This is a genomic window from Corynebacterium sp. HMSC059E07 (assembly GCF_001814395.1).
Classification (GTDB): Bacteria; Actinomycetota; Actinomycetes; order Mycobacteriales; family Mycobacteriaceae; genus Corynebacterium; species Corynebacterium hesseae.
In genome coordinates this window covers 102129-149853 of the sequence record NZ_KV816336.1, presented here as the reverse complement: position 1 = coordinate 149853, position 47725 = coordinate 102129, and the positions used below count along the sequence as shown (strand labels likewise).

The 47725-nt window shown below is 61.1% G+C and carries 39 protein-coding genes, 4 tRNA genes and 1 riboswitch; of the genes, 7 read left to right on the top strand and 36 right to left on the bottom strand.

Features of this window, described 5'->3' with window-relative positions; genetic code table 11:
* Positions 1 to 599 (top strand): HNH endonuclease signature motif containing protein (locus HMPREF2967_RS12035; RefSeq protein ID WP_198531055.1); only part of this gene is annotated, 599 nt, incomplete at its 5' end.
* Positions 600 to 808: 209 nt separating this feature from the next.
* Here HMPREF2967_RS12035 and HMPREF2967_RS12030 read toward each other — a convergent pair.
* The 20 genes from HMPREF2967_RS12030 to HMPREF2967_RS11940 form a co-directional block, all read right to left on the bottom strand.
* Positions 809 to 1612, bottom strand: coding sequence for a hypothetical protein (locus HMPREF2967_RS12030; RefSeq protein WP_070686693.1), 804 nt, complete (start codon positions 1610 to 1612; stop codon positions 809 to 811).
* A gap of 108 nt (positions 1613 to 1720) precedes the next feature.
* Positions 1721 to 2911 (bottom strand): elongation factor Tu, encoded by a 1191-nt coding sequence (tuf, locus tag HMPREF2967_RS12025; protein ID WP_070521778.1) that lies wholly within the window; start codon positions 2909 to 2911, stop codon positions 1721 to 1723.
* 366 nt (positions 2912 to 3277) lie between these two features.
* Positions 3278 to 5407: an elongation factor G gene (fusA, locus tag HMPREF2967_RS12020; RefSeq protein WP_070521781.1), complete on the bottom strand. Its 2130-nt coding sequence runs from the start codon at positions 5405 to 5407 to the stop codon at positions 3278 to 3280.
* A 310-nt stretch (positions 5408 to 5717) separates the two neighbouring features.
* A complete protein-coding gene (rpsG, locus tag HMPREF2967_RS12015) occupies positions 5718 to 6185 on the bottom strand; it encodes a 30S ribosomal protein S7 (protein ID WP_070521784.1) in 468 nt (155 codons plus the stop codon).
* A 6-nt stretch (positions 6186 to 6191) separates the two neighbouring features.
* A complete protein-coding gene (gene rpsL, locus HMPREF2967_RS12010; RefSeq protein WP_005286791.1) occupies positions 6192 to 6563 on the bottom strand; it encodes a 30S ribosomal protein S12 in 372 nt (123 codons plus the stop codon).
* A gap of 245 nt (positions 6564 to 6808) precedes the next feature.
* Entirely contained in the window at positions 6809 to 7411 is a 603-nt protein-coding gene (locus HMPREF2967_RS12005) for an isopentenyl transferase family protein (protein ID WP_070686691.1), read from the bottom strand.
* A gap of 55 nt (positions 7412 to 7466) precedes the next feature.
* On the bottom strand, positions 7467 to 8216 hold the full coding sequence (locus tag HMPREF2967_RS12000) for an energy-coupling factor transporter transmembrane component T family protein (RefSeq protein ID WP_070686706.1): 750 nt from the start codon (positions 8214 to 8216) through the stop codon (positions 7467 to 7469).
* Between the two features lie 19 nt (positions 8217 to 8235).
* Positions 8236 to 9687: an ABC transporter ATP-binding protein gene (locus tag HMPREF2967_RS11995; protein WP_070686689.1), complete on the bottom strand. Its 1452-nt coding sequence runs from the start codon at positions 9685 to 9687 to the stop codon at positions 8236 to 8238.
* 31 nt (positions 9688 to 9718) lie between these two features.
* Positions 9719 to 10363, bottom strand: a complete 645-nt coding sequence (locus tag HMPREF2967_RS11990; RefSeq protein WP_070596755.1) for an ECF transporter S component — start codon at positions 10361 to 10363, stop codon at positions 9719 to 9721.
* Positions 10352 to 10531: riboswitch (TPP riboswitch) on the bottom strand. Its footprint overlaps the gene before it by 12 nt.
* A 438-nt stretch (positions 10532 to 10969) precedes the next feature.
* Entirely contained in the window at positions 10970 to 14965 is a 3996-nt protein-coding gene (locus HMPREF2967_RS11985; RefSeq protein WP_070520942.1) for a DNA-directed RNA polymerase subunit beta', read from the bottom strand.
* A gap of 102 nt (positions 14966 to 15067) precedes the next feature.
* Complete coding sequence (locus tag HMPREF2967_RS11980; RefSeq protein WP_070686688.1) at positions 15068 to 18547, bottom strand: DNA-directed RNA polymerase subunit beta; 3480 nt, start codon at positions 18545 to 18547, stop codon at positions 15068 to 15070.
* Positions 18548 to 18841: 294 nt separating this feature from the next.
* Positions 18842 to 19798: a cell envelope lipid trafficking protein PgfA gene (locus HMPREF2967_RS11975; protein ID WP_070686687.1), complete on the bottom strand. Its 957-nt coding sequence runs from the start codon at positions 19796 to 19798 to the stop codon at positions 18842 to 18844.
* A 118-nt stretch (positions 19799 to 19916) separates the two neighbouring features.
* On the bottom strand, positions 19917 to 20261 hold the full coding sequence (locus tag HMPREF2967_RS11970) for a HigA family addiction module antitoxin (protein WP_070686686.1): 345 nt from the start codon (positions 20259 to 20261) through the stop codon (positions 19917 to 19919).
* On the bottom strand, positions 20239 to 20388 hold the full coding sequence (locus HMPREF2967_RS12920; protein ID WP_232770856.1) for a type II toxin-antitoxin system RelE/ParE family toxin: 150 nt from the start codon (positions 20386 to 20388) through the stop codon (positions 20239 to 20241). The genes HMPREF2967_RS11970 and HMPREF2967_RS12920 overlap by 23 nt, the downstream gene beginning before the upstream one ends.
* A 133-nt stretch (positions 20389 to 20521) precedes the next feature.
* Positions 20522 to 20908 (bottom strand): 50S ribosomal protein L7/L12, encoded by a 387-nt coding sequence (rplL, locus tag HMPREF2967_RS11965; protein ID WP_070520955.1) that lies wholly within the window; start codon positions 20906 to 20908, stop codon positions 20522 to 20524.
* An 86-nt stretch (positions 20909 to 20994) separates the two neighbouring features.
* A complete protein-coding gene (rplJ, locus tag HMPREF2967_RS11960) occupies positions 20995 to 21516 on the bottom strand; it encodes a 50S ribosomal protein L10 (protein WP_070520958.1) in 522 nt (173 codons plus the stop codon).
* A gap of 325 nt (positions 21517 to 21841) precedes the next feature.
* Entirely contained in the window at positions 21842 to 22636 is a 795-nt protein-coding gene (locus tag HMPREF2967_RS11955) for an ABC transporter ATP-binding protein (protein WP_070686684.1), read from the bottom strand.
* 5 nt (positions 22637 to 22641) lie between these two features.
* Positions 22642 to 23694 (bottom strand): FecCD family ABC transporter permease, encoded by a 1053-nt coding sequence (locus HMPREF2967_RS11950; protein WP_070686682.1) that lies wholly within the window; start codon positions 23692 to 23694, stop codon positions 22642 to 22644.
* The gene (locus HMPREF2967_RS11945) at positions 23691 to 24659 is read right to left on the bottom strand and encodes a FecCD family ABC transporter permease (protein WP_255365893.1); all 969 of its coding nucleotides are present in this window, start codon (positions 24657 to 24659) and stop codon (positions 23691 to 23693) included. The genes HMPREF2967_RS11950 and HMPREF2967_RS11945 overlap by 4 nt, the downstream gene beginning before the upstream one ends.
* Positions 24660 to 24725: 66 nt before the next feature.
* Positions 24726 to 25670 carry an ABC transporter substrate-binding protein gene (locus tag HMPREF2967_RS11940; RefSeq protein ID WP_070686679.1) on the bottom strand — a complete coding sequence of 315 codons (945 nt, stop codon included), beginning with the start codon at positions 25668 to 25670 and terminating at the stop codon, positions 24726 to 24728.
* 124 nt (positions 25671 to 25794) lie between these two features.
* Between HMPREF2967_RS11940 and HMPREF2967_RS11935 the strand changes: the two genes are divergently transcribed.
* Positions 25795 to 26589 carry a siderophore-interacting protein gene (locus HMPREF2967_RS11935; RefSeq protein WP_070686677.1) on the top strand — a complete coding sequence of 265 codons (795 nt, stop codon included), beginning with the start codon at positions 25795 to 25797 and terminating at the stop codon, positions 26587 to 26589.
* 590 nt (positions 26590 to 27179) lie between these two features.
* On the opposite strand, the gene rplA is transcribed toward HMPREF2967_RS11935, so the two are convergent.
* The 9 genes from rplA to HMPREF2967_RS11890 all read right to left on the bottom strand — a co-directional run bounded on the left by rplA (position 27180) and on the right by HMPREF2967_RS11890 (position 31878).
* Positions 27180 to 27884, bottom strand: coding sequence for a 50S ribosomal protein L1 (gene rplA / locus HMPREF2967_RS11930; RefSeq protein ID WP_070520973.1), 705 nt, complete (start codon positions 27882 to 27884; stop codon positions 27180 to 27182).
* A 97-nt stretch (positions 27885 to 27981) separates the two neighbouring features.
* Positions 27982 to 28425, bottom strand: coding sequence for a 50S ribosomal protein L11 (gene rplK, locus HMPREF2967_RS11925; protein WP_070520976.1), 444 nt, complete (start codon positions 28423 to 28425; stop codon positions 27982 to 27984).
* Positions 28426 to 28590: 165 nt separating this feature from the next.
* Complete coding sequence (gene nusG / locus HMPREF2967_RS11920; RefSeq protein WP_070520979.1) at positions 28591 to 29496, bottom strand: transcription termination/antitermination protein NusG; 906 nt, start codon at positions 29494 to 29496, stop codon at positions 28591 to 28593.
* A 139-nt stretch (positions 29497 to 29635) separates the two neighbouring features.
* A complete protein-coding gene (gene secE / locus HMPREF2967_RS11915; RefSeq protein WP_070561624.1) occupies positions 29636 to 29962 on the bottom strand; it encodes a preprotein translocase subunit SecE in 327 nt (108 codons plus the stop codon).
* Positions 29963 to 29986: 24 nt separating this feature from the next.
* Positions 29987 to 30062, bottom strand: a tRNA-Trp gene (locus HMPREF2967_RS11910).
* Between the two features lie 127 nt (positions 30063 to 30189).
* Positions 30190 to 30261 (bottom strand) — tRNA-Met (locus HMPREF2967_RS11905).
* Positions 30262 to 30295: 34 nt separating this feature from the next.
* A tRNA-Thr gene (locus HMPREF2967_RS11900) sits at positions 30296 to 30371 on the bottom strand.
* Between the two features lie 344 nt (positions 30372 to 30715).
* A tRNA-Tyr gene (locus HMPREF2967_RS11895) sits at positions 30716 to 30797 on the bottom strand.
* 76 nt (positions 30798 to 30873) lie between these two features.
* Positions 30874 to 31878, bottom strand: a complete 1005-nt coding sequence (locus HMPREF2967_RS11890; protein WP_070686675.1) for a polyprenyl synthetase family protein — start codon at positions 31876 to 31878, stop codon at positions 30874 to 30876.
* A 93-nt stretch (positions 31879 to 31971) separates the two neighbouring features.
* Between HMPREF2967_RS11890 and HMPREF2967_RS11885 the strand changes: the two genes are divergently transcribed.
* Positions 31972 to 33210 carry a geranylgeranyl reductase family protein gene (locus HMPREF2967_RS11885; protein WP_070686674.1) on the top strand — a complete coding sequence of 413 codons (1239 nt, stop codon included), beginning with the start codon at positions 31972 to 31974 and terminating at the stop codon, positions 33208 to 33210.
* Positions 33211 to 33230: 20 nt separating this feature from the next.
* Here the strand turns inward: HMPREF2967_RS11885 and HMPREF2967_RS11880 are convergent, their stop codons facing one another.
* Genes HMPREF2967_RS11880 through HMPREF2967_RS11850 form a run of 7 tightly spaced genes read right to left on the bottom strand, consistent with a single transcriptional unit; the run spans position 33231 to position 41300 of the window.
* Positions 33231 to 33920: a demethylmenaquinone methyltransferase gene (locus HMPREF2967_RS11880; protein WP_070686672.1), complete on the bottom strand. Its 690-nt coding sequence runs from the start codon at positions 33918 to 33920 to the stop codon at positions 33231 to 33233.
* Positions 33921 to 33931: 11 nt separating this feature from the next.
* On the bottom strand, positions 33932 to 35131 hold the full coding sequence (locus tag HMPREF2967_RS11875; protein WP_070686704.1) for a glycosyltransferase family 4 protein: 1200 nt from the start codon (positions 35129 to 35131) through the stop codon (positions 33932 to 33934).
* Between the two features lie 8 nt (positions 35132 to 35139).
* Positions 35140 to 35583, bottom strand: coding sequence for a DUF3592 domain-containing protein (locus HMPREF2967_RS11870; protein WP_070686670.1), 444 nt, complete (start codon positions 35581 to 35583; stop codon positions 35140 to 35142).
* The gene (menD, locus tag HMPREF2967_RS11865; RefSeq protein WP_070526031.1) at positions 35584 to 37275 is read right to left on the bottom strand and encodes a 2-succinyl-5-enolpyruvyl-6-hydroxy-3-cyclohexene-1-carboxylic-acid synthase; all 1692 of its coding nucleotides are present in this window, start codon (positions 37273 to 37275) and stop codon (positions 35584 to 35586) included. It abuts the gene before it with no gap.
* The gene (locus tag HMPREF2967_RS11860; RefSeq protein ID WP_070447990.1) at positions 37268 to 37870 is read right to left on the bottom strand and encodes a hypothetical protein; all 603 of its coding nucleotides are present in this window, start codon (positions 37868 to 37870) and stop codon (positions 37268 to 37270) included. The genes menD and HMPREF2967_RS11860 overlap by 8 nt, the downstream gene beginning before the upstream one ends.
* Before the next feature lie 10 nt (positions 37871 to 37880).
* Positions 37881 to 40232 carry an ATP-binding cassette domain-containing protein gene (locus HMPREF2967_RS11855; protein WP_070686668.1) on the bottom strand — a complete coding sequence of 784 codons (2352 nt, stop codon included), beginning with the start codon at positions 40230 to 40232 and terminating at the stop codon, positions 37881 to 37883.
* A 48-nt stretch (positions 40233 to 40280) separates the two neighbouring features.
* The gene (locus tag HMPREF2967_RS11850; RefSeq protein WP_185963243.1) at positions 40281 to 41300 is read right to left on the bottom strand and encodes an o-succinylbenzoate synthase; all 1020 of its coding nucleotides are present in this window, start codon (positions 41298 to 41300) and stop codon (positions 40281 to 40283) included.
* Between the two features lie 89 nt (positions 41301 to 41389).
* Here HMPREF2967_RS11850 and dcuC point away from each other — a divergent pair, with 89 nt between their 5' ends.
* The 4 genes from dcuC to cas2 all read left to right on the top strand — a co-directional run bounded on the left by dcuC (position 41390) and on the right by cas2 (position 47515).
* A complete protein-coding gene (gene dcuC / locus HMPREF2967_RS11845; protein ID WP_070686666.1) occupies positions 41390 to 42799 on the top strand; it encodes a C4-dicarboxylate transporter DcuC in 1410 nt (469 codons plus the stop codon).
* Between the two features lie 186 nt (positions 42800 to 42985).
* On the top strand, positions 42986 to 46285 hold the full coding sequence (gene cas9, locus HMPREF2967_RS11840; RefSeq protein WP_070686664.1) for a type II CRISPR RNA-guided endonuclease Cas9: 3300 nt from the start codon (positions 42986 to 42988) through the stop codon (positions 46283 to 46285).
* Positions 46285 to 47202: a type II CRISPR-associated endonuclease Cas1 gene (cas1, locus tag HMPREF2967_RS12915; RefSeq protein WP_083306440.1), complete on the top strand. Its 918-nt coding sequence runs from the start codon at positions 46285 to 46287 to the stop codon at positions 47200 to 47202. The genes cas9 and cas1 overlap by 1 nt, the downstream gene beginning before the upstream one ends.
* Positions 47186 to 47515 carry a CRISPR-associated endonuclease Cas2 gene (cas2, locus tag HMPREF2967_RS11835; protein WP_070533915.1) on the top strand — a complete coding sequence of 110 codons (330 nt, stop codon included), beginning with the start codon at positions 47186 to 47188 and terminating at the stop codon, positions 47513 to 47515. The genes cas1 and cas2 overlap by 17 nt, the downstream gene beginning before the upstream one ends.
* The last annotated feature ends 210 nt before the right edge of the window (positions 47516 to 47725 follow it).

Here is a 47725-nt window from a genome sequence, read left to right as displayed (position 1 = left end):
ACGACATCTTCTTCAACAAAGAAACAAGCGGTTCTAAACCCGCGGTGCGCACCCAAATCATCGTCACCCTCAACGAGCTCGACCAAATCATCAACGGCGACGGGGACGACATCGAACTCAACCTCACCAACGGCGGGCGCATGACCGGAGCAGAATTCCTCACCCACAAATTTGCCGAAATAGGGTACGCCACCATCGTGCACCCCCTCGACGGGCCCATCAACACCTGGCGGCTAGAGCGTGGAGCAAACTACAAACAACGCCTTACCCTGCACGCTGAATTCCACACGTGTGCAAGACCAGGCTGTAACAAGCCCGCTGATTACTGCCAAGTCCATCACCTCATCCCCTGGCAGGCGGGAGGCTACACCAACATCAAGAACCTGACCTTCCTGTGCGCCTACCACAACGGGATCAATGATGATGACCCACAAAGGCCTACCGGGCGTGGCTACATGTACCGGCTCAACACCGGGGTCAGCTTCATCCCACCCTGGGGAACACCAATCACGGCAATGCCGGAATACCAAGAAGCACTAGCCAGACTCAACACCGAACAAGCAGGACAACCACCAGACCCACCACCCGACAGCAGTTAATGTCCCAAACATAGAGAGGACAGCGCCACGCCTGATAACGGTCTACACCCGTCAGTCGAAGCCACACTGACGGGGATACCGGCGATCCCTAACCTCGATTCACGCGCTTCCCGCCGGGAGTTAAGCCCTTAAAGGGCGAAGCCCGCCAACCGGAAGATGGATGACGGGCGTATCGGTGTTCCCTAGTCGCGGTCCACGTAAAGACAGGACTACTCGGAGGAGTTCCACGGCTCAGACTCCGCGAGGATGAGTTCCTTTATGGTGCCGAACGTGTGCATGGTGCCGCGTGAGAGGTGGACACGGAAAGGTTTTCCGACTTCGCCCTCCTCGATGCGGTGCCAGGAGAAGTCAGTGCGGACGAGCTCTCGATTCTTACGCTCGATGATGTGCAGGCCGTGGTCGAGGAGGATTGTTTCCGCGTCAGTGCGGATGAACCACACGCGGTCCCCGACGCTTCGGCGCTTGAGGCCTGACAGGGCTCGATGGTCCTCGCGCAGGCGGGTGACGGACTCGACAACACCGAAGCGGTGCTCAAATCCCTCGGCATCGGCTATGACGAGCGGCCGGCCTGGACCGACAGGGCGCAGCGCAGAAACCCGCCACGCCACCGGTTGCCCGAGCTGGCCATCCTTAGACACGGGGCGTACAACCGCCACGCAATCGGACGGAGAAGTGAGCTCGATGTTCGCCCGGTGTTGAGTCGGGGCTGGTGCGGTGGACGGCTGCGTCGAGGTGGATGCAGTAGGCGCCTGAGGAACCAACGTCACCCGGTGCGACGGCGTAATGACGAGCCAAAGGCCTTCGGTGACGAGGTGGGCGTCGAGAGGCACAAGCGGTGGGTGGACGGCAGCCATGGACTCCAAGCGGGTCGTGAGGTCGTCGTCAGGCACGCCCCAGCCGTACCCTTCAGCCGCCAGCATGCCAAACAGGGTTCCCAGGGGAAGATCCGGCTGACCTTCCCACGCAGCGCGCAAGGCGGCGAGGGTGCGGTCAATGCGGGTTGGGTCAAACATGACTCCTAAGCCTAGTAGGCCCGCGATCACCAAAGCCGCCCAACCCCAACAGGGATTGAGCGGCTTTCAGACCTGCTAATCAGGAAGGGCCTTAGGCCCTAGCGAGAATTAGTCGAGGATCTTGGTAACGCGGCCAGCGCCGACGGTGCGGGAGCCCTCGCGGATAGCGAAGCGCAGGCCCTCGTCCATAGCGACCGGCTGGATGAGCTCTACGGACATCTCAACGTTGTCGCCCGGCATAACCATCTCGGTGCCCTCAGGAAGCTTGATGACGCCGGTAACGTCGGTGGTGCGGAAGTAGAACTGCGGACGGTAGTTGTCCATGAACGGGGTGTGGCGGCCACCCTCTTCCTTCTTCAGGACGTAGACGGAACCCTCGAACTTGGTGTGCGGGGTGTAAGCGCCCGGCTTGATGACAACCTGGCCACGCTCGACGTCCTCACGCTTGGTACCACGCAGAAGCAGACCACAGTTGTCGCCAGCCTCGGTGTAGTCCATCATCTTGCGGAACATCTCGATACCGGTAACGGTGGTGGAGGTAGCCTTGTCGCGGATACCGATGATCTCAACGTCCTCGTTGACGTTCAGGGAACCACGCTCAACACGGCCGGTAACAACGGTACCGCGGCCGGTAATGGTGAAGATGTCCTCGATCGGCATCAGGAACGGCTTGTCCAGCTCGCGCTCCGGATCCGGAATGGAGTCATCGCAAGCCTGCATCAGGTCAACGATGGACTGTGCCCACTTCTCGTCACCCTCGAGAGCCTTGAGAGCGGAGATGTGAACGATCGGAGCTTCCTCGTCGTAGTCCTGCTCGGCGAGCAGCTCGCGGATCTCCATCTCGACGAGCTCGATGATTTCCTCATCGTCAACCATGTCGCACTTGTTCAGTGCAACGAGGATGTACGGAACGCCAACCTGGCGAGCGAGGAGCACGTGCTCACGGGTCTGCGGCATCGGGCCATCGGTTGCAGCAACAACCAGGATGGCACCGTCCATCTGAGCAGCGCCGGTAATCATGTTCTTGATGTAGTCGGCGTGGCCCGGGGCGTCCACGTGTGCGTAGTGGCGCTTCGGGGTGGAGTACTCAACGTGGGAGATGTTGATGGTAATACCGCGCTCCTTCTCCTCAGGAGCCTTGTCGATCATGTCGAAGGCGAAAGCGGTGTTCTCCTCCGGGTAAGCGTCAGCCAGAACCTTGGTGATCGCTGCGGTGGTGGTGGTCTTGCCGTGGTCGACGTGTCCGATGGTGCCGATGTTCACATGCGGCTTCGTACGCTCGAACTTCTCCTTTGCCACTGTTTGTCCTCCTGGACTCTATGGCGGCTACGTATTTCGCAGCCACGTGGTTTGTATTGCCATTGGCACTTCGAGCCGAAGCTCATAAGCGCTAATGACGCTTTCTTACGTGCCAGTTACACGATCCTAGATTTATGCCGCAGTTTTTTCAAACTGCCCAAATAGGAGGTAACCCCGCCCATCAGGTGCGGACGTTGACCCTCGACAAGAATCAATTTAAAGGATCCTGGGAGGGTAACGGCCGGCTCAACGCGCAAAATGTTTACGCACTCAGCGGACCGCTACCTCCCCAGCGCTGGGGCTGGTGCCTACTGGCGAAGACTACCAGCCCCACAAGGTAGGGAGTCCATCGGACCCCCTTAAACCTTAGGCCTTGGCGCCGGTGCGCTCCTCGATGATGGCCTGAGCCACGGAGGACGGAACCTCAGCGTAGGAATCGAAGACCATGGTGAAGTTTGCACGGCCTGCGGTGGAAGAACGCAGGTCACCGATGTAGCCGAACATCTCGGACAGCGGAACCTTAGCCTTAACCACCTTGGCGCCGGAGCGATCCTCCATGGCGAAGACCTGGCCACGACGGGAGGAGATGTCACCGTTGACGGTGCCCATGTACTCCTCCGGGGTGACGACCTCAACGGCCATGATCGGCTCGAGCAGAACCGGCTTTGCCTTGGCGACGGCCTCCTTGAGGACCTGAGAACCGGCCAGCTTGAAGGCCATCTCAGAGGAGTCGACGTCGTGGTAAGCGCCGTCCTCAAGGGTGGCCTTGATGTTCACCAGCGGGAAGCCAGCAACGAAGCCGTACTGCATAGCATCCTGGATACCAGCGTCGACGGACGGGATGTACTCCTTCGGAACGCGGCCACCGGTGACGGCGTTCTCGAACTTGTAGGTTGCGGACTCGCCCTCTTCCAGCTCTTCCGGATCCGGGTTGTAAGGCTCGATGGTGACGATGACCTTCGCGAACTGACCGGAACCACCAGTCTGCTTCTTGTGGGTGTAGTCCAGGGACTCGACCTTCTTGCGGATGGTCTCGCGGTAGGCAACCTGCGGGTTACCGATGTTTGCCTCAACCTTGAACTCGCGCTTCATGCGGTCCACCAGGACGTCGAGGTGGAGCTCGCCCATACCGCCGATAACGGTCTGGCCGGTCTCTTCGTCGAGCTCGACGGTGAAGGTCGGGTCCTCGGCAGCCAGCTTCTGAATAGCGGTACCCAGCTTCTCCTGGTCGGCCTTGGTCTTCGGCTCGATGGAGACCTTGATAACCGGGTCCGGGAAGTCCATGGACTCCAGGATGATCTGGTTGTCCTTGTCACACAGGGTGTCACCGGTGGTGGTTTCCTTCAGACCAATGACGGCGTAGATGTTGCCGGCATCCGCCTGCTCCACCGGGTTCTCCTTGTTGGCGTGCATCTGGAACAGCTTGCCGATGCGTTCCTTCTTACCCTTGGTGGAGTTCATAACCTCGGTGCCCGGCAGAACCTGGCCGGAGTACACGCGGGTGAAGGTCAGCTGACCGAAGAACGGGTGAGCAGCAATCTTGAAGGCCAGTGCAGAGAACGGGGACTCCACGGACGGCTTACGGGTGATGACCTCATCCTCGTTGCCCACAGCGTGGCCGGTGATCTCACCGACGTCGAGCGGGTTCGGGAGGTATGCCACGACGGCGTCGAGAAGCGGCTGGATGCCCTTGTTGCGGTAAGCGGTACCACACAGGACCGGGTAGATCTCAGAAGCGACGGTCATCTTGCGGATGGCACCCTGGATTTCTTCCTTGGTCAGCTCCTCGCCACCAAAGTACTTCTCCATGAGGGCCTCGTCGGACTCAGCGACGGCCTCGAGCAGCTTCTCGCGGTACTCCTCGGCCTTCTCCTGCAGGTCGGCCGGGATCTCCTCGATGGTGGGCTCAGCGCCGGTCTCGACCTTGCCGCGCCAGGTCACGGCCTGCATGTCGATGAGGTCGACGACGCCGTCGAAGTCATCCTCAGCGCCGATCGGCAGCTGCAGAACCAACGGCTTAGCGCCGAGGCGGTCGATGATGGTCTGGACGGTGAAGTAGAAGTCCGCACCCATCTTGTCCATCTTGTTGACGAAGCAGATACGCGGAACGTCGTACTTAGCGGCCTGACGCCACACCTGCTCGGACTGCGGCTCGACGCCTTCCTTACCGTCGAAGACGGCAACAGCACCATCGAGAACACGCAGGGAGCGCTCAACCTCAACGGTGAAGTCAACGTGGCCCGGGGTGTCGATGATGTTGATCTGGTTGTTCTTCCAGAAACAGGTAACGGCGGCGGACGTAATGGTGATGCCGCGCTCCTTCTCCTGCTCCATCCAGTCGGTGGTGGAAGCACCGTCGTGGGTCTCGCCGACCTTACGGTTGATGCCGGTGTAGAAGAGAATACGCTCAGTCGTAGTGGTCTTACCAGCATCGATGTGAGCCATGATGCCGATGTTGCGGACCTTGTTCAGGTCCTTAAGCACTTGTTGTGCCACAGTAAATACCCCAACTTAATTGTCGTCGACGCCCGAGCCAGCTTGTGACCGACTCACATAAAATGACGTCTTCATGGATAGGTCTTGGTCTATTTTGCCACGTCCGGGCTTTCGCGTCAGCGTGAGGGCGAAGGGCTTTAAGCCCTACGCCATAAAAAATGGCCCGAACAACGCTATTAAGGTTTAGGTTCCGCACCGACTAGCGTGCGCTGCTCCGCCGAAGGGAGCGCGTGCACGCGCTGTCAGCGCAGGTAAACGATGATATCGCTGTTCGAGCCATAATGCCGTGTGGCGGGTTATACCGCAGGTATTACCAGCGGTAGTGGGCGAAGGCGCGGTTGGCCTCAGCCATCTTGTGAGTATCCTCACGACGCTTAACGGAAGCGCCCAGGCCGTTGGATGCATCGAGAATCTCGTTTGCGAGGCGCTCGATCATGGTGTTCTCACGACGCTGGCGGGTGAAGGTCACCAGCCAACGCAGAGCCAGGGTGTTGGAACGGGCGGGCTTAACCTCAACCGGGACCTGGTAGGTAGCGCCACCGACACGGCGGGAGCGAACCTCGAGGTCCGGGCGGATGTTGCCCAGGGCCTTCTCCAGGGTGCCGACCGGATCGGTGCCGGTCTTCTCGCGGCAAGCCTCGAGAGCACCGTAGACGATGCGCTCAGCGGTGGACTTCTTGCCGTCCTGGAGGATCTTGTTGACGAGCATGGTGACCTGCTCGGAGTTGTAAACCGGGTCCTTAACTACAGGACGCTTCGGTGCAGCATTCTTACGCATTGTTGATTACTGTCCCTTCTTTGCGCCGTAGCGGGAACGAGCCTGCTTACGGTCCTTCACGCCCTGGGTATCCAGTGCGCCGCGGATAATCTTGTAGCGAACACCCGGGAGGTCCTTCACACGACCACCGCGGACGAGCACCATGGAGTGCTCCTGCAGGTTGTGGCCCTCGCCCGGAATGTAGGCAGAAACCTCGATACCGGAGGTCAGGCGCACACGGGCAACCTTACGCAGAGCCGAGTTCGGCTTCTTCGGGGTGGTGGTGTACACGCGGGTGCACACGCCACGGCGCTGCGGGGAGCCCTTCAGGGCGGCCGTAGCAACCTTGGCCTTCTTGTCGTGGCGGCCCTTGCGGACCAGCTGCTGAATAGTTGGCATAAATCTAGTCTTTCTCTATGACTTCGGCTTGAACTGACCGCTTTACTCGCCCAAACATGCAAAAATAGGGGCTCTTCTCCGGGGCCCTGCCGCATGTCCAGAACGCTCCTCAACCAGATACTGGCTGAGATATCGATCAGACTTTTCATCCATAAAGATGAAACCTTGGACAGACTACCACCAGCGCGCTGATCTGCCCAAATCTGGCCTGTGGCTCCCCCAGTTGCCTCAGCGGCCGGCGCGAACTAGCACCACTCCCAGGTCAGGTCCGCGTCTGCTGCGCGCTCGGCAAAGTGCTCTTTTTCCTGCCGCTCCCACGTTTCGAACCACTCTTCATATCCGGGGTCACGCTCAAGAGCGCGCTCGCGGCGCTTCTCGCGTGGGCCGTCGATGCGCACGGTTACCACGGAGCCGCGCTGCTTGGCGACGTCCACGGTGGCCTCCGTGACTGAACCCACGCCCTCGACGATCAGATCATCGCGCTCATCCACGCTGGCCCAATCCTTCGGCGCGTTGGCCTCCCAATCCCAGCGCCAATACCCCGGGTTATTCTCCCGCAGCACTTGCTCCGCCACCATAGCCGAGCCTTCTTCCAACCCGTGCCAGCCGGGGTAGAACTCGTCCAGGTGGACTACCCGCCACCCGGTACGCTCCGCCAGGGCCGCAGCGGTCCAGGTCTTGCCGGCGCCGGAGGGGCCGTCGATAAGCACGGTGACCGGGCGCATCGGGCGCTTGCGCGCTGCGGCGAGCGACAGCACATCGTTTAAGAGCCTGTCCATCTCTGCGGCGTGAGTTTGGGCAGTGTCCTTACCGCCTTCCCGATGGTCCGTGCGGTCCGTGTCCTGCATGTGTTCTTTCACCACTTCTGGGTACGTCTAGCGTGCAGCGTTGCGAGAGTTCGTCCTAGAGTCCGAAGAATCTCCAGGACCCACTGAGAACCGAAACTACCACCGGTAGCGCTGCGAGGCCGGCTCCCACCACCATGGCTAGCCAGTCCCGCGCGACTAGGCGGGAGGGCCGCGCCCACGTGCGCTGGCCACCGCCTGGCGGGGTGCGGCCAAACCCGCGCGCCTCCATCGCCGTTGCCAGCTTGCCTCCGCGGCGCAGGGCTAGCACCAACAACCCGAAGGACATGGTGATGAGGTGCTTGATGCGGCCTTCGTCGCTCAGCCCACGCGCGCGCCGCGCCATGGCGAGGTACTGCCAGTCGGATTTAAACAGCGTCATCATGCGCACCCCGGCCACCGCCCCGATGACAAACCGGGAGGGCAGCTTGAGGATTTGGGAGAGGGCATCACCCAGCTCCGTTGGGTCAATATCCCGCGCCAACACCACCATGGGCAACGCCACCGCCAGCACGCGCAGGGTGATGGCGAGGGCCAGCTCCAGCGAATTATCCGTGACCGTCATCAGCCACCAGCTGAAGTACTCCCGCCCACCGGGCTCCCCGTAGAGCAGCATCGAGATTCCCGACAGCGGCGCAATGAGAAACAGGAACCACCCAGACTTAAACAACCGCGGCCAGGACACCCCACACAACGGCGCGAAGAGCAGCGTCATGCCCAACGACACCACCGCTGAGACCCAATCCACTGAGAGCAACAAGGGCGTAACCCACACGAACATCAGGAAGATGCGCGTTAGCGGATTCATCCCGCGCAAAAGATCTGCACTAGCCACGGCTCACCTCCACTCGGTGGTCCCCCAACGCGGAAATGAACAACGGATCATGAGTCACCGAAGCAATCGTCGTCCCCTCATCCGCCATGCGCCGCAGCAACCAGACCAGCTCGGTGAAGGTGTGGGGGTCTTGCCCGAAAGTGGGTTCATCAAGAAGAAGCACCTCGGGTGCAGTGACCAACGCCGTGGCCACGGACAACCTGCGCTTCTCCCCTCCGGAGAGCGTAAACGGGTTGGCGTTGAGCACATGCCCCAGGCGCAACGACTCCACGAGCTGGTCAATGCGCTTCTCTGGCACCTCGCGGCGCATGACCCGAGGTGCCACGCGCAGCTCCTCCGCCACCGTGCGGGCGACGAACTGGTGCTCGGGGTTCTGGAAGACGAACCCAATGCGGTCCGCCAGCTCCCGGGACTTCCACGTCAGCGGCGAGCCCTTCAGCCCCCGCCGCACGTACTCCGCCACACCAATCTCCCCTGACTTTGCGGGAAGCAACCCCGCCACCGTCATCAGCCACGTGGTCTTGCCCGCACCATTCGGCCCAGTAATCACCGTGGACATCCCCCGCGGCAACGCGTAGCTGCGCGGCGGCCCGAAGCGGGTGACCAGGTTAGTACTCCACAGCGCCGCCGATTCCGACTCTGCCGCTTCCGGCACGACCCCAACGCTGCCTGACGCCGCCCCATCAATCCCCCGCGCCCGCGGCAAACCGCTAATAGAGCGCGAAGCCACGACAGTCTCAACTGGACCGTCAGCGACGATGCGCCCATCCTTCAGCTCAATCGCACGGTCGAGCACTCCCTTCCATGCCGAGTGCTGGTGCTCGACCACGATGAGCGTGGCACCAGTGCGCTCCACCATGGTGGATACCGCTTCGATGACTTCACGCGCACCCTCCGGGTCGAGGTTCGCCGTCGGTTCATCCAACAACACCATGCCCGCGCCCATCGCGATGACACCGGCCAAGGCTAGGCGTTGCTTTTGCCCGCCGGAGAGCTGCTCGGTAGGAAAGGACAAGTCCACCGCAGGCCCCACCATCGATAGCGCCGCCGACACCCGCCGCCAAATCTCCGAGCGCGGAAAAGCCAGGTTCTCACAGCCAAAGGCCACATCATCCCCCACACGCGCGGCAATCACCTGCGAGTCCGGGTCCTGCAGGACCAGCCCCACCGGAATCGTGCGCCCGGGTGGCTCGACGTGGCCGGAGGCATCCTCCAGAAGGATCTCGCCTACGCGTGTGCCTTCATCATCCCCGCCCAGCACACCCGCAATGGCCGCCAGCAACGTGGACTTCCCGGACCCGGAATCACCGCACAGCAGCACCTTCTCCCCCGGTGATACAACCAAGTCAATATCCGCCAGCGCCGGCGCACGCCTCCCCGCGTGCGTCCAGCCATAGCCACGGGCCACAAGCTTCGTGGCCCCAGTACTACCCAGATCAGCCATCAACTAAACCAACACTTAAACCAACACTCGTCTAAGCCCTGTGCTGCTCGCGCCCAACCGCGAAGCGGTCCAGCGCACCGGTCTTTGCAAGTGCCTGAACCACGAAATAGCCCACGGCTCCCGCCAACACAGCCCCGGAGATGCTCAGCGTCACTAGGTAAATGATGTTGAACTGCAGGGTCTTGCCCAGGTTTCCGGAGGTAAACAGCTCCAGCACAAACGCACCCCAGCCCGCAGCCATACCGCCGAGCATCGCAATGCTCAGGCCAAAGCGGCGGTACAGGAAGATAGCCAAGACAATCTCCACACCAATGCCCTGCGCAATACCGGAGTACACGGTGCTCGGCCCCCACTGGGAGCCCAACACCGCGGACACGATGGCCGCCAGCAACTCCACGTAGAGTGCCGCACCCGGCTTGCGGATAACCAACCCACCGATGACGCCACCAATCAACCAGATGCCGGTAGCAATTCCACCCAGGCCCGGCGTGAGCGCATCCATTGCCTCAAACCAGGCGTATCCCACCGTGTTCCATGCCAGGAATACGAATCCGCACGCCACGCCCAGCACCGAAGCCACCACGATGTCAACAATGCGCCAGTTCAAATTGCGCGGGGCAGCACCATTCGCAGTTGCGCCACCATTTACAGACGCGCCATGAGATACAGAGTTCATTATTCCTCCCTTTCGCCGGCATTATCCGGATCAGGTTCGACGGTTCGCCGCTGCACTGCGGCGTCTCAGCCTCCTCAGCCAACCCATGCAATGCCCGGAGAACACAAGTGAAGTGAAATCGGACTAGGCACAATCGCGGTCAACGAGGAAGCACCCGTGACGATGTGTAGTTAAAGCCACCAGCTGCCAAAAGCGCTGGCTAGATGCTCTTAAAAAGCATTGTTAGCTTAGCAAGCCTCACCCACAAGAGCACATCTGCCTCTACCTGATGAGCAAAGCCGCATTAGGACTCTCTCTGCAGAAAACGAAAGCACCCCGCCGCGTCCTCTGACCTACGCGACGGGGTGCCTGCACACCGGCAAAACTCCGGTGCCATGAGCCTCCACTCTTACAGCTTAAGGAAAGGAAAAGCTTCGGCAGAGACCCAAGACTATGTGAAATAGCGTTGTGTATTTCGGAATTATCAAACAAACACAATCAAACAATGAACCGCACCGCGCGTACCCTGAGCACTTCCGCACCTACAGAGAAGCGGAAGACCCGCGCTTCACACGGCCATGCAATGGTGAGGAGGCGCGGGTCTTCGGTTCCCTTGGCGTCGAAGGACTAGAAGGTGTAGTCCTCCTCCAGCGGGACGGAGGCGCCGGTGAACTCACCGAAGCCATCGTCGCCGTAGATGGAATCACCGTAGGTCGGGATGGAGTACGCAGCGTTACGTGCGGCCTCAGTCGGCTTGACGCTGATGTTGCGGTAGCGGGAAATACCCGTACCAGCCGGAATCAGCTTACCGATGATGACGTTCTCCTTCAGACCAATGAGCTGATCCGAGCGCTTGTTGATGGCGGCGTCGGTAAGCACACGCGTGGTCTCCTGGAAGGAGGCCGCGGACAGCCAGGACTCCGTAGCCAGGGAGGCCTTGGTAATACCCATGATCTCACTGCGCAGCTGTGCCGGCTGGCCACCCTCAGCAACCTGAGCAGCGTTAACCTGCTTGGCCTCAGAGAGGTCAATGAGGTTGCCCGGCAGCAAGTCGGTGGTACCGGCGTCGATGACCGTACCGCGACGCAGCATCTGACGGATGATGATCTCGATGTGCTTGTCGTGGATGGCCACACCCTGTGCACGGTAGACGGCCTGGACCTCGTCGATGAGGTGCTTCTCCACACCGCGGCGGCCGAGGACCTCCAGCACGTCGTGCGGGTCAGCCGCACCGCGCATGAGGCGGTCACCGGTGGTGACGTGGTCGCCGTCGCGAAGCGAGCGCTCGATCATGGCGTCCGGGTTGGACTCCATCGGGCGGCGGACCTGAGCCAGGCCCTGGCGCTTCGACAGCTTCTCGTAGACCACGTTGTCGGAACCGTCATCCGGGGTGATGGTCAGGGTCCAGAAGTTGCCCTCATCGGACAGGGACACGGTGCCGTCGACGGAAGCGATAGGAGCGCGGTTCTTCGGGTTACGGGCCTCGAAGAGCTCCTGAACACGCGGCAGACCGCCGGTAATATCGCCACCGACACCACCCTGGTGGAAGGTACGCATGGTCAGCTGGGTACCCGGCTCACCAATGGACTGTGCGGCCACGATGCCGACTGCCTCGCCGATATCGACGAGCTTGCCGGAGGCCATGGACTTGCCGTAGCACTTGGCGCAGACACCGGCCGGGGTCTGGCAGGTCAGCACGGAGCGGACCTTGATCTCCAGAACGCCAGCGTTGACGATCTTGCGGCTGAGCTCCTCGGTCAGGTCGGCGCCTGCCTCAGCGATGACCTCGCCGTTTTCATCCTTGACGTCATTAGCCACGACGCGGCCGGATGCGGAGGTCTCCCACAGCTCGTGCAGGTCGTAGGAACCTTCGGCGATCTCGACGCCGAGCGGGACGCGCACGCCCTGACGGGTGCCACAGTCCTCCTCGCGGACGATGACGTCCTGCGCCACGTCCACGAGACGACGGGTGAGGTAGCCGGAGTCAGCGGTACGCAGAGCGGTATCCGCCAGGCCCTTACGGGAACCGTGCGAGTTGTTGAAGTACTCCAGAACCGACAGGCCTTCACGGAAGGAGGTCTTAATCGGACGGGTGATGTAGTCACCCTTGGAGTTCACAACCATGCCCTTCATGCCGGCCAGGGTCCAGATCTGACGCATGTTACCGGCAGCACCGGACTTCACGATCATCGGAATCGGGTTGTCGTCGGGGTACAGCTCCTCGACGGCGTTACCCACGGTGTCCGTGGCGTCCTTCCAGAGCTCAACCAGGCGGTCGTAGCGCTCGCGCTCGGTCAGAGCACCCTGCTCCCAGTACTTGCGCTCGATGCGCTCGGCTTCCTTCTCGTAGGACTCGAGCACCTCGTGCTTGTTCGGGAGCACCAGCACGTCGTGCATGGTGATGGTCACGCCGGAACGGGTGGCCCAGTAGAAGCCAGCGTCCTTCATCTTGTCCAGGACCTGGGCAACGGTGATCATCGGGTACTTCGCGGCGAGGTCATTAATGACGTCACCGAGCAGCATCTTGTTGCCGGCGCCGCCCTTACGGACCATGACGCCCTCGAGGTACGGGTAGTTCCACGGCAGCAGGTCGTTGAACATGATACGGCCCAGGGTGGTCTCAGCGAGCCATGCCTGGCCCTTCTGCCAACCATCCGGGAAGTGCTCTGCCTCGATGTCTGCCGGCGGGCGCAGGTGGGAGATGCGGACCTTGATCGGGGCCTGCAGGCCAAGAACGCCGCGGTCGCGGGCCATGATGGCCTCCGCGTAGGAGGAGTACACGCCCTGCTCTGGACGATCCTCCGTGGCGGGGCGGTAACGGCCCTCGCCACCGATCTCGTCCTCACCCTTGTCCATGGTGAGGTAGTACAGGCCGGTAACCATATCCAGACGCGGCATAGCCAACGGCTTACCGGAGGCCGGAGACAGAATGTTGTTGGAAGCCAGCATGAGGACGCGTGCCTCAGCCTGTGCCTCGGCGGACAGCGGCAGGTGGACTGCCATCTGGTCACCGTCGAAGTCGGCGTTGAAAGCCTCACAAGCCAGCGGGTGCAGCTGGATGGCCTTACCTTCGACGAGCTTCGGCTCGAAGGCCTGGATACCCAGGCGGTGCAGGGTCGGTGCACGGTTCAGCATCACCGGGTGCTCGGAAATGGCCTCTTCGAGGACGTCCCACACCTCGGGGCGCTGGCGCTCCACCATGCGCTTGGCGGACTTGATGTTCTGCGCGTAGTCGTTTTCTACCAGGCGCTTCATGACGAAGGGCTTGAACAGCTCCAGAGCCATGAGCTTCGGCAGACCGCACTCGTGCAGCTTGAGCTGCGGGCCGACGATAATCACGGAACGGCCGGAGTAGTCCACGCGCTTACCCAGCAGGTTCTGGCGGAAGCGGCCCTGCTTACCCTTAAGCAGGTCAGACAGGGACTTCAGCGGGCGGTTGCCCGGACCGGTGACCGGACGGCCGCGACGGCCGTTGTCGAAGAGGGCGTCGACGGACTCCTGCAGCATGCGCTTCTCGTTGTTCACGATGATCTCGGGAGCACCGAGGTCGATCATGCGCTTGAGGCGGTTGTTGCGGTTGATCACGCGACGGTAGAGGTCGTTGAGGTCGGAGGTGGCGAAGCGGCCACCGTCCAGCTGCACCATCGGACGCAGCTCCGGCGGGATCACCGGGATGGCATCGAGCACCATGCCGGCCGGGTCGTTGCCCGAGCGCAGGAAGGCCGCGACGACCTTCAGGCGCTTAAGGGCACGCATCTTCTTCTGGCCCTTGCCGTTGTTGATGATCTCCTTGAGAACCTCAGCCTCGGCCTCGAGGTCGAAGTTGCGGATGAGGGTCTGGATGGCCTCAGCACCCATGCCGCCGGTGAAGTAATCCTCGTAGCGGTCAACGAGCTCTTCGTAGATGGTCTCATCGATGATCATCTGCTTCGGAGCAAGCTTGATGAAGGTGTTCCAGATTTCGTCGAGGCGGGCAACCTCGCGCTCACCGCGCTCGCGGATGTGCTGCATTTCCTTGTCGGCAGCGTTCTGGACCTTGCGACGGGCGTCGGCCTTGGCGCCGGCGGCCTCCAGCTCGGCCAGATCCTGCTCGAGCTTGGCAGCGCGCTCAGCGATCTCTGCCTCGACGTCATCCTCCACGTCCTTCTTCTCCAGCAGCATCTCTGCTTCCAGAGTGGACTGGTCATTGTGGCGAGCTTCCTCGTCCACGGAGGTGATGATGTTGGCGGCGAAGTAAATGATGCGCTCAAGGTCCTTCGGAGCCAAGTCCAGCAGGTAGCCCAGGCGGGAAGGAACGCCCTTGAAGTACCAGATGTGGGTAACCGGCGCGGCCAGCTCGATGTGGCCCATGCGCTCACGGCGCACCTTGGACTTGGTCACCTCGACGCCACAGCGCTCACAGATGATGCCCTTGTAGCGCACGCGCTTGTACTTACCGCAGGAGCACTCCCAGTCGCGGGTCGGGCCGAAGATACGCTCACAGAAGAGGCCGTCCTTCTCCGGCTTGAGGGTGCGGTAGTTAATGGTCTCGGGTTTCTTGACCTCGCCCTTGGACCAGCGACGGATGTCCTCGGCCGTGGCCAGCCCGATGCGGAGCTCGTCGAAGAGATTTACGTCAAACACGTAATGTCTCCCTTTCATCCCCCGTCAGGGGGAAGTTGATGGCTTTGTATGTAGGTGGTGTTTCGTTATGCCCGCCGCCAGTAAATGCGGCGGACCAAGAAGCTAGGCGATGTCTGCGTCGGAGCGCTCGTCGCGGGACAGGTTAATGCCCAGGGACGGAGCGCCGTCCATGTCATCATCGTCGGAGCCAGACAGTTCCATCGGGGTGCCGTCGGTGGAGAGAACCTCCACGTTCAGGCACAGGGACTGCAGCTCCTTGAGGAGGACCTTGAAGGACTCCGGAATACCCGGATCCGGGATGTTGTCACCCTTGACAATGGCCTCGTAGACCTTGACGCGGCCGACCACGTCATCGGACTTGATGGTCAGGAGCTCCTGCAGGGTGTAGGCAGCGCCGTATGCCTGCATTGCCCACACCTCCATCTCACCGAAGCGCTGGCCACCGAACTGTGCCTTACCACCCAGCGGCTGCTGGGTAATCATGGAGTACGGGCCGGTGGAGCGAGCGTGGATCTTCTCGTCGACGAGGTGGTGCAGCTTGAGCATGTACATGTAGCCGACGGAAACCGGGTACATGTACGGCTCGCCGGAGCGGCCGTCGAAGAGGCGGGCCTTACCGTGCTCATCCACCATGACGTCACCATCGCGGTTCGGCTTGGAGGAAGCCAGCAGTCGAGAGATCTCCTCGTTGGTAGCACCGTCGAAGACCGGGGTTGCGGTCAGGGACTCCGGCGGGACGTCGTAAAGCTCTTCCGGCAGGGTCTTGAGCAGCTCGGCGTTGGCCGGGTCCTCGGTGTCGATCTTCCAACCGGCGTGTGCCAGCCAGCCGAGGTGAACCTCGAGCACCTGGCCGATGTTCATACGACGCGGCACACCGTGGGTGTTCAGGATGATGTCCACCGGGGTGCCATCCTCCATGAACGGCATATCTTCCGGCGGGAGAATCTTGCCCACAACGCCCTTGTTGCCGTGGCGGCCGGCGAGCTTATCGCCGTCCTGGATCTTGCGCTTCTGAGCCACGTAGACGCGGATCATTTCGTTGACGCCCGGGGCCAGGTCGTCGTCATCCTCGCGGGAGAAGCGGGAGACGCCGATGACCTTACCGGTCTCACCGTGCGGCACCTTCATGGAGGTATCGCGGACCTCGCGGGCCTTCTCACCGAAGATGGCGCGCAGGAGGCGCTCCTCCGGGGTCAGCTCGGTCTCACCCTTCGGGGTGACCTTACCAACGAGGATGTCGCCCGCGCGGACGTCGGCGCCGATGCGGACGATGCCGCGCTCGTCGAGGTCACGCAGAACGTCATCGGAGACGTTCGGGATCTCGCGGGTGATCTCCTCCGGGCCCAGCTTGGTATCGCGAGCATCGATCTCGTGCTCCTCGATGTGGATCGAGGTGAGGATGTCCTCCTCCACGATGCGCTGGTTGAGGATGATGGCGTCCTCGTAGTTGTGGCCTTCCCACGGCATGAAGGCAACCAGCAGGTTGCGGCCGAGGGACATCTCACCGTTGTGGGTACCGGGGCCGTCGGCAAGCACCTGGCCTGCCTCGACGCGCTCACCCAGGGAGACCAACGGGGTCTGGTTGTAGTTGGTGTTCTGGTTGGTGCGCTCGAACTTGCGCAGCATGTAGGTATCACGCTGGCCCTCGTCATCCATGATGGTGATGAGGTCCGCGGTGACGTTCTCCACCACGCCCGCCTTCGGGGTGATGATGAGGTCACCAGCATCGTAGGCAGCGCGCTGCTCCATACCGGTACCCACGTACGGGGCCTCGGAACGCACCAGCGGCACGGCCTGGCGCTGCATGTTCGCGCCCATGAGGGCACGGTTAGCGTCGTCGTGCTCGAGGAACGGAATCATGGCGGTAGCCACGGAGACCATCTGGCGCGGGGAAACGTCAACGTAGTCAACGCCGGCGGCGTCGGTCACGCCGATATCGCCGTCCTTGAGGCGGACCTCGATGCGGTCGCCGGTCAGGGTGCCGTCGGCAGCCTTCTCAACCTCGGCCTGCGCGATAGCGTAGCGATCCTCTTCATCGGCGGTGAGGTACTCCACCTGGTCGGTGACCTTGCCGTCCACAACCTTGCGGTACGGGGTCTCGATGAAGCCGAAAGCGTTGACGCGGGCATAGGAAGCCAGGGAACCGATCAGACCAATGTTCGGACCCTCAGGGGTCTCAATCGGGCACATGCGGCCGTAGTGCGAAGCGTGAACGTCTCGCACCTCGATGCCGGCGCGCTCACGGGACAGACCGCCCGGGCCCAGCGCGGACAGGCGGCGCTTGTGGGTTAGGCCCGACAGGGAGTTGTTCTGGTCCATGAACTGCGAGAGCTGGGAGGTACCGAAGAACTCGCGGATGGCGGCGGAGACCGGGCGGACGTTAATCAGGGAGGTCGGGGTAATCGACTCCGCGTCCTGGGTGGTCATGCGCTCGCGGACGACGCGCTCCATGCGGGACAGGCCCACGCGAACCTGGTTCTGGATGAGCTCGCCCACGGTGCGCAGACGACGGTTACCAAAGTGGTCGATGTCGTCGGTGTGGATGGCGATCATCTCACCGTTCGGGGCCTTCATCTCACGCTCACCGGCGTGCAGGCGCACGAGGTACTCGAGGGTGACGGCGATGTCTTCCTCGGTCAGGGTCATCAGACCGTCGTGGTCACCACCCAGGCCGAGCTTGCGGTTGACCTTGTAGCGGCCAACCTTGGCCAGGTCGTAGCGCTTGGCGCGGAAGAAGGAGTTATCCAGCAGGGCCTGCGCGAGGTCGCGCGTGGGCTGCTCGCCCGGGCGCTGCTTGCGGTAGATCTCCAGCAGAGCCTCGTCGGTGTTGGCCACGCTATCGGACTCGAGTGTGGACATCATGAGCTCGGAGAAGCCGAAGCGCTCCTTGATCTGTTCCTCGGACCAACCCAGGGCCTTGAGCAGCACGGTGACCGGCTGGCGACGCTTGCGGTCGATGCGCACGCCAACGGTGTCGCGCTTGTCGACGTCAAACTCGAGCCACGCACCGCGGGAAGGAATGACCTTCACGGAGTGCAGCGGGCGCTCGGTGGACTTGTCGATGGTCTGGTCGAAGTACACACCCGGGGAACGCACGAGCTGCGAGACGATAACGCGCTCGGTGCCGTTGACGATGAAGGTGCCCTTCTCAGTCATCATCGGGAAATCGCCGATGAAGACGGTCTGGGACTTAATCTCCTGGGTGTCGTTGTTGATGAATTCTGCGGTGACGTACAGTGGCGCCGAGTAGTTGATGTCCTTCTCTTTGCACTCGTCCACGGTGTTCTTCACCGGCTCGAAGCGAGGCTCCGACAGGGACAGGGACATGTTGCCCGAGTAATCCTGGATCGGAGAAAGCTCCTCGAGGATATCCTCAAGGCCGCTCGTCACGCGTGCGTCTTCGCCGCGCTCTGCCTGCTCGCGCTCGCGCCACTCGGGGGTGCCGATGAGCCACGCGTAAGAATCGAGTTGTAGATCAAGGAGGCCCGGGACAGCGATGGGCTCGCTGATTTTAGCGAAGGAGTATCGCTTCGGGGCTCCAGGGATGTTGGCCACTGACTTGGTCTGGCGGGAGACTGCCAAGATGGGTCCTTCCAGTACCTCTGGCGGATTGCCTCCCCACCCTGGCCGGTGAGGTGCAAAACCGCTGGTAGATTTAGCATTCGGTCTGCTGTGGAACGACTGGGTTTAGAATGCACAAAATCACCTTGTCAAGTCGGTTTTGCCATCACCGCTCGAAAGGCTAAATGTGCACTAAAGATCCAGATTCCAGCGCAACGAAATAGCCTATAGCATAATGGCGGCCTTGTAAAGGCGAAACGTGCCGCCGGCGTGTCGCTACGCAGATCCGCTCGCGCGGGCCTCTAGCACCCGCGGCTAGCGGGCGTGACGGCTCGTGGGACGACGGAAAGCGCCCAGCGCTCCGAGCAACACCAGAAGCGCGCCGACTCCGACGCCACCCCAGCGCACCCACTGCCCCACAGCACTCCGCGGGAAGCGCTCTGCTTGCTGGAGCAACTCCGCGCGGGCTTCCTCATCGGTAGCGCCATTGAAGGCGAACTGGACCTCGCGCTCGTTGCCCTCGCGGTCTGCCCAGTAGTCCCGCACATCAATGCCCATGCCCACGACCAGTCCGGTGGCCTGGTCTACGAAGAGGTCCCGCGTTGCGGCGTGGAAGAGGTAGCCCTGCTCGGTGGAGCCGTCCTCATTGCTCAGCGTGGTCGTCGTGCTACCGGCATAGAGGGTGGCCACGTTGGTGGGCTCCACTTCCTGGTGGTAGCGGTAGACCGTGCGTCCGTCGATATCGAGGGATTCCTCGAAGACGGCGTCGGCCGTCTTGCGCAGGACCGGATCGAAGACCGGGTAGGTGGTCTGCTCAGCATCGGCGGGAAGCTTCAGCCAGTAGCCCTCGACGGGAACCTCCGCCGTGGGCGAGCCCATGGTGTGGGAGAGCGCCGCCGGGCCCGTGGCCTCACCGCTGAGGCGATCGACGGAGTAATTCCATACGCGGGCAAAGCTCAAGTCCTCCAAGTTGCCCGTGCCGCCGCGGATGGCGGACTCCCCCACTCGCAACGTTGCGGTGTCCTTGTCCGCCGGATCCTGGATGTCCAGGTTGAGCTGATAGGTTATCGGCCCCTCGTACTGCGTAACACCCTCTGCGGACAGCGCCTGCGCGGTGGCGCTGTCATCCTGCATCGTCCACGTGGTGTCCTTGATATCCAGCGGCAGGCGCGGGCTAAAGCTCAAGAAGATCGACGCCGCCAGGCCGGCTGCGATCAGCGCAACGCCGAGGCCGAGCAGGAGGACGGAGAAGATGCGGGACTTGGGCAGCATGGTGGCTTATCCTACCGATTCGTTTGTTTAAAACACATTTCCCAGGAGGGTGCGTTTCAGTTTTGTACAGCTGCGGTGAGACTGCACCGACCCCGAGGTGACCGCAAGTCAACTAATTCTATGAGTGAGAGTCGACTTCTTCTTTGTGATTCCACGGAACGATGGCGCTGACATCAGTGGTCTGGCGAGCTTTCCACAGATCGTATTCCTCTTGGAGTCCGAGCCAGAACTCCGCGGAATTCCCAAAGTAAGCCGACAAACGCAAAGCCATATCGGCACTGATACCGAGCGCCCCGCGGGTAATTTTGGAAACTTGGGAACGGGTGGTGCCAATGTCATTGGCCAGGCGATACTGGGTGATACGGCAGGGTTTGAGGAATTCTAGGAGAAGGATCTCTCCGGGATGCGGAACGGGAACAACATCAACATGAGTGCGTGCTTCAGTGGTAGTCGATAAAGTCAACGTCAATAGCTCCTTCGGGTGTCCACTTGAATATGATGCGCCACTGCGAGTTGACGCGAATTGAGTAGTAGCCCTCAAACCCACGCCAATAGTGTCTCTTTTTGACCCTAGTGTCAATACCTGACACGAAAAGCTTAGAATCCGCCGGGCCATCAGAGTCCGCAACAAAACGGGAACAACCCCGCACCGCGTACAAGCGGAACGGGGTTGTTGGCGCGCAGCGAGTGCGCTGCGCGGGAAAGCTGAGTAATTCAGGTGAATTACTTGAGCTCGACGGAAGCGCCAGCCTCTTCGAGCTTAGCCTTAGCAGCCTCAGCGTCGTCCTTGGAAGCACCCTCGAGGATAGCCTTCGGAGCGGACTCAACGAGCTCCTTAGCTTCCTTCAGGCCCAGGCCGGAGACGATCTCGCGGACAGCCTTAATAACGCCGATCTTCTTAGCGCCAGCGTCGGTCAGAACGACGTCGAACTCGGTCTTCTCTTCCTCAGCAGCACCGCCGGCAGCCGGGGCACCAGCAGCAACGGCAGCAACCGGAGCAGCGGCCTCAACGTCGAAGACCTCCTCGAATTCCTTAACGAACTCGGAGAGCTCGATGAGGGTCATTTCCTTGAAAGCTTCAATGAGCTCGTCCTTGGTGAGCTTAGCCATGATTGGCATCCTTTCTCATTGTGCCTGGCCGCGCTAGGCGGCCAGAAAAGTGTGTGTGTTTAAGTTGTGCGCCTTTAGTTGGCGTCTTAAGCTTCCGCAGCCTTCTTGTCCTGCAGGGCCGCAGCGGTGCGGACCATCTTGGTTGCAGGAGCGTTGAATACGGCGGCAGCCTTTGCCATAGAACCCTTCATGGCGCCAGCCAGCTTTGCGAGAGTGGTCTCGCGGTTGTCCAGCTTGGCGATGGCCTCAACCTGGTCGGCAGATAGAGCGTCGCCGTCCATGTAGCCACCCTTGATAACGAGTGCCTTGTTGTCATCAGCGAACTTGGTGATGACCTTCGCAGCATCCACTGCCTCGCCCTTGATGAACGCAATAGCGGTCGGGCCAGTCAGCTGCTCGTCAAGACCCTCGATGCCAGCTTCGTTGGCAGCGATCTTGAAAAGGGTGTTCTTGGCGACGGAGTACTCAACGTCAAAGCCGAGGTTGTTACGCAGCTCCTGGAGCTGACCCACGGTCAGGCCACGGTACTCGGTGAGCACGATGGAGTTAGCGCCATCGAGCTTCTCCTTCAGCTTTGCCAGGTCTGCGGTGTTCTTCGGGTTTGCCATTTTCTACTACGCCTCCTTTCGAAACATCTCTTGTGTTTTCCGCCGGGACCTTTCCCACCTCGGTTGTCGTTAACGACAACCGAAATAACAAAAGCCCCGTGCAAGAGCACAGGGCGCGCGCGGAAATCCGCGGTAATTCGCAAAGTGTCTCCTGCGTGGGCCGCCCTCTAGAGCGAGGAACCTTCGATCCGATATTCCGGATGACCGACGGTCTTCGGTGAACTTTGACTCGACCACTTCGGGGCCGTTCAAACTTCGCTAGGTACTCTACAGCCTGCACGGGCCAACTCCAAATCGCGGTCCTGGGGCTTTGCCTTAGTGCCCTTTAGTTCCTGAGCACACCGCGCGGAACGATGACGGGGGCATCGCTGCGAGGATCCTCCCAGATGTCCACATCGATGCCATAGGCCGCCGCCAGCACCTCTTTCGTCAACGCCTGCTGCGGCGTGCCCCGCGCGATGATCTCGCCGTTGTTCATGACCACCATGGTGTCTGAGAACTGCCCAGCCAGCATGAGGTCGTGCAGCACGACGACGACCGTCTTCCCAGCGCGCGCTTGCTTGCGGACGAGCTCCAAGACGCCCATCGCGTGGGCGGGATCGAGGAAGGTCGTGGGTTCGTCGAGAAGCAGCACCGGCGCGTCCTGAGCCAAAGCCAACGCGAGCCACACCCGCTGACGCTGGCCGCCCGACAGCGCCGCGATATCGCGGTCGATGAAATCGGTGATGCCTGTCTCCACGCAGGCCTGCGCGATGATCTCGTGGTCCTGCGCTGACAGTCCCCTTCCCCACCCAAGGTGCGCGTACCGCCCGCGGGCTACGAGCTCGCCGACGCGCAGCCCATCCGGCGCCATCGGGTGCTGGGGAAGCAAGGCCACGTGGGCCGCCGCTTCCTTCGGGCTCATGGAATGTACATCCAACTCGCCAATGCGCACGCTTCCCTGCCGGGGGCGAAGAATCTTCGACAAGGTCTTCAGCAACGTCGATTTCCCGCAGCCATTGGGGCCGATGAGCGTGGTGACCTCCCCCGGGCGGGCCACGAGGTCAACCCCGGAGAGAATATCTTTCCCACCTTGATAACCGGCATGGATGCCTTGGGCCTTCAGCTCGCAACTGTTCATGGTTTTCATCCTTTCCGCCTTGCGGCATTCCACACCACGATGACCAGGGCGGTGCCGCCGATCACTGAGGACACAGCTCCCACCGGCGCGTCCATCGGGAGCGCCCCGGCCACCACGGCGCAGGCGCTTAAGAGGGCCGCACCAGCAGCGCACGACACCACCGGCGAAGGAGTAGGGGTTCGGGCGATCATGCGTCCGAGGTGTGGGGCCAGCAGCGCGATAAAGCCGATGGGCCCCGCCACGGACACGGTCACCGCGCATATTCCGGTGGCCGCAATGAGGAGTGCGGTGCGCGTCCGCGTGATGTCCACGCCCAAGGAGAGTGCCGAGAGATCATCATGGGCTAGAAGCGGCAGTTCCCGGGCATGCCACGAACCAAGCAACACGAAAGGCGCCAGTCCTACGAGAAGCGGAACAATGACGTCCATCCGCACAAAGCCCGTGGTTCCCGCCAGCCACAGCTGGGATTGTGCTGCACGGAGGAGCTCCGCAGCGCGCAAGAGATACGCCACCATGGCTTGGAACAGCAGTGATAGCGCGATGCCGACGATGACGATGCGGTTGCTCGTGCCGAGCCCGCCAAGCGCCACCAGCAGGATGGCCGCTAACACCGCTCCCAGCAGCGCGAGCCCCGCCCGCCACCAGAACACGGAGACACCCTCTGCGAGGAGTGGCCGGGACATCACCGTCCCGATGACCACCATCACCGAAGCCCCACCGGACACGCCAAGGATGTCGGGGGAGGCCAGCGGATTGCGCGACATCGACTGAGTCCACGACCCCGCCAGTCCGAGCGCGGCGCCCACGATGAGGGTTGCTAGCGCTACGGGCATGCGCAGATCCCACACGACGCGGATTTCGCTTCGGCTTCCCCCGCCGTTGAGGATCTCCAGAACCCGCCCCGGACTCAGCCCCACGGGTCCTTGCCCGAGCATCAGGACGTAAGAGACTGCCGCGACCAGCACAAAGAAGCAGGTGGCTGACCATATCCATATCCGGCGCTGCCGCTGTTGGGAACGCAGGCGCTTGGCGACGTCCCCCTTCACTCCATCACTCATAGCTTCTGCTCCCCTCGGCGCACGGCCCAGATGAGGAAAGGTGCGCCCACGAAAGCTAGGACGATAGACATCTCTAACTCGGAGGGGCCAGCGATAAGCCGGCCTAAGATATCCGCGGCCAGCACGGAACAACCGCCCAGCAGCGCGGCGGGGGCAATCATGGCGGCAACCGCCGGACCTGTACACCGCCGGAGAAGGTGGGGGACGGCAAATCCCACGAAAGCGATGGGGCCTGCCGCAGCGGTAGCGCATCCGGCCAAGACAACGATGCTTAAGGCAGCGCCACGGCGCGCCAGTGCCGGCGAGCTACCCAAGGCAACCGAAGACTCCTCACCCATGGCCAACAAGTCGAGCGGGCGCGCCACACTCGCAGCAATGATGAGCCCGACGAGCAGACCACCGGCTGCAATCGCGACCTCTCCGGGGCCGCGCCCAAAGGTGGAGCCGATGGTCCAGCGGCGCATGCTGTCGAGCACATCCGTGGAATACAAGCCGATCAGCATGGCGCCAGAGCTTAAGGCAGCCGATACTCCTGCACCCACGAGGAGCAGCGTCAGGGAATCAGGAAACCGCCGGGAAACACCCAGAACCACTACCGTGGCCAAACCGGCTCCCACCAGCGCGAGCGTCGTCCGCATCCCCAGCGAGGTGGCAAGCCCCAACGCCGTCCCGAGCGCTACAAGGAAGGAAGCACCCGCAGTGATACCAATGAAGCCGGGATCGGCCAAGGGGTTCTTGGTCCAGGTCTGGGCGATGACACCGGAGACCGCAATGGCTGCACCCGCGAAGTACGCCAAGAAGGTGCGCGGCATACGCAAGTCCCACACGATATTTTCTATCTCCGGCTGGCTTTCATGGAGGAAGGCGGGAAGGAGCTCGGACATGGCGATGGACCGCGATCCCACCATCAGCGAGCAGGCGAGGAGGAGCAGTGAAACCACAACCAGAGCGGTGGTGAGGAGCACGCGTCCCCTCCCCCGCGAATCTAGCTCGCCGCGGGTGGCCCCGGCGTTTCTCGGTAATGCGAGCACTTAGAGTTGCTCTTCAAACTTATCGACAGCCCAAGGAATGGTGAGCGGGTTCGGCATGCTCATGGCGTTGCCGGTATCCGTTTCTAGGTAGCGGACGCGGCCATCCTTGACCACGTCCAGGCCTTGGAACGTCGAATCCTTCTTCAGCTCGTCAACTGCACCGTTGTAATCCAAGACGAACAGGTAGTCCACGTCGTTGAGCTGGGAGTAGTTCTCTGGGGCGTAGTCCACGAAGAAGCTGGAGCCATCACCCTCCAGCTCCTGCGGAATCTCAAAGCCAAGGTCTTCGATGAACTGACCGCGGCCATCATCGGAAGTGTAGAGGCCCAGCTTTCCGTCATAGGGCATGACGATGGCCGCGCGTTTGCCGTTAAGCTCCGGGTGAGATTCCTTGAATTCATCGAAGGCGCCTTGCGCCTTGTCAATAAGCTTGTCCCCCTCCTCTTCCTTATCCACGGCAGAGGCGATGGTCTTAACCTGCTCTTCCCAGGGAACCTGCCAGTCTTCGAAGCCCTCCGGCTTGATGGTCAGCGGCGCGATCTCCTCGAGGGATTTCTGTGCTTCCTGGTCCACTGCCTGATTGACAGCGATGATCTGCGTGGGGTCCGAAGCCGTGACCTGCTCAAGAACATCGGCCGTGAACCCGGAAGCAGTGTTATAGATGACCTCAGGCTGGGCATCTCCCAGAAGTTCTTTCGCCCATGGGCCCACACCGGAGGGATCACCATCGCCCTGCGCTCCCCAGGGCGCTACGGCAACGGGGGTGATTCCGAGCGCGAGTACAGTATCGGCGTCGCCAAGCCCCAAGCTGGCGACCCGCACCTCATCAGCGCTGCCTGCACCCGCGCTGTCCTCACCGCTTCCGCGCGAGCACCCCGTCAGAGCAATCGCTGCCGCCGAGACAATCGCGAGCACGCCTTTCGCGCGCCGGTGGATAGCAACCATGGAATTAACCTTTCCTTCGATGGGAACGAGCACACAAGCCGTCACACCCCTAATCTATTTGAGGCAAGCCTAACCTCTGCTTTATGATGGATTCAAATTTCCCTTATACCTAGGACCAATTCCTTTGACGCATCACCGCTTATTACCCGTTACCCTCACGGGGAATACCCGCCTCAAGCCGCGGCTGCACCGCCTTACTTTTCACTCGCCTGTCTTCGGCTCCTACCCCCTCGCCGGGCCTGATGAGTATTTTGGGCTCCTCATGCCCCAGGACGGGCAGGAGTTTTCGCCCTTCCCAGTTGAGGATGCCAATGTGCGCGCCGCCGTCACTGGCTTGCCTGACGACGTTCGCCCGGCGTTGCGGTGGTACACAATTCGCAGGCTCAACCACGAGGCCTGCACCATCGATGTCGACGTGGTGACCCATGGCGATAATGGCCCGGGCTCGCGGTGGATCCTTAAGGCCCAGCCTGGGGATACCGCCGGGATCTATACGGGGCAAGCGCGGTGGCAGGCACCCAAGAAATCACAACTGTTACTCGCGGACGCCTCCGCTCTCCCAGCACTGTGGCACATACTGGAGCACTACGAAACCTTCTCACCGCAATCCTTGAGTGGCGTCGACGTCGTTGCACTGATTGCAGACGACTCCGAAATTGAGGACGGCTTTGAGAAGACCTGGCGCGGCAAGGTTCGTTCACTCACCATGGTCGCCGCCCCGCACGAGGAACACAGCGCACGCGCCGTTCAGCTTCTTAGTTCTCGTTTCTCCGCGGATACAGCGCCGGATTCAGTGTGGGTATCCGGCGAAGGGGACCTGGCCAAAGAAGTGCGCTCTTTGGCGGTGCACGACTGGGGAGTGCCGCGCGAGGACGTCATCTGGTCCGTGTACTGGATGAACGGCAAGCCGCGGCCGTAATTCCTTCGCACGCATCTAATCCTTTAACCAGCAGTGGGCCTCGGTGCGCTTCCACATGGTTCCCATCAGAAGGTTCCCGTCAAGAGGTTTCAGTCAGAAGGTTCACTTGCCCCCAAACGAACCTTCTTCGCTCCCCCAGATGGTTTGTTTGCCCCCAAGAAAACCTTTTGACTAGAACCATCTACATCCAGCGCCCGCGTTTGTCTCAGGCCTGATGCATCTCCGCTCAAGCCCATGTCCCGAATCCAAGGCAGGGAGCACCTGGCTTGGGGCGTACACAGCACAACGCGGGCTCCGGATAATTCCGGAACCCGCGTTGCAAGGGGTCTTGACTATCAGGCGGTTTCTCACGCCGCCCGCCCTGCAAGACTCAGGGTGTTCTCTCTATCTCTCATGCGCCTCTCTCAAACGCACAAGGATTATTATGCGATACATTCCTTGAAAGCCCATCGAACCTGCCTGTATTTTACCTGTCAGTGGTTTTTAGCCCTCTGACCTGTACAAATAGTTTGACACGCAAGGAAGATGGCAATAAAAAATCCCGGCTCGTAAAAGAGCCGGGACCTTTACGCCGTTAACACAGACATCAATTAGTCGGTGTAGTTCTTCTCCACGGAAGCGTCGACCGGGATGCCCGGGCCGGAGGTGGTGGAGATGGTGATCTTCTTGGCGTAGATGCCCTTAGCGGAGGACGGCTTCAGACGCAGGATCTCGTCGTACAGCGCGCCGTAGTTCTCGGCCAGCTTCTCAGCGTCGAAGGAAGCCTTACCGATGATGGCGTGCAGGTTGGAAGCCTTGTCAACGCGGAAGGAAATCTTACCGCCCTTGACGTCGGCCACAGCCTTGGTCACGTCAGCGGTCACGGTGCCGGTCTTCGGGTTCGGCATGAGACCACGCGGGCCCAGGACGCGGGCAACGCGGCCGACCTTGGCCATCTGATCCGGGGTGGCGATAGCAACGTCGAAGTCGATGTTGCCCTCGTTGATGGCAGCGATCAGCTCTTCGGTGCCCACGATGTCGGCGCCAGCAGCCTTAGCGGCCTCAGCCTTGTCGCCCTCAGCGAAGACGGCCACGCGGACATCCTTACCGGTGCCGTGCGGCAGGGAAACGGTGCCGCGAACCAGCTGATCAGCCTTGCGCGGGTCAACGCCGAGGCGGAAGACGACGTCGACAGTAGCGTCGAAGTTCTTGGAGGAGGTCTCCTTGGCCAGCTTGGCGGCCTCGATCGGACGGTACTGGCGGGAGCGGTCTACCAGCTCAGCGGCAGCCTTGTATGCCTTGGACTTGGTGCTCATAAGTGCAATTCCTTTTCTTGGATTGATGTGGTGATAGCGGGCCGAAGCTGGCCCTGCCACGCGCGATACAGAACGTATCGCGCATTAAATTGAATTATTACTTAGCCGGGATGCCGTCAACGGTGATGCCCATGGAGCGAGCGGTACCAGCGATGATGCGGGCGCCGTTCTCGATGTCACGAGCATTGAGGTCCTCGAACTTGGTCTGTGCAATCTCCTTGCACTGATCCCAGGTCACGGAGCCAACCTTGTCGGTGTGCGGAACGCCGGAGCCCTTCTTGATGCCAGCGGCCTTGAGCAGGAGCTTCGCTGCCGGCGGGGTCTTCAGCTTGAAGTCGAAGGAGCGGTCCTCGTAGACGGTGATTTCCACCGGCACGACGTTGCCGCGCTGGGACTCGGTCGCAGCGTTATAAGCCTTGCAGAACTCCATGATGTTGACGCCGTGGGCACCGAGTGCCGGGCCGACCGGCGGTGCCGGGTTAGCAGCGCCTGCCTCGATCTGGAGCTTAATCAGGCCAGTGACCTTCTTCTTGGGAGCCATCGAATTACCTCTTTCCTGTGGTACCGGAGTGCCGCCACGATGAATAACAGCGCCCCGTCCGGATGCTCACGCGTTGTGGGCCACCGGAGGATGAACGTTTGAACATGCGCAAAAGCGCACGGCGTTCAAGTTTAGAACACCGTGCGCCCAGCTCAAAATCGCTTTTTAGGAGATGCGCTCGATTTCCGTCGGGGACAGCTCCACCGGGGTCTCGCGGCCGAAGATGGACACCAGGCCCTGCATCTTGCCGGTCTCCGGGTCGATCTCGGAGATGGTGGCGGACACGGAAGCCAGCGGGCCGGACAGGATGGTAACGGCCTCGCCCACCTCGAAGTCGTGAGCATAAGCCTTCGCGGCCTCCTTCTCCGGCATGGCAACAACCTGCTCGCCCTCGGAGTCGGCGGCGGAAGCCTCCGGGGAGACCGTCGTATCATTCGGCATGAGGAACTTGGCCACGTCGCGGATCTTCACCGGGGTGGCGTTACCCTCGTTGCCCACGAAGGAGGTCACACCCGGGGTATCGCGGACGACGGACCAGGCAGCGTCGTTAAGCTCCATGCGCACCAGCACGTAGCCCGGAAGCAGCTTGCGCTTAACAACCTTCTTCTTGCCGTCCTTCTTCTCCAGAACCTGCTCGACCGGCACGACGACCTCAAAGATGGAATCCTCCACCTCGAGGGTCTGGGCGCGCATGTCCAGGTTGGTCTTCACCTTGTTCTCGTAGCCGGAGTAGCACTGGATGATGTACCACTTGCCCGGCTGCTTCTTCAGTTCGCGGGTGAATGCGCGCAGGCGGGTCTTGTACTCGGCGTCGGCGGCAGCGGCGTCTGCTTCAGCGCTTGGCGACGTCTCCCCCGCTCCCTCAGCCTCAGCCTCGTCCGAGCCGCCGCCGAGGGCGGCCTCCGCAGCCTTGGTAGCAGCTTCCTTCTCGGCGGCTTCCTTCTCCTCAGCAGAAAGCTCCTCCTGCGGCTGCTGGGTTTCCTCAGTAGCCTCGACCGCTTCCGCGGCCTGTTCCTGGACGTTATCAATCATGGCCTGCTCGAGGGAGGTGCCAGTGTTTTCTTCGCTCATTGTCTGCTACTCCAAAATTGTGTTCATTCTTCTAGTCCCCAACCAGGTTACCCGGCGGAACTAGGGCAAAAAGTATCCCGCCGTTTCCCCTAGTCGAGCTAGCGGGAAGGCGGCGGGATGAAAGTATGAAATTAGTTTACTAAGGCGCGAGGATTGCTTCAACTCCGAGGCCGGTCAGCGTGTCCACGCCCCACACCAAGGCGGTGAGGACGATGAGGAAGGCGAAGGTCACGAGGACGTACTGAACCATTTCCTTGCCAGTAGGCCAGACGACCTTCTTCATCTCAGAGACGACCTCGCCCGGGAAGGACCCGACGGATCCGCCGAAGGAATCTTCCTTCTTATCCTCGACGCGCACGACGCGCTTGTCGGTGTAGGAATCGGTAGAGGTGGTCGCTGCGCCAGAGAGCTGACGCTTGCCGGTTGGGCGCGGGGCCCCGGTGCTCGGCTGCTTTTCATCGCTCACGGCGATTCCCTCCTTGAAGTGATGTGGCAGGGGCGACAGGACTCGAACCTGCAACCTACGGTTTTGGAGACCGTTGCGCTACCAATTGCGCCACGCCCCTTTGCGTGCCCTTTTGGGACAACGCACAACCCTACCAGAACGATGATTCCCCATGGAAACCACGTGCCGTATAAGGCTGGGAGTCGGTAATGAAAAAGCGCCCGTGTGCGGGCGCTTTTCTTTCCCGGTAGCGATGGCGAGAATTGAACTCGCGACACAGCGATTATGAGTCGCTTGCTCTACCACTGAGCTACACCGCCATATTCACCTTCTGGAACCTTCCAGAAACATGAATGGAGCCCCCTGACAGAATCGAACTGTCGACCTTTTCCTTACCATGGAAACGCTCTGCCGACTGAGCTAAGGGGGCACAGCCTCTTTGAGTAACGGACTTTCATCCGCTGTGCTCTCGTTGAAGCCTTGAAAAGATTAACCCGAAACGCTTAAACAACACAAATCGCCAGGATGGGACGCGTTTTTAGGGCCTTTTAAGCGCCCCAAGAACACACCACACCAACCGCTGCGCCGAGTAGACGACCACTAAGCCGGGTACACGACCGTTCAATCGACGGAGCGACATTTCGATCAAATAGCGCCCCAATTCCCCGGGGCTCGGGCCCCTTATTTGATCGAAATGACCCTTACCCCCCTAGCCCTATGCCGGGGATCGAAAAATCCCGCAGACGCATCTCTGCGTCTGCGGGATTCATTCTGTGCCAGGTAGAAGATTCGAACTTCTGAAGGCAATGCCGGCGGATTTACAGTCCGCTCCCTTTGGCCGCTCGGGCAACCTGGCATGCACTCTTGAGTGCGGTTATGTACTTTACTACGAAGTGCCGCCCGACATGCAAATCGCCTGGCAGGAGCACCTATTAGCCCACGCGCTGGACCGTGTAGTCCGCCAACTGGCGCAGGGCTTCGCTGGCCGTGCATTCGGGCAACAGGGAAAGCTGGTCTTCGACAACGCGCAGGTATGCGTTGACGTCGGCAAGCGCCTTGTCCCGGCCACCCGACTTCCACAGCAGGTCGATGGCGCGCTTCACGGAGGCGTCATCAGTCAGCGGGCCCGTCAGGAGGGCACGGAGCTCGTCGCCGACCTCACCCTCCTCCTCCAGGGCATAGAGCACCGGCAGGGTGAACACGCCCTCGCGCAAATCCGTGCCCGGGGTCTTCCCCGACTCCTCGGGATCGGAGAAGATGTCGATGACATCGTCGACGATCTGGAAAATCATGCCCACGGCCGCACCGATCTGGCGCAGCGCCTCGCACTGCTCCGGACCGGCGCCAGCATGGTAAGCACCCAGGTAGCCGGCGGAGGCGATGAGCACCGCGGTCTTTTCCCGGATGACCGCCGTGTAATGCTCCACAGCATTAGCTTCGCCGGCACCAATGGTTTCGCGCATCTGGCCCGTAACGAGCTCCTCGAAGGTCTCCGCGAAGTGCTCCACCGTGTGGGTATCCAGCTGACTCATCAGCCGCGAAGCGTGCGCCAAGAGGGCATCGCCCGCCAAAATCGCCACCGAGTTAGTCCAGCGGAAATTCGCAGAATCCACGCCGCGGCGGCGCTCCGCTTCATCCATGACATCGTCGTGATAGAGCGTGGCCACGTGGACCATTTCCACCACGGTCGCCGCCTTAATCACCTCAGGCGATTGCAAGCGTTCACCAAACTCGGAAGCCAGCAACGCCATCATCGGGCGGAAACGCTTGCCCCCAGCCAGGGAGAGGTGACGCACCTTGTCTTTGATGAAGTCCTGCCCGCGGTCGAGCTCCGTGTTCAGCAGGTCCTCTACAGCAGCCATCCCGGCGTTGATACGCTCGGTGAGCTGCGCATCCCCCAAGTCCACGTGCTTGGCGTGAGTTTGGCCGTGTGACATTAAACGTGTTCCTTTAAGCTCAAAAATCCTAGTGTTTACTTACCGTAGCCCATGGCACGGCCCTCAACACACTTGTGGCCACTATCCCGTGCAATGATAGTCCCCATGTCGGAGCAGATCGATTCCACCCTTGTTGACGTCGCCATCGTAGGCGCCGGGCCCGCCGGTGCCGCCGCCGCTATCCATGCCGCACGCGCCGGCTATGAGACGCTGCTTGTCGACGCCTCCCCTTTCCCCCGCGACAAGACCTGCGGCGATGGACTCACCCCGCGCGCCATGCACCAGCTGGAGCTCCTTGGCATCGAAGTCAATGCTTCCTACCGCAACCGCGGCCTCAAGCTGCACGGCTTCGGGGGCACCGTGACCGCCCCATGGCCAGAGACCTACCCCTCGCACAAAGGCACGGCCCTGCCGCGCTATGAATTCGACGCGCTGCTGGTTGAGGCTGCGCAGGCAGCCGGCGCGCAACTGATAACCGGCGCGGCGACACAGCCGCAGCTGGACGGTAACCGGCTGGTGGAGTTCTCCGTCGGCAAGCGCCGCGTGCGCGCCCAGTGGGTCATCGTGGCCGACGGGGTGCGCTCAACATTTGGCAAGCAGTTGGGCCGCACCTGGCACCGCGAGGAGGTCTATGGCATTGCTGCACGCGCCTATGCCGATTCACCGCAGGACGGCGAGGAATGGATGCACTCCCACGTTGAGCTCAAGGATCCCGAGGGTGTGGTGCAGCCGGGCTATGGCTGGATCTTTCCGCTGGGCCAGGGGGTCAACATCGGCTTGGGCGCGCTCTCCACCGCCGCCCGCCCGGCCCGCCTCAACACGAAGAAGGCGCTGGATTTCTACGCCGAACAGCAGCGTTCGGAGTGGGGTCTAGGCGAGCTGCGCAACGTCACCTCGGCGATGCTGCCGATGGGTGGTGCGGTGTCCGGGGTGGCCGGCGCGAACTGGATGCTCATCGGTGACGCTGCGGCCTGCGTTAATCCGCTCAACGGCGAGGGCATCGACTATGGCCTGGAAACGGCAGCACTCGCCGTGGAGATGCTCGGCACCAAGGACCTCACCTTGGCGTGGCCAGACCGGCTGCGCGCCGAGTATGGCGAGGCCTTCCTACTTGCCCGCACCGCCGCGCGCCTGCTGACCTACCCGCAGTTCCTGCCGCTGGCCGGGCCTGTGGCCATGCGCGGGCCGGTGGGCCGCATGCTCATGCCGGCCGCAGCGCGTCTTATGGGCAACCTCATCACCGACGAGGACAAGGATCTGCTTGCCCGCGCCTGGCGGCTGGCCGGCGGGGCGGTCTCCACGCTGCGGCGCAATACTCCCCTTTGGTCCTGAGCCCTTTGGCCTTAGGGCCCCTAGGCGGGCTTCACTGCGGAGTGCAGCGCCACGATGCCGAAGGTCAGGTTGCGCCACCCAGCTTGCTCCCAGCCATTGCGATTAATAGCGGCGGCCAGCTCGTGCTGCTCCGGCCATGCGCGGATGGACTCTGCGAGGTAGATATAGGCCTCCGGGTTGGAGGAGACCACCTTGGCAATCGGCGGCAGCAGGCGGGTCAGGTATTCCTTATAGACGGTGCCGAAGACCGGGATGACCGGCTTGGAGAACTCCGCTACTGCTAGGCGCCCACCGGGCTTGGTCACGCGCGCCATCTCCCGCAGGCCCAGCTCAAAGTCGTGGATATTGCGCAGACCATAGGAGATGGTCACCGCATCGAAGGTGTTATCCGCAAAAGGCAGGCGCATTCCATCGCCGGCTACCTTGGGAACATCGCGCTCCGCGCCAGCCGCGAGCATGCCGAGTGAAAAATCACAGGCCACGCACCACGCGCCGGACTTGGACAGCTCCTCGGTAGAGACGGCCGTTCCAGCGGCGAGGTCGAGGACCTTCTCCCCCGGCTGCAGGTTGAGCCGCTCGCGCGTCAAACGGCGCCAGCGCGCGTCCTGACCAAAGGACAGCACTGTGTTGGTGATGTCGTACTTCTTGCCCACCGCGTCAAACATGCGCGCGACATCGAAGGGCTTCTTCTCCAGATCTGCCTTAGACACAAGCGCCTAGTCTAGGCCACGCGCGCCCCCAGGGCGCGAGCGGCCCAGCGCGGCAGCTCCGGGCGCTGGCCCAAAATGGTCAGCGGCACCTCGCGGACACCCTCCAGAACTTCCTCGTAGTAGCCCAGCAGCTGCTCACAGAGAGCCGGCCAGGTTTTGGAGGCAATCGACTTCCGGGCGTTCTCCCGCAGCTCCTCGTGGACCTCCGGGTTGAGCAGCGCGTCGACGGCATTGGGGAGGTCCTCGACGAACGTGGGGACGTCGAGAAGCAGCCCGTTGTAACCTTCCTCAATGAGATCCACCGGGCCGCCCGCGCGCGGGCCAATGGTGGGCACGCCCGAGGCCTGTGCTTCCTGGATGGCCTGGCAGAAGGTCTCGAACTCGCCGGCGTGGACGAAGATGTCCAGGGAGGCATAGGCCGCGGCCAGCTCCTCGCCTCCCAATGCCCCGGTAAAGACAGCATCCGGCAGCTGGGCCTCCAGCAGCGGGCGCTCGGGGCCATCACCAACGATGACAAGCTGGATGTCCTCGCGTCCGTTAAGCGCGGACAGGCGGTGCACTCCCTTCTCTGCGGCCAGGCGGCCGACGAAGCCGACGATCTTCTTCTTCCCCGTGGGCTCCCACTCGCGGCGCAGCGCCGCCGAGCGCTTCGAGGGGTGGAAGCGCTCCGAGTCCACGCCGCGGCCCCAGTGGCGCACGTTCTTGATGTGGTGTTTCTCCAAATCGGAGATGGTGAGCGAGGACGGCGCGAGAGTCATCTGGCAAGCGTTATGGATGGTGCGCAGCCACTCCCACACCCCATAGGCCAGCGCGGAAGCGTGGTACTTGGTGGCGAAACCGGCCACGTCGGTCTGGTACAGCGCCACGGCCGGAATGCGCAGCTGACGTGCAGAAAATGCTCCCGCCGCCCCCAGGACGAAGGGGCTGGCCAGGTGGATGATGTCCGGTTTGAACTCGCGCAGCGCCTCATCCACCGCGGACGTAGGAACGCCGACCGGGAGCGAATCCACCAGCGGCACACGCACGGTGGGCACGCGCACGATGGTGAACCCGAGATAATCGGGGATCTCCTCCTGCCCGTCCCGGGCGCCGGGGGCGATGACAATGGCCTCGTGGCCGTGCTCGTGGAGGTGTTCGAGGACACGCAGCACGGAGTTGGTCACTCCGTTGACGTTAGGCAAGAAGGATTCCGCGACGATGGCTACACGCATGCGCCCCATCATTCCTTTTCTGAGTGCTCGGTTGGTAACGCACGCACTAAATTCCGGTTAATTTTCCCGCTCCCCCACCAGCACGCGCCGGCAATCAGGGTAGCCACGGCCGCGGAGGACAGCGCCGGGATGATCGATAGCGTCCATTCCCGGCCTTCTACCTTGACCAGGTCCGGGTTGCTCTTGGCGTAGAGCACCCACACCTGCTGGCCTTCTCCCAGCCCAGTGGGATAGAGCAGGCCGGTAGGCGGGGTGTGGTAAATCCCCTCGGAATCCTGGAAATCCACGAAGGTGCGCAAGCTGCCGACATCCGTCACCGTGGCCAGGGCGCGCCCGGGGTTGGCGCCGATGGTGCAGTCATTGAAGAAGGGGCCGATCACCATCCCCGCCATGCCCACTAGTGCAGCGACATAGAGCACCAGGATCAGCTGGCGCACTCGGCGCCGCGGCATTTACTGACCCACCTTGGCGTTCAGAGCCTCCTGCAGCGCGCGGCGCGAGGACCTCGTGGTATGCGCCTCCACCACGGTGATGCCGGTGGAGTATTCCTTGAGTTCTGCCAAAACGTCGAGCAGCTCCTGCGCCGAGCTCACCTCGCGGTGCTCAGCACCGCAGGCTTCCGCTAGCTTGGCCACGCCCACCCCATGCGGCGTTCCAAACGCCTTCTCGAAGGAGTCGCGCAGGGGCTCGCGGCCCTGTTCGAGCACCTCGAAGATGCCGCCGCCGTCGTCATTTGAGACGACGATGGTGAGGTTCTCCGGGCGCGGGTTATCCTCGGGGAGGATGAGCGAAGTGGCGTCGTGGAGGAAGGTGACATCCCCCATGAGCGCCACGGTGCGCGGTGCGCGGGGCGCGTCGGCCTCGCGGGACTGGGTGGCCAGCGCGATGCCGATAGCCTGCGCGATGGTGCCGTCGATGCCGGCGGCCCCGCGCGGCGAGTAGGTCTCCACACCGTCGAAGGGCAGGCCGATGAAGGACGCATCCCGCACCGCGTTGGAGGCGCCCAGGACGAGGGTATCTCCGACGGCGAGGGTGTCCCCCACCGCGGCGGCGACGTGGAGGCCGGTAAAGCCGATCTCGGGCTTGGTGGCATCCTCACCGGTGGTCTCCGCCAGAACCTCACGAACACCGTCGGCCGCCATCTGGGCCGCGCCTTCGCAGATCTTCATCCACTCTCGCGTGGGCTCGCCGCTGGTTTTGGCGGTGGTACCCAGCTGCGCGGACTCGCCACGGGGGTTGGTGAAATCTTCCGTGCGCGACAGACAGATGAGGTCGATATCGGGATCACTCAGCAGTGCCAGGACACCGCGGTGCAGGGTGGGATGGCCCACGACGATGACCTGCTCCACCTTGGTGTTGACCACGTAGTCGTTGGCGGAGACTTGGGCGCGGCGGAAGAGGTGCGCCGCGGCCGGGTGCACCGGGTGATAGGGCGCAGGTGCCGTGGGCTCGGCGATGGTGGGGACATCCTCCAGGCCTTCGACTTCCCAGGCCTCATCGCCGGCGATGACGAGCGTGTTGCGGCTGAGATCGACGGCCACCTCTCCGTGATTCGCCCACCGCGGGGTACGAGCGCGGTGCTGCGTGTAATCCGTCGGGCTACCGGGCAGCTCTTCGCCTACCAGCGGGGCATCGAGAGCCACGTTGATGTGCACCTGGCGGTCATTCAAAAAGCGCTCCGCGATAAGCGGGATATCACTCGTGCTCTCCACCTGGGTGGTCTCCGCATACACGCCGAAGATGCCGGGCTGCTCAATAGTCTGGGAGGCCCCCGTGCCCACCAAGCGGGCCGGCCGGTCCGCGCTGATGACGGCCAGCGGGGTATGCGAGTAATGCGCCTCCACCATCGCGGGCAGGGCATTAGCCACCGCGGTGCCGGAGGTCATCACGATGCCGACGTGCCGGCGTTGGACGCGTGCCAAACCTAAAGCAGCGAAGGCGGCGGAGCGCTCATCCAGGCGGGTATGCACGCGAATATCGCTGCGCGCGAGAAGCGCCAAAGACAGCGGTGCGTTGCGCGAACCCGGGCAGATAACCACGTCGGTGAGGTGCCGCGAAAGCTGGGCCGCCAGTGCTTCGGCCAGCTGCATCGACTCCGGCTGCGCGGAGGCAGTGGGCTCGGTGTGAGATTCAGTATTAGGCATTGCCTGCACCACCCGTATCGAGCTCTTCCATGCCCGAATCGAATTGCTCGAAGAGGTCATTGATCAACCCTTCCAATTCGGCTCCACCCTGGTCCACACGGTCCTGGACGTCCGGCGGCAGCTCCGTCGGCAGCTCCGTCGGAATATCGGTGGGGAGGTTATCCCGCGGCGAGCTCTTGGTGGTGGTCACCGTGGTGGGAACCTCGGTGGTCACGGTCTCGGTAACCGGCTCCGGGGCGGGTTTGTCAGCATCCGCTGCCGCACCGCGCCACAGGAAGAACAGCACGCCGGCGAAAACGACGGCGATAGCAGCGATGGCCGCGAAGACATAGGACAGGGCTCCCCCGCCCTTCTTCGGCTGCTCCACCTGGTAGCTGGACGGGACCGGGTCATATTGCGGCTGCTGATAGTTCTGGTCATAGCCCTGCTGATAGGGCTGACCATAGGCCTGCGTGTTTTGGGATCCGGGCTCCGGGAAGTGTTGTTGGGGACGCTGTGGCGGCTGCTGTTGGGGCGCGCCGAACTGGCGGGTTTCGTTCTCACCGGTGACGCGGCCGAACTGCCGCGTCTCGTTGTCGCCGTTGTTGTTGGTCATGGGATTTACCTTATCGTGCACCCGCGCCACTTAGCACCCGCCCGGTGGGCGTTAGTCCCGTGGAAACCTGACCCGGCGTGCCATCCGCCACAATCTTTCCGCCATCCGAACCAGACCCCGGGCCCATCTCAATAACCCGGTCAGCGCCGGCAATGAGGTGACGGTCATGATCTGCCACCACGACAGTATGGGAGGCCTCCACCAGCGAGTGCAGCTCAGCGATGAGCAGGTCGATATCGGCCGGGTGCAACCCGACGGTGGGCTCATCCAGCAGGTAGACGGTATGGCCCCGGCGCGAGTTTCGGGAGCGCTGCAGCTCCGTGGCAAGCTTGATGCGCTGCGCTTCACCGCCGGAAAGCTCCGGAGCGCCCTGGCCCAAGCGCAGGTAACCTAGCCCCACCGCTTCCAAGGTTTGCAGCGCGTGGAGGATCGGCGCTTCATCTGCAAAGACCTCCAGGGCCTCTTCCACCGTAAGGTCGAGGATGTCCGCGATGGTCCTGTCCTTCCAGCGGATGGACAAGGTGTCATCGTTATAGCGCTGTCCCTGGCAATCCGGGCACTGGGTATAGGAGCCTGGAAGGAAGACCAGCTCGACCTCGATCTGGCCGGCGCCACCGCAGGTGGGGCACTGGCCTTGCTTAACGTTGTAGGAAAAGCGCGAGACCGTCCATTTCTTCTTCTTGGCCTCCGGGGTGGCCGCGAAGAGCTTGCGCACGTTGTCGAAGAGGTTGGTGTACGTCGCCACCGTGGAGCGCGGGGTTCGGCCGATTGGCTTTTGGGTAATGGAGACCACGCGCTTGACCTGCTTCGGACAGTCCGGCCCCGTGAGCATGTCATGGAGTGCGGCCAGCAACGTGGATTTGCCGGAACCCGAAAGCCCAGTAATGGCCGTAAACTGGCCGAGTCCGAAGTCCACGTTGAGGCCATCGATGGTGTGCGAGTGCACCCGGCGCAGCGCGATATCACCGTGCGCCGATCGCGCTTCGACCTTGGGCGTGGGGCGCGGGCGCGCCAAGGCACGCGCGGTGGGAGTATCTGCAGAGTCCGCCGCCTCTATGTAATCGGCGACGGGACCCGAGTACACCACCTGGCCGCCGCGCTCACCGGCGAGCGGGCCGACATCCACGATCCAATCGGCCTGCTTGACCAGTTCCATGTCGTGCTCCACCAGCAGCACCGAGTTCCCCTCCGCAATGAAGCGACGGCACATATCCAGCACCGCACCTCGTTCCACCGGGTGCAGGCCCGCAGAGGGCTCATCCAGAACATAGGTCACGCCATAGAGCCCGGAGCGCAGCTGCGCAGCCAGGCGCAGGCGCTGCACCTCACCTCCTGAGAGCGTTTCCGTCGGCCTATCCAGGCTGAGGTGCCCAAGTCCGAGTTCTAAGGCCGATTCGAAAGCCGGAAGGAGGGCCTTGACGAGCAGGTCTTCCGCGTCATTCGGTTGCGGTTTCTGGGCTTTGAGGAGCTCGAAGACTTCGCTCAGCGGGAGGGCATTGAATTCGTCGATAGGCAGCCCGGCGTAAGTAACCTTGAGGGCCTTCGCCGTCAGCCGGCGCCCCTGACAGGTATCGCACTGGCGGGTTTCCATGAAGCTCAAGACGCGGGCGCGGAGTGTGTCCGACTTCGTCTCCGCATAGGTCTTGGTCAGGTAGCTGGCCACGGAACGCCACGTGCCCTCGTAATTGCGCTGAATCTGATCCGCTCCGCGGCGCGGCTTGACGGTCACCACCGGGCGTTCCTCGGTGAAGAGGATCCACTCGCGGTCTTTTTTAGAAAGCTGCTCCCACGGCGAATCCAGGTCATAGCCCAGTTCTTGCAGGATGTCGTGGAAATTCTTGCCCGCCCAGGCCCCTGGCCACGCAGCAATCGCGCCTTCCTCGATGCTTAAGGAGGGATCCGGCACCATGGAGGCCTCCGTGGGTTCGTGGACCACGCCGGTGCCCTGGCACTCCGGGCACATGCCCTCCGGGGTATTTGGGGAAAAGGAATCGGAGTACAAGCCCTCCGGATTGTCACCGCAGCGCGAGTACAGCAAGCGCACGGAGTTAGACATGGCGGAGATGGTCCCCACCGTGGAGCGCGCGCTGCTTGCCGACGCCGACTGCTGCAGCGCCACCGTCGGCGGCAGGCCTTCGATGCGGCCTACCTGCGGGTCCACCGCCGAGGCAATGAGCCGGCGGGCGAAAGGCGCGACGGATTCCAAATAGCGGCGCTGACCTTCACCGTGGATGGTGCCGAAAGCCAGCGAGGACTTTCCGGAGCCGGACACCCCGGTTACGGCCACGAGCTGGCCGCGCGGCAAATCCACGTCCACGTTGCGAAGGTTGTGCAGGTGCGCGTCTTTCACGGAAATGGTCATGCCCGCCAGCCTACGCTGCCCTCCGGACATGTACCGTGAGCTGTGTTTTTAAAGGTGCGGCCAGCACTCGCGCACGCGCTCGAACCACCACTCACGGCGCTCGCCCGGCGCGGCGAGTGTGCTCAGGCGATCCGGGTCGGGGGTGAGGGCTTCGGCGCGCAGGTGACCGTCGACAAGCTCGCGTGGTGCTGTCACATCCTCCAGGAACAGCGACCCGGTGGCCAGGCCCGCAGCGGCCGGGGTGACGTCGATGTCTTCGTCGTCATAGATTTGCGGCAAGGCGGCCACTGCGGCAAGTCCCATGGAGATTCCCACCGAGGTATCCAGGGCAGAGGCCACCGTGATGTCCATGTGGCGCTCGCGCAGGTGGGAGGCTACCTCGAGTACTTTGCGCACCCCGCCCAGCGGCGCGGGCTTAACCACGGCGACATCAGCCGCTTGCAATTCCGCCACCCGATAAGGGTCGCTGGCCTTGCGGATAGATTCATCCGCCGCCACCCGCACGAAAATCCCGGCGCGCATGAGCTGGGTGCGCACCTCCTTGAGTTCCTCAACGGTCTTGCACGGCTGCTCCATGTAATCCAGCGGCATGAGCTCCTTGGCCGCGGTGACGGCTTCCTCAACGCTCCAGCCGCAGTTGGCGTCGACGCGCAAAACCGGCACGCGACCCTGTGCCTCGATGTAGGCGCGGACAGCGTGAACGCGCGCGATATCGTCCTCTAGGGTCTGCCCCTTCTCCGCCACCTTGATTTTGAAGGTGCGGCAGCCGGGATAGCGCTCCATGACCTCCGGCACCTGCTCGGCAGGAACCGCAGGGACGGTGCCGTTGACTTCTACCCACTCGCGCACGGGTTCCGGAAAGCCTTCGTAGGCCGCTTCCAGCCCGGCGGCGAGCCAGCGGGCGGATTCCTCCGCCCCGTACTCCAGGAAGGGGGCGAACTCACCCCAGCCCGCGGGGCCATCGATAAGCAATGCTTCCCGGGTCGTAATGCCACGGAACTTCACGGCGAGTGGAAGGGAGACCACGTGGGCGCGGTCAAGGACGTCATCAATGTGCATGACGTTCATCGTACGTGTGGGGGGTTGAGCGCGACACCTGTCATAGCCGGTGTTACCTTTAAACAGTAAGTGGATATAACCAGAAGAAGGATCTTTACATGCTCTACCTTCTCATCGCGCTACTGGCCATCGCCGCAGTTGTCTACCTCATCTATAAGAAAGTCCACGCCGCGGCCTCCATCTTTGCCGTTGGCGTAATCCTGCTCATGCTCGCCGCTCTCACTGGGCGCGCGGACTTCCGAACCACAGAAATTGAAGCGACCGGCAATGCCTTCTACGACCAGCTGCTCGTCGTGGACGCGCTGTTCAAGTCGCGCTTCTCCGGCATCGGTATGGCGATTATGGTGCTCTTCGGCTTTGTGTCCTATATGCGCCACATCGGCGCGGATGCCAAGACGGTCGTGGTGCTCTCCTCACCGCTCAAGCGCTTCAAAGGCTCCTACTGGCTGGTCCCAGTGGGCTTCATCCTGGGCACGCTGCTCTCACTGGTGATCCCCTCGGCCGCAGCGCTTTCCCTATTGCTCGTGGCCACACTCCTGCCAGCGCTCATCGCTGCGGGCCTGACACCGCTGACTGTGGGCGCCATCGTCGTGACTTCCTCCACCATCGTGCCCACCCCGCTAGAGGCCGGCCTCATCCAGGGCGCTGATCTGACCAACATGACGCCAACGGAATTCGTCTACGGTGCCGTCGCCCACGCCACGGTTCCCACGCTGCTCATCACCGCCTTCGTCCACATGTGGTGGCAGCGCCACTGCGATAAGGTGGATGCCCGCAAGGCCGAAAGCTCCGGTGAGGTCAGCGCCGATTCGATGCACGATGACGCTACCGAGGAAGCCATCGCCCGCGCAGCCTCCCTGCCGGGTTACTACGCCGTGCTCCCGCTCATGCCGTTGCTGCTCATCATTATCTCCGCCATTCTTAACCGTTTGGGTGTCATCCCCTTTGAGGGCGGCATCCTCCCGGTGACCGTGGTGTCCCTGTTCATCGCGATGATCATCGAGTCCATCCGCAAGCGCACCGTCACGGGTGCGGTGGATTCCATCTCCAGCTTCTTCAAGGGCATGGGCGAAGGTGCTGCGGGCGTCGTGGCCCTGCTGGTTGCCGCCGCCGTCCTGGTGGAAGGTATTACGCAGATGGGCGTCATTGACATGCTTATCGACGCCGCCGAAGGCTCCTCCGGCGCCGCCGTCCTCATCGTCCTCATCTTCGTCGCCGCCACCGCCGCGATGGCAGCACTCACCGGCTCCGGCACCGCGCCCTACTTCGCCTTTTCTGAGGTGGTGCCCAACCTGGCCTCGCAGACCTCCATCCACGCCCCGCAGATGCTCACCGCCATTTGGGGAACCTCCAACCTCATGCGCCAGGTCTCCCCGGTCAACGCCGCGGTGCTCATTGTTGCCGGCGCCATCAAGGTCAACCCCATCCAATTGGTAAAGCGCACCTCCGTGCCCATGATCGTTGCGACGGTGCTCAACACGCTGTTCGCGTTCATGTTTATTGGATGAAAGTCATCGGCGCGAACCCAATAGCCTTCCGCCAATTTTGTGGAGAAAACCAAGACACACGAGACGCATTCTGCTATGTTCTTAACCAGAACTGAACCTCAGTAAGCGTCGGCTCGTTTCCGACGTTGATTGCTCCAAGCCGAACCCTCGGGTTCGGCTTTCTTTTTATCCGAAAGGGCTAACCTTTTGTCTCTCTCTTACCGCGTTGGAATAGATGTCGGAACTTATTCTCTTGGCTGCACCGCCATTGAGGTCGACGAGAATGATCAACCAATAGGCATTCTCAGTGCGGTTTCGCTGATCCACGACTCGGGCCTAGATCCCGACCAGCAAAAGCGCGCGGTGACCCGACTCGCTTCCTCCGGAGTCGCACGACGAACTCGCCGTCTGTACCGCCGTCGCCGCAAGCGTATGATTAAGCTCGAAAAGTTTCTCAAAGCGCAAGGCTGGGAAACTCTACCTTTTGAGCACTATTCCGACCCTTACCTTCCATGGAAGGCCCGCGTGGAATTGGTAAATTCCTTCATCCACGATGACGAAGAACGAGGCCGATATCTTTCTATCGCGCTACGCCATATTGCCAACCACCGCGGTTGGCGGAATCCATATTGGAAAGTCTCGAGCCTATACTCACCGGCAGAACCGAGCGAAGCTTTTGAACAAATACGCAAGGAGTTAGAGGCAAGCACCGGCCATACAATTCCTCAGGATGCCACCGTCGGGCAACTCATTTCCTTTGCCCAGTTAGGTACTGACAGGCTACGCGGCGGTGGCAAGAAGAAGGACGAAAAGAAGTCCGCAAATGAGGTGAAGCAGGCAGTTATTTCTGCGCGATTACATCAAATAGACCACGCACGTGAAATCAACGAGATGTGTCGTGTCCAAAAGATAGACGACACGCTCCGGAAAAAGATTCTAGATTTAGTCTTCGAAGCTGAATCCCCGAAAGGCGCTCAACAAGGACGCGTAGGAAAGGACCCCCTACAACCCAGTCGAGACCGAGCTCTAAAAGCTTCTGATGCCTTTCAGCAGTACCGTATCGCTGCTCTCACCGGAAACCTCCGTATCAACCGCGGCGGCAATACTTCTCCCCTTGATCGCGATGAGCGGCTGATTGTTTTTAATTACCTTGTCAATCTTTCTCACAAGAAAGAACCCTCCTGGTTAGACATAGCCGAGCTTTTGCGCATTGACCGTGGCCAACTAAGAGGAACGGCCACAATGACCGACGATGGCGAACGTGCAGGCGCTCGACCACCTGTACATGACACCAACCGGACAATCCTCGGCTGCAAGGTGAAGCACTTAGCTGCCTGGTGGGAGCGAGCCTCGGATGACGAACGCGCCGCCATGCTCAAGTCTCTGTCGAATGCCGAAGTTGATGATTTCGATTCCCCTGAAGGAGCTCAAGTTCAAGCTTTCTTCGCGGAGCTCGACGAGACCGAGCATGAGAAGCTCGATTCTCTACATCTGCCGATGGGCCGTGCCGCATACTGCGAAGACACTCTGAAGCGACTAACTAGCCGCATGCTGGACGAAAACCTTGATCTTTACGCGGCACGTTTGGCGGAATTTAACATCCCCAAGGATTGGACCCCTCCCGCTCCTCGAATTGGTGAACCAGTAGGAAACCCAGCTGTAGATCGCGTTCTGAAAGGCGTGGCAAGGTGGCTGGAAGCAGCCGCAGACGTATGGGGTGCCCCAAAGTCCGTCATAATTGAACACGTCCGCGATGGTTTTGTCAGTAAGTCAAAGGCTAACGAAATCGATCGTGAGAACAACGCGCGCCATAGACGCAACCAAAAGCTTTTCCAAGATATGCAGGAGAAACTAGGCATCGAAGGAAAGCCACGCAGTGCTGACCTTTGGCGGTTCCAATCAGTACAACGTCAAAATTGCCAATGCGCCTACTGCGGCGAACCAATCACTTATTCCACGTGCGAGATGGATCATATTGTCCCCCGCGCCGGCCAAGGTTCCACCAATACTCGTGACAACCTTGTTGCGGTTTGCCATCGCTGTAATCTGTCCAAGAAGAACTTCCCCTTTGCTGTTTGGGCAGCCCAGTCTGGGATTCCAGGTGTGAGTGTTCAGGAGGCGCTTGACCGCACACGCCACTGGGCCGAAGATTCCGGCATGTCAGCAAAGGACTTCAACAAATTCCGTACCAGCGTCCGCGAGCGACTGAAGCGAACCGCCATGGATGAACCGATCGACGCCCGCTCGATGGAATCTGTTGCCTGGATGGCGAACGAACTACGCGGCAGAGTTGCGCAGCGCTTTCAAGATAACGGCACTACCGTAAGTGTCTATCGAGGTGCACTCACTGCGGAAGCTCGCCGTGCTTCGGGAATATCAGGCCAACTACGTTTCATCGATGGTACTGGAAAATCTCGCCTCGACCGTCGTCATCATGCTGTCGATGCTGCAGTAGTAGCTTTTACTCAAAACTACGTTGCAGAAACTCTTGCCATTCGTTCAAACAAAAAGCGAGAGGCCGAGCTGCTTCGCTCGGCACCCCAGTGGAAAGAGTTCACTGGAGCTGATGAAGCACATCGCGCGGCATGGAATGCTTGGCTGCCTAAGATGCGAAAACTCGCCATGCTCTTGCAGCAGGCGTTGGATGAAGACCGAGTCGTAGTTACCTCGAATCTAAGACTACGCATCGGCAACGGACGCGCCCACGAGGACACAATCGGAGAGTTGAAGAAGATACGCGTCGGCGATGCTATTTCGGTCACCGATATCGACAGGGCATCCACCGAAGCTTTATGGTGTGCACTCACTCGCGAAGACGACTTCGATCTTAAAGAGGGTCTGCCAGAGAATCCCGAACGCCGAATTCGAGTACACGGCACTTGGTACGATGCCGACGACGAAATCGAGGTCTTTCCAGTTGGTGCAGGCGCTATCAAGGTACGAGGTGGTTACGCTGAACTAAGCCGTTTCCACCATGCCCGGATCTATAAAATCCCCGGGAAAAAGGCTCCCTCCTTCAGCATGTTGCGAGTTTATAATGTCGATCTAATGCAGCACCGGCATGAGGACCTGTTTTCCGCTGAGATCAAACCGCAGACAATGTCAGTCCGCCAGGCAGAACCCAAACTGCGCAAGGCCCTTGCTGACGGCACGGCAGAATATATTGGTTGGTTGGTTGTAGACGATGAGCTAGTCATCGACACCTCAAGCTTCAACACCGGACAGATTGCGGAAGTGCAAAGTGAGTTTGGGCAGATTCAACGTTGGCGGTTGGATGGGTTCTTCTCAAACTCTAAGTTGCGACTGCGCCCACTCTATATGAGTGCCGAGGGACTATCTTCCGATGTGTCTCAAGCCTCCAAGAAAGTGATAGATCGACCGGGCTGGCTGCCAGCCGTAAACAAAGCTTTTGGTGAAGGCAACATGACTGTGGTCCGTCGAGATGCTCTGGGAAGAGTAAGGCTGACTAGCAAGGCTCATCTGCCCATTTCTTGGAAGGCAGAATAATGAACTCTGGGTGGCGGGTCATTGATTGTCTCAATTTGAAGGGGTCTCTCCGGTATTCCCGGGGCCAGCTCGTCATCCATCGAGAAGATACTCCAACCGATGTTTCGCTGCCGCTAGCCCAAATCGCAGTCGTCCTCATTGGCTCAGAAAGCACAATCAGCGGTGCCGTTCTCCAGAAGCTCAGTGACTACGACATCGCCCTCTTAGTTTGCGACTGGAGAAACGTTCCGGTCGCCGGTGCTTACCCATGGAACGAACATTCCCGGATCGGTGCTCGCCACCAAGCCCAATCACAATTATCTTTGCCCAAAAAGAAGCAAGCTTGGTCTCGAATTGTTGCAGCCAAAATTTCTGGTCAAGCTTCCGTTCTAAAAGCACTAGCTAAGCCTGGAGCCAAGGAACTCTACGCCCTCTCTCGTACCGTTAAATCTGGCGATCCAGAGAATCTTGAAGCACAGGCAGCGCGCAAATACTGGTCTTGCATCTCCCATGGTCATGCTTATTTACGTTTACCTGGCAGCGGAGAACCTGGCTGGAATTCTGCGCTCGATTACGGTTACACACTATTGCGCGGCCACGGCATTCGAGCTGTAGCTAGCGCTGGATTATCTGGAGCATTAGGCGTATTCCACCACAGCCGCGGCAACAAGTGGGCATTGGTCGATGACCTTATTGAACCATTTCGACCAATGGTTGATCAGGTTGTATTCACCGTTTCTAGTGACGGACAAGCATTAGGATCTCCGCAAAAGACCCTCATATCGCAGTATCTGAACAGCCCCTTCAATTCCAGTGGAAAATCCTTAAGCACAGCTTTTAATGAGTTCAGCCAACAATATGGCCTATATATCGAGGGAAATCTAAAACACCTAAGCGTTCCCGTCTGGGAAGGAAAACTCGATGCCGGCGAAAGATAGTGAACCAATGTGGTGCGTGGTCATGTTCGATCTTCCCGTTAAATCAAGAATTCAAACCAGAGAGGCTAACAGGTTTCGAAACCACCTCTTAGACCTTGGCTTTTGTAGATCCCAACTAAGCGTTTACGTTCAGTATTTCCCCCTCGCCTCCCGTATCGCAACAACCGTCAAGCAAATCAAGTCTGGTCTACCAGAAGGCGGAGATGTGAGAATCATATCCGTCACTGATATTCAATGGTCGAAAGCGATTCGCTTTTCCAAATCAGAGCCTTCCGAAATGGAGAATACCCCACCTCAGCTCACGATTTTCTAGCGGAGGATCACCGATAAACTCCAGTTAAACGACCCTTTTGGGGCCACACTGAAGTCTATCAGGGGTAATGAGAACTGAACCCCAGCCCAATCACCTTTGGGTGTTTCACAGCGGGAAGTCTATCAGGGGTAATGAGAACTGAACCCCAGCTAGTGCTTGAGGTGGTCGATTCCGTAGGGAAGTCTATCAGGGGTAATGAGAACTGAACCC

Excerpts from the sequence above, each read along its gene's own strand:
- HMPREF2967_RS11955 (WP_070686684.1), bottom strand. The coding sequence starts at position 22,636 with ATGAACAGTTGCGAGCTGAAGGCCCAAGGCATCCATGCCGGTTATCAA.
- HMPREF2967_RS12030 (WP_070686693.1), bottom strand. The coding sequence starts at position 1,612 with ATGTTTGACCCAACCCGCATTGACCGCACCCTCGCCGCCTTGCGCGCT.
- cas2 (WP_070533915.1), top strand. The coding sequence starts at position 47,186 with ATGCCGGCGAAAGATAGTGAACCAATGTGGTGCGTGGTCATGTTCGAT.
- rpsG (WP_070521784.1), bottom strand. The coding sequence starts at position 6,185 with ATGCGTAAGAATGCTGCACCGAAGCGTCCTGTAGTTAAGGACCCGGTT.
- HMPREF2967_RS11875 (WP_070686704.1), bottom strand. The coding sequence starts at position 35,131 with ATGCGTGTAGCCATCGTCGCGGAATCCTTCTTGCCTAACGTCAACGGA.
- HMPREF2967_RS11975 (WP_070686687.1), bottom strand. The coding sequence starts at position 19,798 with ATGCTGCCCAAGTCCCGCATCTTCTCCGTCCTCCTGCTCGGCCTCGGC.
- HMPREF2967_RS11950 (WP_070686682.1), bottom strand. The coding sequence starts at position 23,694 with ATGAGTGATGGAGTGAAGGGGGACGTCGCCAAGCGCCTGCGTTCCCAA.
- HMPREF2967_RS11870 (WP_070686670.1), bottom strand. The coding sequence starts at position 35,583 with ATGCCGCGGCGCCGAGTGCGCCAGCTGATCCTGGTGCTCTATGTCGCT.
- menD (WP_070526031.1), bottom strand. The coding sequence starts at position 37,275 with ATGCCTAATACTGAATCTCACACCGAGCCCACTGCCTCCGCGCAGCCG.
- HMPREF2967_RS11850 (WP_185963243.1), bottom strand. The coding sequence starts at position 41,300 with ATGAACGTCATGCACATTGATGACGTCCTTGACCGCGCCCACGTGGTC.
- HMPREF2967_RS11995 (WP_070686689.1), bottom strand. The coding sequence starts at position 9,687 with ATGGCTGATCTGGGTAGTACTGGGGCCACGAAGCTTGTGGCCCGTGGC.
- rplJ (WP_070520958.1), bottom strand. The coding sequence starts at position 21,516 with ATGGCAAACCCGAAGAACACCGCAGACCTGGCAAAGCTGAAGGAGAAG.
- HMPREF2967_RS11855 (WP_070686668.1), bottom strand. The coding sequence starts at position 40,232 with ATGACCATTTCCGTGAAAGACGCGCACCTGCACAACCTTCGCAACGTG.
- rplL (WP_070520955.1), bottom strand. The coding sequence starts at position 20,908 with ATGGCTAAGCTCACCAAGGACGAGCTCATTGAAGCTTTCAAGGAAATG.
- HMPREF2967_RS11990 (WP_070596755.1), bottom strand. The coding sequence starts at position 10,363 with ATGAACTCTGTATCTCATGGCGCGTCTGTAAATGGTGGCGCAACTGCG.
- nusG (WP_070520979.1), bottom strand. The coding sequence starts at position 29,496 with ATGAGCGAAGAAAACACTGGCACCTCCCTCGAGCAGGCCATGATTGAT.
- rplA (WP_070520973.1), bottom strand. The coding sequence starts at position 27,884 with ATGAGCACCAAGTCCAAGGCATACAAGGCTGCCGCTGAGCTGGTAGAC.
- HMPREF2967_RS11885 (WP_070686674.1), top strand. The coding sequence starts at position 31,972 with ATGATAGTCCCCATGTCGGAGCAGATCGATTCCACCCTTGTTGACGTC.
- HMPREF2967_RS12005 (WP_070686691.1), bottom strand. The coding sequence starts at position 7,411 with ATGCAGGACACGGACCGCACGGACCATCGGGAAGGCGGTAAGGACACT.
- rpsL (WP_005286791.1), bottom strand. The coding sequence starts at position 6,563 with ATGCCAACTATTCAGCAGCTGGTCCGCAAGGGCCGCCACGACAAGAAG.
- dcuC (WP_070686666.1), top strand. The coding sequence starts at position 41,390 with ATGCTCTACCTTCTCATCGCGCTACTGGCCATCGCCGCAGTTGTCTAC.
- HMPREF2967_RS11890 (WP_070686675.1), bottom strand. The coding sequence starts at position 31,878 with ATGTCACACGGCCAAACTCACGCCAAGCACGTGGACTTGGGGGATGCG.
- HMPREF2967_RS11940 (WP_070686679.1), bottom strand. The coding sequence starts at position 25,670 with ATGGTTGCTATCCACCGGCGCGCGAAAGGCGTGCTCGCGATTGTCTCG.
- HMPREF2967_RS11860 (WP_070447990.1), bottom strand. The coding sequence starts at position 37,870 with ATGACCAACAACAACGGCGACAACGAGACGCGGCAGTTCGGCCGCGTC.
- cas1 (WP_083306440.1), top strand. The coding sequence starts at position 46,285 with ATGAACTCTGGGTGGCGGGTCATTGATTGTCTCAATTTGAAGGGGTCT.
- HMPREF2967_RS12000 (WP_070686706.1), bottom strand. The coding sequence starts at position 8,216 with ATGAATCCGCTAACGCGCATCTTCCTGATGTTCGTGTGGGTTACGCCC.
- rplK (WP_070520976.1), bottom strand. The coding sequence starts at position 28,425 with ATGGCTCCCAAGAAGAAGGTCACTGGCCTGATTAAGCTCCAGATCGAG.